57 protein-coding genes (2 of these 57 running past the window's edge) are annotated in these 55,489 nt (G+C 66.6%); 17 read left to right on the forward strand and 40 right to left on the reverse strand.

Annotated features, from left to right (window positions below; all coding sequences use genetic code 11):
* From PFY01_RS12535 to PFY01_RS12575, 9 genes are all read right to left on the reverse strand, one after another.
* Window positions 1-132 carry the start of a flagellin gene (locus tag PFY01_RS12535; RefSeq protein WP_271041521.1) on the reverse strand. Its footprint begins 636 nt before the window's first position, so only the first 132 of its 768 coding nucleotides appear in the window; the start codon lies at window positions 130-132; its stop codon lies off the left edge, out of view.
* A 312-nt stretch (window positions 133-444) separates the two neighbouring features.
* Window positions 445-1,221, reverse strand: coding sequence for a flagellin (locus PFY01_RS12540; RefSeq protein ID WP_271041522.1), 777 nt, complete (start codon window positions 1,219-1,221; stop codon window positions 445-447).
* Window positions 1,222-1,581: 360 nt separating this feature from the next.
* Window positions 1,582-2,061, reverse strand: a complete 480-nt coding sequence (locus PFY01_RS12545; protein ID WP_271041523.1) for a hypothetical protein — start codon at window positions 2,059-2,061, stop codon at window positions 1,582-1,584.
* The gene (locus PFY01_RS12550) at window positions 2,058-2,441 is read right to left on the reverse strand and encodes a M15 family metallopeptidase (protein ID WP_271041524.1); all 384 of its coding nucleotides are present in this window, start codon (window positions 2,439-2,441) and stop codon (window positions 2,058-2,060) included. Before PFY01_RS12550 ends, PFY01_RS12545 begins: the two co-directional genes overlap by 4 nt.
* Window positions 2,438-2,707, reverse strand: a complete 270-nt coding sequence (locus PFY01_RS12555) for a hypothetical protein (RefSeq protein ID WP_271041525.1) — start codon at window positions 2,705-2,707, stop codon at window positions 2,438-2,440. The genes PFY01_RS12550 and PFY01_RS12555 overlap by 4 nt, the downstream gene beginning before the upstream one ends.
* Complete coding sequence (locus PFY01_RS12560) at window positions 2,704-2,859, reverse strand: hypothetical protein (protein WP_271041526.1); 156 nt, start codon at window positions 2,857-2,859, stop codon at window positions 2,704-2,706. Before PFY01_RS12560 ends, PFY01_RS12555 begins: the two co-directional genes overlap by 4 nt.
* Complete coding sequence (locus PFY01_RS12565; protein WP_271041527.1) at window positions 2,856-3,329, reverse strand: hypothetical protein; 474 nt, start codon at window positions 3,327-3,329, stop codon at window positions 2,856-2,858. The genes PFY01_RS12560 and PFY01_RS12565 overlap by 4 nt, the downstream gene beginning before the upstream one ends.
* A gap of 19 nt (window positions 3,330-3,348) precedes the next feature.
* Window positions 3,349-4,299, reverse strand: a complete 951-nt coding sequence (locus tag PFY01_RS12570; protein WP_271041528.1) for a DUF2793 domain-containing protein — start codon at window positions 4,297-4,299, stop codon at window positions 3,349-3,351.
* Between the two features lie 143 nt (window positions 4,300-4,442).
* Window positions 4,443-4,904, reverse strand: coding sequence for a DUF4112 domain-containing protein (locus PFY01_RS12575; RefSeq protein ID WP_271041529.1), 462 nt, complete (start codon window positions 4,902-4,904; stop codon window positions 4,443-4,445).
* Between the two features lie 68 nt (window positions 4,905-4,972).
* Here PFY01_RS12575 and PFY01_RS12580 point away from each other — a divergent pair, with 68 nt between their 5' ends.
* A complete protein-coding gene (locus PFY01_RS12580) occupies window positions 4,973-5,929 on the forward strand; it encodes an endonuclease/exonuclease/phosphatase family protein (RefSeq protein WP_271041530.1) in 957 nt (318 codons plus the stop codon).
* On the opposite strand, the gene PFY01_RS12585 is transcribed toward PFY01_RS12580, so the two are convergent.
* From PFY01_RS12585 to PFY01_RS12610, 6 genes are read right to left on the reverse strand one after another with little or no spacing between them, the layout of a single operon-like run.
* A complete protein-coding gene (locus PFY01_RS12585) occupies window positions 5,904-7,118 on the reverse strand; it encodes a CCA tRNA nucleotidyltransferase (RefSeq protein WP_271041531.1) in 1,215 nt (404 codons plus the stop codon). The genes PFY01_RS12580 and PFY01_RS12585 overlap by 26 nt on opposite strands.
* Entirely contained in the window at window positions 7,115-7,777 is a 663-nt protein-coding gene (locus PFY01_RS12590) for a CoA pyrophosphatase (protein WP_271041532.1), read from the reverse strand. Before PFY01_RS12590 ends, PFY01_RS12585 begins: the two co-directional genes overlap by 4 nt.
* Entirely contained in the window at window positions 7,774-8,319 is a 546-nt protein-coding gene (locus PFY01_RS12595) for a DUF1285 domain-containing protein (protein ID WP_271041533.1), read from the reverse strand. The genes PFY01_RS12590 and PFY01_RS12595 overlap by 4 nt, the downstream gene beginning before the upstream one ends.
* A 38-nt stretch (window positions 8,320-8,357) precedes the next feature.
* Window positions 8,358-8,852: a GNAT family N-acetyltransferase gene (locus PFY01_RS12600; protein WP_271041534.1), complete on the reverse strand. Its 495-nt coding sequence runs from the start codon at window positions 8,850-8,852 to the stop codon at window positions 8,358-8,360.
* Between the two features lie 60 nt (window positions 8,853-8,912).
* Window positions 8,913-9,686, reverse strand: coding sequence for an enoyl-CoA hydratase (locus PFY01_RS12605; protein WP_271041535.1), 774 nt, complete (start codon window positions 9,684-9,686; stop codon window positions 8,913-8,915).
* Complete coding sequence (locus PFY01_RS12610) at window positions 9,683-10,768, reverse strand: MBL fold metallo-hydrolase (RefSeq protein WP_271041536.1); 1,086 nt, start codon at window positions 10,766-10,768, stop codon at window positions 9,683-9,685. The genes PFY01_RS12605 and PFY01_RS12610 overlap by 4 nt, the downstream gene beginning before the upstream one ends.
* Window positions 10,769-10,868: 100 nt before the next feature.
* Here PFY01_RS12610 and PFY01_RS12615 point away from each other — a divergent pair, with 100 nt between their 5' ends.
* The 4 genes from PFY01_RS12615 to PFY01_RS12630 all read left to right on the forward strand — a co-directional run bounded on the left by PFY01_RS12615 (window position 10,869) and on the right by PFY01_RS12630 (window position 14,260).
* Window positions 10,869-11,858: a hypothetical protein gene (locus tag PFY01_RS12615; protein ID WP_271041537.1), complete on the forward strand. Its 990-nt coding sequence runs from the start codon at window positions 10,869-10,871 to the stop codon at window positions 11,856-11,858.
* 101 nt (window positions 11,859-11,959) lie between these two features.
* Entirely contained in the window at window positions 11,960-12,745 is a 786-nt protein-coding gene (gene xth, locus PFY01_RS12620; protein ID WP_271041538.1) for an exodeoxyribonuclease III, read from the forward strand.
* 5 nt (window positions 12,746-12,750) lie between these two features.
* A complete protein-coding gene (locus tag PFY01_RS12625; RefSeq protein WP_055753176.1) occupies window positions 12,751-13,266 on the forward strand; it encodes a hypothetical protein in 516 nt (171 codons plus the stop codon).
* 88 nt (window positions 13,267-13,354) lie between these two features.
* Window positions 13,355-14,260, forward strand: a complete 906-nt coding sequence (locus PFY01_RS12630; protein ID WP_271041539.1) for a cobalamin biosynthesis protein CbiG — start codon at window positions 13,355-13,357, stop codon at window positions 14,258-14,260.
* 9 nt (window positions 14,261-14,269) lie between these two features.
* Here the strand turns inward: PFY01_RS12630 and recN are convergent, their stop codons facing one another.
* Window positions 14,270-15,967, reverse strand: coding sequence for a DNA repair protein RecN (gene recN, locus PFY01_RS12635; protein ID WP_271041540.1), 1,698 nt, complete (start codon window positions 15,965-15,967; stop codon window positions 14,270-14,272).
* Window positions 15,968-16,043: 76 nt separating this feature from the next.
* On the reverse strand, window positions 16,044-16,898 hold the full coding sequence (locus PFY01_RS12640; RefSeq protein WP_039245588.1) for an outer membrane protein assembly factor BamD: 855 nt from the start codon (window positions 16,896-16,898) through the stop codon (window positions 16,044-16,046).
* Between the two features lie 190 nt (window positions 16,899-17,088).
* On the opposite strand from PFY01_RS12640, the gene PFY01_RS12645 reads away from it, so the two are divergent.
* Window positions 17,089-18,024: a ribose-phosphate pyrophosphokinase gene (locus PFY01_RS12645; RefSeq protein WP_039245590.1), complete on the forward strand. Its 936-nt coding sequence runs from the start codon at window positions 17,089-17,091 to the stop codon at window positions 18,022-18,024.
* 83 nt (window positions 18,025-18,107) lie between these two features.
* Window positions 18,108-19,241 carry a hypothetical protein gene (locus PFY01_RS12650; RefSeq protein ID WP_271041541.1) on the forward strand — a complete coding sequence of 378 codons (1,134 nt, stop codon included), beginning with the start codon at window positions 18,108-18,110 and terminating at the stop codon, window positions 19,239-19,241.
* 68 nt (window positions 19,242-19,309) lie between these two features.
* Here PFY01_RS12650 and PFY01_RS12655 read toward each other — a convergent pair whose 3' ends face one another.
* Window positions 19,310-19,519 carry a hypothetical protein gene (locus tag PFY01_RS12655; protein ID WP_066626249.1) on the reverse strand — a complete coding sequence of 70 codons (210 nt, stop codon included), beginning with the start codon at window positions 19,517-19,519 and terminating at the stop codon, window positions 19,310-19,312.
* A gap of 19 nt (window positions 19,520-19,538) precedes the next feature.
* On the reverse strand, window positions 19,539-20,819 hold the full coding sequence (gene aceA / locus PFY01_RS12660; RefSeq protein ID WP_271041542.1) for an isocitrate lyase: 1,281 nt from the start codon (window positions 20,817-20,819) through the stop codon (window positions 19,539-19,541).
* A 156-nt stretch (window positions 20,820-20,975) separates the two neighbouring features.
* Between aceA and PFY01_RS12665 the strand changes: the two genes are divergently transcribed.
* Entirely contained in the window at window positions 20,976-22,406 is a 1,431-nt protein-coding gene (locus PFY01_RS12665) for a helix-turn-helix domain-containing protein (protein ID WP_271041543.1), read from the forward strand.
* A gap of 3 nt (window positions 22,407-22,409) precedes the next feature.
* Here PFY01_RS12665 and PFY01_RS12670 read toward each other — a convergent pair whose 3' ends face one another.
* The 5 genes from PFY01_RS12670 to petA form a co-directional block, all read right to left on the reverse strand.
* Window positions 22,410-24,053: a M28 family peptidase gene (locus PFY01_RS12670; RefSeq protein WP_271041544.1), complete on the reverse strand. Its 1,644-nt coding sequence runs from the start codon at window positions 24,051-24,053 to the stop codon at window positions 22,410-22,412.
* A 73-nt stretch (window positions 24,054-24,126) separates the two neighbouring features.
* Window positions 24,127-25,794 carry a M28 family metallopeptidase gene (locus PFY01_RS12675; RefSeq protein WP_271041545.1) on the reverse strand — a complete coding sequence of 556 codons (1,668 nt, stop codon included), beginning with the start codon at window positions 25,792-25,794 and terminating at the stop codon, window positions 24,127-24,129.
* Between the two features lie 152 nt (window positions 25,795-25,946).
* Window positions 25,947-26,810, reverse strand: a complete 864-nt coding sequence (locus tag PFY01_RS12680) for a cytochrome c1 (protein WP_271041546.1) — start codon at window positions 26,808-26,810, stop codon at window positions 25,947-25,949.
* 17 nt (window positions 26,811-26,827) lie between these two features.
* Window positions 26,828-28,132 carry a cytochrome b gene (locus PFY01_RS12685; RefSeq protein WP_271041547.1) on the reverse strand — a complete coding sequence of 435 codons (1,305 nt, stop codon included), beginning with the start codon at window positions 28,130-28,132 and terminating at the stop codon, window positions 26,828-26,830.
* A gap of 16 nt (window positions 28,133-28,148) precedes the next feature.
* A complete protein-coding gene (gene petA, locus PFY01_RS12690) occupies window positions 28,149-28,706 on the reverse strand; it encodes a ubiquinol-cytochrome c reductase iron-sulfur subunit (RefSeq protein ID WP_045810115.1) in 558 nt (185 codons plus the stop codon).
* A gap of 194 nt (window positions 28,707-28,900) precedes the next feature.
* Here petA and PFY01_RS12695 point away from each other — a divergent pair, with 194 nt between their 5' ends.
* The gene (locus PFY01_RS12695; RefSeq protein ID WP_242076906.1) at window positions 28,901-29,350 is read left to right on the forward strand and encodes a tRNA (cytidine(34)-2'-O)-methyltransferase; all 450 of its coding nucleotides are present in this window, start codon (window positions 28,901-28,903) and stop codon (window positions 29,348-29,350) included.
* Window positions 29,351-29,436: 86 nt separating this feature from the next.
* Window positions 29,437-30,018, forward strand: a complete 582-nt coding sequence (locus tag PFY01_RS12700; protein ID WP_271041548.1) for a DUF2726 domain-containing protein — start codon at window positions 29,437-29,439, stop codon at window positions 30,016-30,018.
* On the opposite strand, the gene PFY01_RS12705 is transcribed toward PFY01_RS12700, so the two are convergent.
* A complete protein-coding gene (locus PFY01_RS12705) occupies window positions 30,015-31,259 on the reverse strand; it encodes a dipeptidase (RefSeq protein ID WP_271041549.1) in 1,245 nt (414 codons plus the stop codon). The genes PFY01_RS12700 and PFY01_RS12705 overlap by 4 nt on opposite strands.
* Before the next feature lie 103 nt (window positions 31,260-31,362).
* Here PFY01_RS12705 and hemF point away from each other — a divergent pair, with 103 nt between their 5' ends.
* A complete protein-coding gene (hemF, locus tag PFY01_RS12710; RefSeq protein WP_271041550.1) occupies window positions 31,363-32,244 on the forward strand; it encodes an oxygen-dependent coproporphyrinogen oxidase in 882 nt (293 codons plus the stop codon).
* Here hemF and PFY01_RS12715 read toward each other — a convergent pair.
* Window positions 32,241-33,116, reverse strand: a complete 876-nt coding sequence (locus PFY01_RS12715) for a LysR family transcriptional regulator (RefSeq protein ID WP_271041551.1) — start codon at window positions 33,114-33,116, stop codon at window positions 32,241-32,243. The genes hemF and PFY01_RS12715 overlap by 4 nt on opposite strands.
* Before the next feature lie 76 nt (window positions 33,117-33,192).
* Here PFY01_RS12715 and PFY01_RS12720 point away from each other — a divergent pair, with 76 nt between their 5' ends.
* A complete protein-coding gene (locus tag PFY01_RS12720; RefSeq protein ID WP_271041552.1) occupies window positions 33,193-34,254 on the forward strand; it encodes a YeiH family protein in 1,062 nt (353 codons plus the stop codon).
* Here PFY01_RS12720 and PFY01_RS12725 read toward each other — a convergent pair.
* Window positions 34,251-34,982 (reverse strand): glutamine amidotransferase-related protein, encoded by a 732-nt coding sequence (locus PFY01_RS12725; protein WP_271041553.1) that lies wholly within the window; start codon window positions 34,980-34,982, stop codon window positions 34,251-34,253. The genes PFY01_RS12720 and PFY01_RS12725 overlap by 4 nt on opposite strands.
* 22 nt (window positions 34,983-35,004) lie before the next feature.
* Complete coding sequence (gene rlmJ / locus PFY01_RS12730) at window positions 35,005-35,820, reverse strand: 23S rRNA (adenine(2030)-N(6))-methyltransferase RlmJ (RefSeq protein WP_271041554.1); 816 nt, start codon at window positions 35,818-35,820, stop codon at window positions 35,005-35,007.
* A 91-nt stretch (window positions 35,821-35,911) separates the two neighbouring features.
* Here rlmJ and PFY01_RS12735 point away from each other — a divergent pair, with 91 nt between their 5' ends.
* Both PFY01_RS12735 and PFY01_RS12740 read left to right on the forward strand, forming a co-directional pair.
* Window positions 35,912-36,256 (forward strand): hypothetical protein, encoded by a 345-nt coding sequence (locus tag PFY01_RS12735; protein WP_271041555.1) that lies wholly within the window; start codon window positions 35,912-35,914, stop codon window positions 36,254-36,256.
* Window positions 36,256-37,278 (forward strand): DNA topoisomerase IB, encoded by a 1,023-nt coding sequence (locus PFY01_RS12740; RefSeq protein WP_066626269.1) that lies wholly within the window; start codon window positions 36,256-36,258, stop codon window positions 37,276-37,278. Before PFY01_RS12735 ends, PFY01_RS12740 begins: the two co-directional genes overlap by 1 nt.
* Window positions 37,279-37,295: 17 nt before the next feature.
* On the opposite strand, the gene tdh is transcribed toward PFY01_RS12740, so the two are convergent.
* The 9 genes from tdh to PFY01_RS12785 form a co-directional block, all read right to left on the reverse strand.
* The gene (tdh, locus tag PFY01_RS12745) at window positions 37,296-38,336 is read right to left on the reverse strand and encodes an L-threonine 3-dehydrogenase (RefSeq protein WP_205678604.1); all 1,041 of its coding nucleotides are present in this window, start codon (window positions 38,334-38,336) and stop codon (window positions 37,296-37,298) included.
* Window positions 38,337-38,453: 117 nt separating this feature from the next.
* Window positions 38,454-39,644 (reverse strand): glycine C-acetyltransferase, encoded by a 1,191-nt coding sequence (locus PFY01_RS12750; protein ID WP_271041556.1) that lies wholly within the window; start codon window positions 39,642-39,644, stop codon window positions 38,454-38,456.
* Between the two features lie 42 nt (window positions 39,645-39,686).
* Complete coding sequence (locus PFY01_RS12755; protein WP_271041557.1) at window positions 39,687-40,601, reverse strand: DUF4232 domain-containing protein; 915 nt, start codon at window positions 40,599-40,601, stop codon at window positions 39,687-39,689.
* A 52-nt stretch (window positions 40,602-40,653) separates the two neighbouring features.
* Window positions 40,654-41,076 (reverse strand): methylmalonyl-CoA epimerase, encoded by a 423-nt coding sequence (mce, locus tag PFY01_RS12760; RefSeq protein ID WP_271041558.1) that lies wholly within the window; start codon window positions 41,074-41,076, stop codon window positions 40,654-40,656.
* Window positions 41,073-43,232 carry a methylmalonyl-CoA mutase gene (gene scpA, locus PFY01_RS12765; protein WP_271041559.1) on the reverse strand — a complete coding sequence of 720 codons (2,160 nt, stop codon included), beginning with the start codon at window positions 43,230-43,232 and terminating at the stop codon, window positions 41,073-41,075. The genes mce and scpA overlap by 4 nt, the downstream gene beginning before the upstream one ends.
* Window positions 43,229-44,611: a methylmalonyl-CoA mutase family protein gene (locus PFY01_RS12770; protein WP_271041560.1), complete on the reverse strand. Its 1,383-nt coding sequence runs from the start codon at window positions 44,609-44,611 to the stop codon at window positions 43,229-43,231. The genes scpA and PFY01_RS12770 overlap by 4 nt, the downstream gene beginning before the upstream one ends.
* Complete coding sequence (locus PFY01_RS12775) at window positions 44,611-46,590, reverse strand: acetyl-CoA carboxylase biotin carboxylase subunit (protein WP_271041561.1); 1,980 nt, start codon at window positions 46,588-46,590, stop codon at window positions 44,611-44,613. The genes PFY01_RS12770 and PFY01_RS12775 overlap by 1 nt, the downstream gene beginning before the upstream one ends.
* Window positions 46,591-46,598: 8 nt before the next feature.
* A complete protein-coding gene (locus tag PFY01_RS12780; protein ID WP_271041562.1) occupies window positions 46,599-47,819 on the reverse strand; it encodes an STAS-like domain-containing protein in 1,221 nt (406 codons plus the stop codon).
* On the reverse strand, window positions 47,816-49,351 hold the full coding sequence (locus tag PFY01_RS12785) for an acyl-CoA carboxylase subunit beta (RefSeq protein WP_271041563.1): 1,536 nt from the start codon (window positions 49,349-49,351) through the stop codon (window positions 47,816-47,818). The genes PFY01_RS12780 and PFY01_RS12785 overlap by 4 nt, the downstream gene beginning before the upstream one ends.
* On the opposite strand from PFY01_RS12785, the gene PFY01_RS12790 reads away from it, so the two are divergent.
* From PFY01_RS12790 to PFY01_RS12800, 3 genes are read left to right on the forward strand one after another with little or no spacing between them, the layout of a single operon-like run.
* Window positions 49,350-49,487, forward strand: a complete 138-nt coding sequence (locus PFY01_RS12790) for a hypothetical protein (protein ID WP_153923009.1) — start codon at window positions 49,350-49,352, stop codon at window positions 49,485-49,487. The genes PFY01_RS12785 and PFY01_RS12790 overlap by 2 nt on opposite strands.
* Window positions 49,480-50,904, forward strand: coding sequence for a helix-turn-helix domain-containing protein (locus tag PFY01_RS12795; protein ID WP_271041564.1), 1,425 nt, complete (start codon window positions 49,480-49,482; stop codon window positions 50,902-50,904). The genes PFY01_RS12790 and PFY01_RS12795 overlap by 8 nt, the downstream gene beginning before the upstream one ends.
* Before the next feature lie 7 nt (window positions 50,905-50,911).
* The gene (locus PFY01_RS12800) at window positions 50,912-51,949 is read left to right on the forward strand and encodes an oxidoreductase (protein WP_271041565.1); all 1,038 of its coding nucleotides are present in this window, start codon (window positions 50,912-50,914) and stop codon (window positions 51,947-51,949) included.
* Here the strand turns inward: PFY01_RS12800 and pyk are convergent.
* The 3 genes from pyk to PFY01_RS12815 all read right to left on the reverse strand — a co-directional run.
* A complete protein-coding gene (pyk, locus tag PFY01_RS12805) occupies window positions 51,946-53,391 on the reverse strand; it encodes a pyruvate kinase (RefSeq protein WP_055753148.1) in 1,446 nt (481 codons plus the stop codon). The genes PFY01_RS12800 and pyk overlap by 4 nt on opposite strands.
* Before the next feature lie 136 nt (window positions 53,392-53,527).
* Window positions 53,528-55,231 carry an alkaline phosphatase family protein gene (locus PFY01_RS12810; RefSeq protein WP_271041566.1) on the reverse strand — a complete coding sequence of 568 codons (1,704 nt, stop codon included), beginning with the start codon at window positions 55,229-55,231 and terminating at the stop codon, window positions 53,528-53,530.
* Between the two features lie 72 nt (window positions 55,232-55,303).
* Window positions 55,304-55,489, reverse strand: the 3' end of a protein-coding gene (locus tag PFY01_RS12815) for a DUF808 domain-containing protein (RefSeq protein ID WP_271041567.1). The gene runs 759 nt beyond the window's last position; the window shows 186 of its 945 coding nt (coding positions 760-945); its start codon lies beyond the right edge, outside the window — the gene reads right to left on this strand; it ends in the stop codon at window positions 55,304-55,306.

The following is a 55,489-nucleotide window of genomic DNA, read 5'->3' on the forward strand; positions in this document are numbered from 1 at the left end:
GCTGTCCTTGGCGGACGAGACAGCCATACCCGTCGAGATTCGGTTCTGGGTGGTGGAGAGCGCCTTGTTGGTGGCGTTCAAGCTTTGCAGCGCAACGTTGGCGCCATAGTTCGTGTTGATGCTGTTAGCCATTTTGGCTGTCCTTTTCACTTCGTGATGTTCGACGCCGTTTTGGCGACCGAGAGCATTTTGCCCACATCCAAGGAAGCAAATGCCGGGCCACCTCAACCGTTAACGGCGAACCAAACGAACCTTCTATATGTTTGTTTTTGCAGCATTATATTTTCGCTTAGGTTAAGCCGCACGGCAGCATTCGCCTAGCCAAAGCAAAAAATGCCGAGCACCCGGCAAAAAATGCCCGGCACGATATGCCGGACAAGCAAAATGGCAGCCGGACCAGAGTCCGACTGCCTTTCAGAACCGTGGTTTTGGAAACCTGGGCCGCTAGCTGCGGAAGAGGCTCAACAAGATTTGGCTGGAGGAGTTGGCGACCGACAGGGCCTGAACACCAAGCTGTTGCTTGGTTTGCAGCGCGGTCAGGCGAGCGCTTTCCTTGGCCAGGTCGGCGTCCACCAGATTGCCGATGCCGGCCTCGACTGCGTCCTGAATCTTGCTGTTGAAAGTGATCTGACGCTCCAGCGACTTGGACTGGGTGCCGATTGTGGCCAGGTTTGCGGTGAAGGCTTCGAGAGTCGACTGAACGCCGGCCGCCGTGGCCGTCGCAGGCGTCGGATCGATCGCAGCAGCGAAGCCGACGTCGTAGGTGGTGCCTGAGGTGTCGGTCAGCACACCCGTCTCGGCGCCGTCGGTCCACAGGTTTACGCCATCGAAGTTAGCGCCCGCCAGCGCATTGTCGATCTCTACCTGCAACGCATCATAGTCGTTTTGAAGAGCATCAGTGGTGGCGGTCGAGCCGCCGGCTTCGATGGCGACAGCCAGAGCCTTCATCTCGGTCAACGCTTCGACGACAGTATCGCCAGCCGCCAAGGCCACGTCCACGATCGACTGGCCGCGCTGCAGCGATTGCCGCACCGCATTTAGAGCGCCTAATTCGGCGCGCTGGTTAGTAGCGATGGCGAATATTGCGCCATTGTCTTTCGCCGATGCGACGTTCAGTCCCGTCGAGACACGGTTTTGCGTGCGCTCCAACATAGCGTTGGTCGCATTGAGGTTTTGCAGCGCGACCATGGCGCCGTAGTTCGTATTGATGCTCGTAGCCATTTTGGCTTTCCTGTTCACTTCGTGTGATGTGCGACGCCATTTTAGCGTCAGGAGCGTTTTGCTCGGTCTTCAGGAGAGCAAGGGCGAGGCCAGTCCAACAAGCCATGCCGGCCGCACGCCGACACTGATTTCATTGAACTTATCTCGACGGTTTGCGAAGCGACCCGGCAAGCCTGCACACCAGGCGGCAGAAGTTGCCGAGTCGTTTTTGCAGGGCGTCAGTCGCGGCGTCGCACCTGCGCGTCCTGCATCGCGCGTTCGGCCAACAAGGTCTCGACCGCGAGCCGCCGCGCCCCGTCGCAAGCGACGATCTGGGCGCCGCGCAGCAGATAGGCCGCGTCCAGATCGCCGGTCGTGGGTTCAGCCGGCAGGGTCGCCAGCGCGCACGGACGTGTCGCCGCCTCCGGCAAGACCAGTCGCGCCGGCGCAACCGTCGAGATTGGGGGCGATGCGGCACAGTTCGCCGTCATGGTCGCGCAGGCGATCAGCGCGGCGGTTGTCCAAGGGTTGATCGGCATCGTCGGCGCTCCAGGCCTGGGCGACGGCGGCCGTGGTCGCCCGGTCCGCCGCCCCCGTGGTGTGGTGATAGTGATCGACGCGCCGGGCCTGAGCCGCCACGCCCTCGGTTTCGATGCGTCTGGCCTGGGCTTGAGCGGCCGCCACGGCGGTCGCATCCCGCGCCTGAGTGCGGGAGGCCTCCAGACGCCTGTGCTGCAGGTTCAGCGGATCCCAGCGAAAGCCGAGCCCGCCCAACAGGACGAATCCCAGCGCCAACGCTGCAGCAGCGGCCGCCAACCAGCCGAGCGGCGTCAGCGCCCGCAGTATCGATCCCGCGCTCATGGAAAGGCCTTTCGATCCAGCTCGAAATGCGGCCCGTTTCGCAGCGACTTCCAGTCGCCGCCCCAGATCAGCGGCGTCTTCAGATCCAGCGCCGCCGCCTTGAACGCCTGGGTGATCCGGCCATACAGCGGCCAGTCCCATCGCACCTGGCCTTCGACCAGGGCGGCGACATCGACGGCGTGGCCCGTCAGATGCCGCGAGCGCGTCGTGCGGTTGGCCCCGGCCTTGATCAGGGCGGCCTGACGTTCGGCCGTGCGCAGTCCCTCGGTGATCATGAAGTCCACCGGCGTGCGTGTGATGGCCGCCTCGACCACCGCAGTCAGGGCCAGATGCACGCCGACCAGCCGCGCACGCGACCGGCTGGACAGACGAAAGCTCATGGTCGGCCTCCGCTGATCCGCAGCCGCGCGGTGGCGATCAGGGTGATCAACTGTTGCGCGGTCGGCGCCACCAGATAGAGCACCAGGATCAAGGCCAGCAAGCCCACCAGCCCGTCCGTGATCCTGGGCAACATCTCAGGCGTTATCCGCCCGACCGTGCGCATCAACAGCACCCACAGCCCCGCGCTGACGGCGAAGGCGTTGAGGCGACGAAATAGCCAGCGCCCCTCCGCCAAGGGGATCGCGCCCTGCCTGTGTCGGGTCATCGTTCATCCTCCTCGTCATAGGTTTCGACGGCGCAACGGCCGTCCCAGCCGGACTGGGCGCGCCATTCCCCGTCGCTGAGGCCGTCGGGCGCTTCCCAGGCCTCCGCCTCCAGCACCTCGACCGGCTCGGCCGGATGTCCGCGCCGGCTCATCCGACAACCGTGATCAGAACCGCGCCCGAAGCGCCCGAACCGCCCTGGCCGCCGAAGGTCAGACCAGCGCCGCCTCCCCCGCCCCCGGCCCCGAAGTGAGCACCAGCGCCGCCGGGAGAACCGGCTCCACTCGCCGAAGCATCGCCGCCCCCGCCCCCGCCGCCCACAATCGACAACAGCGGCTTGGGCGAGGCCTGTCCCGCAGCGCCCGCAACACCGCCGGCCGCACGAAGGCCCGACCAACCGCCGACGCCGCCCGCGCCTCCGGCATAGGCGACATCCGCTGCACTCAGACCGCCCCCTGCCCCGCCGCCGCCCGGCCCGTCCGAGCAAAGGGTTTCTGAGCCCATCGTCGCCGTCGCGGTCGTCGAAGAGCTTCCGCCGGGGTTGGCGAACCGTTGGCCGATACCGCCTGCTCCACCCACGCCAGAGCCGCCTGCGGCGCCGCCCGTCGCGCGTAACAGGACCATGTCGCCTGTCGCGACCTCGCTATCGCCGCCCGAAACGCCACTGATCCCGCCGGCGCCGACCTTGACCGACAGGACGCCCTCCAGATCGTCCGCCGACCATCGCGCGAGGCTCAGCCCGCCGGCGCCGCCTCCGCCGCCGCCGAGACGCGACGCACCAGCCGCACCCGCCAGCCCTGCGCCCCCCCCCGCCGCCGCCGCCGCCGCCCACGCAGGTCGCCTCGACCCAGCACGCCCAGGCCGGCAGGGCATAGTCGTCATCGCTGGTGAACAGCGTCGTCTCACGCCGGACCGCCCCCTGGTCAAAGGCGATACGCCCCGTCGCGCGATCCACGCGCCACACCGACCGCCATGTCCCAGCGTCATCGCAGACCTTGAGGCTCAGATCGTCGTCGCCGATCAGGCCCAACTCTGCGCGAGCGGCGTATCCGCTCTGAAACAGCAGCGACAGGACATCGCCCGCCGTCGCTTTGTTCAGGGTCAGGCGAAGGTCGCCGTCGCCGCCTTCCTCCTCGCCGCGCGCCGTGAACAGGGCGGCGTTGATCTTGGCCGCCAGGGGATTGGCTTCGTCGGCGGACGTCCCGAGACCCAGCCGCGTCAGGCCCTGCGCCTTGCCCAGTCGCTGTCCCAGCGCGACCCAGCCCCCCTCGGCCCGAACCACCACGACGCCTTCGTCCAAAACGCCGGCGATCATGCCGTCCGACGTCGCCACGGCGGTCCAGCCGCCGCCCTCGAACCGCATCAGGATTCCGACCGGCCGCCCGGCCCAGGCTGCGCCTTCGGCCTCTTGCGGCAGGATATAAAGATCGCCATCCGACGCATCGGCCGGCTGGATCGCCGTCGTGCGACTGATCACCGCCGTCTGCAACAGGGCGTCCAGCCGGGTCAGGGCCGTATTAAGGGTCACATGTTTCTGCATCTGCCCCGCCGCCAGATAGGGCAGGTTCAGACGCGCGCTGAAATCGTCGCTCATTCTTCTCTCCGTTGTCGTGGAGATCAGTCTGGGCGCAGCCCTTCCTCAGGCCGGGAGACGGTCGGTGATTTGAATCAGGTCCTTGATTTCAGACGGCTTAATTGCGGAGAAAACGATGGCTAGGCCGCCTCAGCCAGCGCATCTCAATCTTGCAGATAGATGATCCGCTTCAGCGTCTTGTCGTTTTGCACGCGGGCCTCGTGCATCTCGTGGTTGCCGGTGGCGCGCGCATTGGCCTCGGTGTCCTCGACCCAGTGGGTGCTTTCGATATGTTTTTGCAGCGCCCGCGCCGCCATCAGCTGTCCGGGAAAGAAGGTATCGACGATGTCGCCTGCGATCGGCACCGTCCCAGTGGCGGTGTCGATGGCCATATAGGCCCCCATGCGCGCCAGCGTCGCCGGCGTCGCCTTGGCCCGCACGGCCTGAAGCATCAGCCAGCCGCCCGTCCCGACCGTGTATGCCGTGCCGACGACCGGCACCCAGGTCAGCATGGCGTCCAGCCCCATGCCGAACGGGCCGATGCCGATGACCCGGTCCGACAGTTTCTTGACGCCCTCGACATTGGACCAGATGTTCTCGATATCCCGGATCGACCGTCTGGCCATGTCGCCCTCCAACGCGTCGCCTTAACGCTGGGCGAGGCTTCCTGTTCAATCCGAGAGATACGTCTTCGATGACCCTGATCAAGCTGGCGGCGAATGTGACGGCGAGCGCCCTGCTGCTGGGCTTGGCGGCTTTCGGCGTAGCGGCGCTCAGCGGCATCGGCCATCGCTGGGTGGATATCCTGGCGCAGTTCACATCGCCGGTATTGCTGGCGGCCGTCGGCGTGACCGTGGCGTGTCTGCTCTTTCGCCTATGGCCGGCCTCGATCGTCGGTGGACTGGCGTGCGTGGTGCTGGCCCTGTCGGTCTGGCCGCAATGGACGCCGACGAAGGGCGTGCCCGTGCCTGACCAGCCGATCGTCCGGGTCTATTCGGCCAATCTGTATGTGTTCAACACTGATGTCGCTGCCATGCGCCGGTCCATCGCGGCCGCCGACGCCGACATCCTGGTGCTGGTCGAGTTGGGGCAGGCCCCGGCCTCGCGGCTGGACCAGTTGCTGCCGGACTATCCCCATCGTGTTCTGATCGGCCAGGCGCGCGCCGGCGACCACGCGCGCTCGATCATCGCCTCGCGGTATCCGATCCTGCAACGCCTGCCCGAGCGTCCCGACGGCCTCAGCGCCGTGGGGGCAACGGTTCAGACGCCCATCGGCCCGATCAACGTCTTTGGCGTCCACCTGACCCGACCCTGGCCTTATCAATATCAGTGGGGCCAGATCACCCAGGTCATGGCCTTGGCCGAGCGCATGAAGGCCGCGCCAGACCATCCCGTCATCGCCGCCGGAGATTTCAACAGCGTCTCCAGCGCCCGGATCGGCAAACAGATTCAGTCCGACTTGGGCCTGATCCCCGCGCCCGGCTGGCCCGGCACCTGGCCCAGCCAGATTCCCGCCTTCGCCGGCATCACCATCGACCAGGTCTATCGCTCGCCGGATCTGGCCCTGATCACGCGCCACCTGGGCGAGCCGACGGGATCCGACCACCGCCCCGTCGTCACCGAGTTCACCCGCGCTCAGCCGCCGCGATAAGGGTCTTCAGCCGCGCCTCATGCCCCTCGGCAGGGAAATCGTCAGCGACCCAACCGTCCTCGAACGCCTTCAACACCCGCCCAGTCTCCGGCCCCGGCTTCAGGCCCAGAAGCGCCAGATCGTGGCCCCCGACCGGCATCTTGGGCGGCGACCAGTCGGCGGCCAGCGCCCGCAGCCGCGCGCCATCGCCCCGTCCGGCCGCCTCGGCGCGCATCAGCCGATCCTCGAACACCCTGCGTCCCAACCTGTAGATCGCCGCCCGCGCCTCGGCGTCGCTCATCGTCGGCGAAACGGCAGGCCCGTCCGCCACCGCCGCCGCCAGCCGATCTCGCACCGCGTTCGACAATCTCAGACCACCCGCGATCTCCGTCACAGCCCCCGCATCGGCCGGAAGCAAGGCCGACACCCGCATCACCGGATCGTCGGTCAGGTCACACATCGCCTCGAACAGCGCTAGCGGTTGCGCCTGCGGCAGCGCTTGAGCCAGCACGCCGGTCTCGGCCATCGCCCGCACCGCCGCACGCGGATCGGGCGCCGCCAGCAGTTTCAACACCTCCTTGGACACCCGCTCGGCCGACAGCTGCGCCATGCCGCCCTTCAGCGCCGCGCACGCCGCCAATCCGACCGCGTCCGGCTCACCCCGCCCGTACCAGGCGTAGAACCGGAAGAAGCGCAGGATGCGTAAGTAGTCCTCGCGGATGCGCGTCTCCGCCTGTCCGACGAAAACGATGCGTCCCGCCGCCGCATCCTCCAACCCGCCGCCGGTTGGATCGTACACCGTCCCTGCCGCATCGGCGTAAAGGGCGTTCAGTCGGAAATCCCGCCGCGCCGCATCCTCGGCCCAGTCCTCGGTGAAGGCGACCACCGCGCGGCGCCCGTCCGTCTCCACATCACGACGCAGGGTCGTGATCTCATAGGGACGCCGCTCCGACACGCCCGTCACCGTGCCGTGCTCGACGCCGGTCGGCACGGCCTTCAACCCCGCCGCCTTCAGCGCTGCGATGGTCTCTTCAGGCCGCAGGCGCGTGGCGATGTCGATGTCGTCGACGGGCTGCCACAGCAGACTATTCCTCACGCAGCCGCCCACGAACCGTGCGCAGCCCGCACCGCCCGCCGCTTCCAGCGCCCGCATCACCGCCCGCGTCGCCTGGCTTTCCAGCCAGGGCTGTCCCTTCACAGAGACGCTCATGCCGCATCCTCATCGGCCGCCGCCTCTGGCACAGCCTCGTCGCCATACAGCCGCACGTGCAACGCCTTCAGAATCCCCGCCGTCACGCCCCAGATGTAGCGCTCGCCCCAGGGCATGGCCCAGAACCAGCGCCGCAAGCCTTCATCCAGATCGTAAAAGTCGCGACGGTGGTTGGCGGCGTCCATCAGAAAGTCCCACGGCGTTTCGAACACCTCGGCGACCTCGTCCGGCGACGGCGTCGTGACCGGCGCCTCGCGCAGCCAGCCGATAACCGGGGTGACCAGAAATCCGGTCCCCGTCTCATAGGCGTCCGACAGGCCCAGCACCTCGACCGCCGCCGGGTCCAGCGCCACCTCCTCGTCCGCCTCACGCAGCGCCGCCTGAACTGCGGTCTCGCCAGGATCCAGCCGACCGCCTGGGAAGGCGATCTGCCCCGTGTGCCGCGCCAGGGTGTCCGCGCGCCGCGTCAGCAGCACGGTCGCCCCCTCGGGCCGCGCCACGATGGGGATCAGCACCGCCGCCGGCCGAAGCTCCTTGGCCGTCCGTGTCGCCTGCGGATTTAGGTCGAAGTCTGACCGCGCCGCGACCAGTTCAGGCCGCCACGTCTCGACCGGCGCCAGCCGATCGACCAGCCGCGCCCTTAAGGTCTCCAGGCTCACGTCACCGCGCCCAGCGAGAAGACTTGGCCGCCTGACCGAACGACCAATCGTCCATCGACCTCTTGGGCCATCTCGACCATTTCATAGAAGACCGACCGCGCGATGCGCGCCCACAGATCGTGGCGCACATGAATGCGCGGCGCCGGCTCGCCCGTCGTCGGATCGGTTTCGACGACGATGGGATCCGCTTCGCTGGCCCTCACCTCGTCGCCGACATCGGTGGTGAAAATCAGGGCGTCGCCCTCCCGACGCATCGCGACAGCCCGGAACGGCAAATCCTCGACGGTGATCTTCAGCTTTTCGACCGGCGTGACCAGGTGATAGCCGTCCGGCTCCTTCCTCAGCACCGTCGAGAACAGCCGCACCAGTTCCCTGCGGCCAATGGGCGAGCCTTCGTGCATCCAGACGCCGTCCGCCCGGATGACGATATCGATGTCGCCGCAATGCTCGGGATGCCAGAGGTGGACCGGCGGCAACCCCTTGCCGGGCGCCTGTTTGGCCGCCTCGGCGACAGCGTTCAGTCCTGACTTGGGATTATCCATCCCCCTGACTTAAGCCCCGCGAACCGGGCGGGAAAGGGTCAGCCGATGCGAACCGAGCCCGAAACCTGATCCACGCCGGTCCCCAGCCACAGAACACGACGACGATCCACAGGTCCGGGCAGGATCGCCTCAGGCGCAGGGGCGAATCCGAACCGCTCGAAATAGGCCGCGTCCCCGACCAGCAGCACGCCGCCGACGTCCAGCGTCCGTGCCTGATCCACGCATGCCTGAACCAGTTCGGCGCCCAGTCCGTCGCTCCGGCGACCGGCGTCCACCGCGATCGGTCCCAAAAAGAGCGCCGGGGTGTCTCCAACCACGACCGGCCATAGCCGCACCGAGCCCACCACGTCCCCGTCGCGCTTCACGACAAAGCCCGCGCTTGGCTGCGAGCCTTCACGCAGACGCTCGGCCGTCTTGGCAAACCGTCCCGGCCCGAAGGCCGCCATGACCATTGCATCCACGCCTTCGGCGTCGGTCGCAGTCTCGGCTTCGACACGGCTTACGGCCGGAGGTATGGAAAGGGCGTGCGACATTGGCGCGCGCACCTAGAAGCAAAGCTGCGCCAAATCAAGGCAAGGCCTTGCGACGACCGCTTAACCCGCCTTCGAAAAGTCCGGCGCCCGCTTCTGCGTAAAGGCCATGAAGGCCTCCATCGCTTCGGGGCTCTTCATCTGAGAGCCGAAGGCTTCACCCTCCCGCTGCATCAGCGCCCATAGACCTTCTGCGTCACGCATCAGCCGTTTGGTCTTGCGGATCGAGTTGGGCGCGCGGGCCGCCACTTTGGCCGCCAGGTCCGCCGCCGTCGCCTCGACCTGATCGGCCGGGACTGCGCAATTGGCGATGCCCCAGGCCAGGGCCGTCCGGCCATCCAGCGGCTCGCCCAGCGCAAACAGTTCGAAGGCCCGCTGATGACCGATCACGGCCGGCAACAACAGGCTGGACGCCGCCTCCGGCGCCAGGGCCAGATTGACGAAGGGCACGGACAGCAGCGCATCTTCGGCCACCACCACCAGATCGCAGTGCAGCAGCATGGTTAGGCCGATCCCGACCGCGCGTCCCTTCACGGCAGCCACAGCCGGCTTGTCCAGATCCGCCAACGCCTTCAGGAAACGAAACACAGGCATGTCGCCCGGCCCCGCCCCTTGCGAGCCCAGGGCGATGAAGTCCTGAATGTCGTTGCCGGCCGAGAAGCTGTCGCCCTCCGCGCGCAGCAGCAGCACCCGCACCGCATCGTCGGTCCGCGCCCGCTCCGTCGCCTCGGCCAAGGCCGAATACATGGCCTGGGTGATGGCGTTCTTCTTGTCGGCCCGGTCCAGGGTGACGGTCAGGACGCCGTCGGCCAGTTCGCTGCGGATATGTTCGCTCACGTCGTTTCCTCGTCCTGTGCGACGGCGCTCCACCAGTCGACGCCGCTCTCGTCCCGCTTCCGCGTCGCGCGGCCGCGTTTTTCCAGATAGTTCAGGTGCGCCTGGGCCTCGCCCGTGGCCATGCCCAGCACCCCGTCCCCGACCGCTCGACCGAAGACGGCGGAGAAGCTGTCGATCACCCTAGACGGTTGACGCAACGTCCGCTCAAGCCGTTTCAGCGCCACCTCATGCCCCCGCTTTAGAGCGTCGAGCCGCGCATGAACGCCGTAGAAGGGCTCGCCATGCGCCGGCAGGACGAAAGCGCCCTCCGGCAACATCCCCCTCAGCTTATCCAGCGAGTCCATCCAGTCGCCCAGCGGATCGGCTTCAGGCTCTGTCGACCAGACCGAAACATTAGACGAAATGCGAGGCAGGATCTGATCTCCGGCGATGAAGACGTCGTCCGACCGCCGCCACAGGCAGACATGTTCCGGGCTGTGGCCTGACCCGACGACCACCGTCCAATCGTCGCCGTCGATCTGAACGATGTCGCCGTCGGACAGTCGCAGATAGCTGCGCGGCATTGTCGCCACGCCCTTGCCGAACCCGCCGTATTCCGCCCGCCAGCGCGCGATCTGCTCATCGTTCCACCCGGCCGCACGATAGTGGCGCTCGCCGTCCGCAGGCGCATCACCCGCCTCCTCGGCCATCAGCATCCTGGCGGTCACATACTCCAGTCGCGACATCAGCAACGGCGCGCCCGACCGCTCACATAGCCAGCCCGCCAAGCCGATATGGTCGGGATGCATATGGGTGCAGATCAATCGCGTCACGGGCCTGCCGCCTAGCGCCGCATCCAACGCCGTCTCCCACGCTGCGATGGTCGCCGCGGTCTTTAGTCCCGTATCGACAACGACCCAGCCGTCGCCGTCCCGGATCGCATAGACATTCACATGGTCCAGCTGAAACGGGAGGGCGAACCTCAGCCACAGCACGCCGGGCGCGACCTCGATCGCCTCGCCCGCGCCGGGCACGGCGTCGAACGGATAGGTCAGGCCCCGCCCATCCTTCGCGGCCGTCGCCGACGCCGTTCCATCAGCCAAGTCAGTCTCCAATCGAAACGCGCAGATACTTAGCCCGCGTCCCTCGCCGCCGTCCACACTCGCCTTGACCGCGTGCCAATACGACGTCACGTAGTCGGTAGTGAGAAATCTGGGTGTCGATATGAAAGCTCGAATATTCGCCGCAGCGACAGCGCTCGTTTTCAGCGCGATTTCCGTGTCTGCCTTTGCGCAAACGACGCCGTCAACGGGGTATGGGCCTGCAGGATCTCGAAACGGGATCGAAGCCCCCAGCGAACGGGTGACACCGTCGCGTGTTCAGCGCCCCAGCAACAACCAACCGCGACGCGAGCGTCAACCGGCACCGCCCACGGCAGAAGAGATTTTGGCGGCCGCGCAGCAACAAGCCACCTTGGCCAGCGCCAACTGTCAGGTCAGTGAAGCCAAGCTGCTTGGGCAAACCGCCGACAAGACGTCGGTGTATGAGGTAGCCTGCGCCACGGGTCCTGGCTTCATCATCGAATCGAAGACACCACCGTCCGCGACCAGCTGCATTGCACTCGCCTATTCGGCGCGCGTGGCACGGGAACGCGATCCCGCCGCCGATGTCGGCCTGCAATGCACGATCGCCGCCAACACGGACACCGACAAGTTCTTGCGCGAGTACGCCCAACAGGCCGGCGTTCCTTGTGCGGTCGATCAGACCAAGGTGCTGGGACAGTCAAACGGCGGTGTTGTCGTCTACGAAATCGGGTGTTCCGACGGTCCGGGCTTCTGGATCAGGCAAGACGCCGGCGTTTGGAGCAAGACGCCGTGCCTTCAGGTCCTGGCCGAGAACGGCGCCTGCGAATTCACGACCACGGCCGAAAACGCCAACTACGTGAAAACGCTCCTCGCTGGCTCGGAAGCCGCATCCTGCAACGTCGTCGAAGCCCGTCTGATGGGGCAGAACGCAAACGGCATGTTCTATGAAGCCAAGTGTGAAGGGGCCGATGGCGTCATCGCCCGCGTGAACGCCGAAAACGCGGTTCAGCAAATCTACCCTTGCGTCACGGCCCAGCGGATCGGCGGCGGCTGCAAGCTGACGACGGCTCCGGCCACTGCTGCGGCACCCGCCGGCGGTCGCCTCTAAGCCAGCCAAAAGACTGATCGAAGGGCCGTCGGAGCGATCCGGCGGCCCTTTTCTTTTGCGCCCTCTTTTCCAAAACCGAGACGCAGCCTAGCGTCGCCGTCATGCGCATCGCCACCTGGAACGTGAACTCCGTCAACGCCCGCCTGCCCACCGTGCTGGCGTGGCTGGAGCAGGCCACCCCCGACGTCGCCTGTTTCCAGGAGATCAAATGCGTGGACGAGAAGTTCCCGCGCGAGGCCTTCGAGAGCCTGGGTTACAATGTCGAGACCCACGGGCAGAAGAGCTACAACGGCGTCGCCCTGCTGTCGAAATACCCATTGTCCGACATCCGGCGCAGCCTGCCTGGCGACGAGACTGACGAACAGGCGCGCTACATCGAGGCGCTGGTCGAGGCGCCCCGGCCCATTCGCGTGGGCGCCCTCTATCTGCCGAACGGCAATCCGATCGGGACCGTGAAGTTCGATTACAAGCTGGCCTGGTTTGATCGGTTGAATCGCCATGCCCAGGATCTGCTGGCGTTTGAGGAGCCGCTGGCCCTGTGCGGCGACTACAACGTCATCCCCGAGGCCGAGGACGCCAAGAACCCGGCCGCCTGGACCGACGACGCCCTGTTCCAGCCTCAGAGCCGTCAGGCTTTCCGAGCGCTGAAGCACCTGGGCCTGGCCGACGCGCACGAGATCGGCGGCGAACCCGCTGGCGCCTACACTTTCTGGGACTATCAGGCCGGCGCCTGGCAGCGTGACCATGGCATCCGTATCGACTTCGCCCTGTTGTCGCCCCAGGCCGCCGACCGGTTCCGGGGGATCGAGACCCATCGCGACGCCCGGGACATGGAAAAACCCAGCGACCACGTTCCCGTGGTTGTCGATCTCGATCTGGAGGCCTGACGACCATGGCCGACGTCTTGCGGGTGGTTTTGCTGATCGCCCTCGCGGCGGCCCTGCTGACGACCCTGGCTCTGGCGTTGTCGTGGTGGATGGAGCCGCCACGCCGCCTGCACCGCGCCATGCTCAAGACCCTGGGCGCCGCGCCAGAGGTCGAGGCCTTGTCGCCGGGCGAAGGTCGCGCCTGCGCCCTGAACTTCGACGTCGAACAGGTGGTCGTGCTGTGGGCCAACGGCGCCCATGGCCTGGTCTATGCCTTCGATGAGGTCGAGGGGGGCGAAATCATCGTCGACGGCCACGTCGTCGCCCGCATTCGCCGGGGCGAGGCGCGCAAGTCGCTGGACGTCCTGGCCCCCGACGCCGAACAGGTCGTGCTGCGCCTGATGTTCGCCGACGCCCGCCACCCGGAGTTCGAACTGGCCCTGTGGGACGCCGCCCTGCCCGTCCAGACCGGCTCGCCGGGCGAGGCGCTTCGTCTCGGCCGCCGCTGGTTGTCGCATCTGGAGGCCCTGCTGAAGGGCTGAGACGCCGCATGGGCCTTTCAGTCGCCGCGATGCGGCGTTAGAAGCCCGGCTCACTCCTAACCGACACGCCTTTATCAGGGAGGCCGCCTTGGCCCGCCTTTTCGACGCCTATATCGTCGCTGACTGGACCGCCGCCGAAACCAAGAAGCTCGGCGACACCTCGCTGTGGATCGGCGTGGCCAAGCGCGACGTGCGTTTCCGCCTCTATACCGAGACGCACAATGTCGCGACCCGGGCCGAGGGCGAAGCCCTGCTGGCCTCAATCCTGGCGGACCACAGAAAGCGCGGCGACCGGGTGCTGGTCGGCCTGGACTTCAACTTCGGTTATCCCGTCGGCACGGCCGCGCGGCTGAAGTTGGACGGAACCCCGTGGCAAGCCATGTGGAAATTCATCGCCTCGAACGTCGTGGATAAGGCCGACAACACCAACAACCGCTATCAGGTCGCGGCCAAGATGAACCGGCTGATGACCGACGAGGCCTGGCCTCTGTGGGGCGCGCCGGCCAAACAGGCCCAGCGCTGGTTGACCACGACCAAACCGCCCGCAGGCTCCGGCGCCGACATTCCTGAGTTCCGCGCCACCGAAAACGCGGCTCGCAAGGGCCGGCTTCAGCCCAAGAGCGTGTGGCAGATGCACGGCGCCGGCGCCGTGGGCGGCCAGACCCTGGTCGGCATCCCGGCTGTGCGGCGGCTCCTGGAAAGCCTCGGCCCGTCAGGCGCCGTGTGGCCCTTCGGCACCGGCTGGCGCGCGCTGACGCCCGATGACGTGGAACCCTTGTCGGCACTGGTTGTCGAGGTCTGGCCTTCGATGCACGAGACCAAGCTTCAACCCGGTGAATTCAAGGACCAGGCCCAGGTCCGCTCAACGGCCGAAACCCTCGCCCGCATGGACGAGGTCGGCGACCTCGCCAAGGCCTTCGCCCCGCCCGAGGACGCCACGCCGGAACTGATCGCCCAGGTCGAACAGGAAGAAGGCTGGATCCTGGGCGTCTAAAAAGTTCAGTCAGCCGATCAGGGCCCGCGCCGCCGCCCGGGCTTCATCGGTGATCTCGGCCCCGGACAGCATGCGCGCTATCTCCTCCTGACGGCGCTGATCGTCCAGGGCGACGACGGTGGTGGTGGTCAGGCCGTCGCGGTCGGCCTTCATCACCTTCCAATGGGCATGGCCGCGCGCGGCGACCTGGGGGCTGTGGGTCACGACCAGGACCTGGGCGCCGTTCGACAGGCGTTTCAAGCGTGAACCGACGGCCTCGGCGACCGCGCCGCCGACGCCCTGATCGACCTCGTCGAAGATCATCACGGGCTGACGCATGTCCTCGCGGCTGGCGAGGGCCGCCTTCATCGCCAGGGCGAAACGCGCCAGTTCGCCGCCCGAGGCGATGGCGTCCAGCGGGCCGAAGTCGGTTCCGGCGTTGGTCGCGATCTGGAAGCGCACCGTCTCGACACCGTCCGGCCCGCGCCGGCCCTCGATCGGCTCCAGCGCGACGCGGAACCGCGCGCGCTCCAGCTTCAGCGGGCCCAGCTCCGCCATGACGGCGGCGGTCAGACGCTCGGCGGCGGCTTCCCGCGCCGAAGTCAGGAAGGTGGCCGCCAGATCATAAGCTTCCGCCGCCTCCGCCGCCTCGCGCCCGGCATTGGTCAGCGCCTCCTCGCCATCCTCGATCAGCCGCAGCTGCTCGCGCAGGCGAATACGCAGGGTCGGCAGGGCGTCGACGGTGGTGTGCAGCTTGCGGGCGGCGGCGCGCAGGGCGAACAATCGCTCCTCGGCCTTGTCCAGACGGCCGGGCTCATAGTCGAAGGCGTCGGCGGCGGCGTCCACGGCGGCGAGGGCTTCCGCCGCCTCGACCATGGTGCGGTCGATCGCCTCCACGGCGGCCGACAGTTTGACAATGACCGGATGATCGCCCTCGGCGCCCGCTTGCCCTGCCCTCTGGCGCGCATGTTCGACGGCCCTTAACGCCGCGCCCAGCTTCTGGCTCAGCTTGTCGCCGCCTAGTTGGGTGCGCGCGTCGCCCAGATCCGCGATGGCCTTCTCGGCGGCGCCCAGCAGGGCGCGTTCGCCTGCCAGTTCCGTCTCTTCGTCGGCGCGAGGATCCAGCGCATCCAGTTCGGAGAGGTTCAGGCTGATCTCTTCACGCCGCGCATCGGCGTCCGCCGCCTGCGCCTTCAGCTCGGCCAGCTTCGCCTCGGCGGCCTTCAGCTTGGCGGAGGCCGACGCGACCGCCGACAACTGAGGCTGCAGTCCGCCATAGGCGTCCAACGACGCGCGGTGCGTTCGCCAATCCAGCAGGCCCACCGTCTCATGCTGTCCATGCACCTCGACCAAGGCCGCGCCGATCTCGCGCACGGCCGTCACACCGGCCGGCTGATCATTGACATAGGCCCGGCTGCGACCGTCGGCGCCCAGCACCCGTCGCAGGATCAAATCCTCCCCCGGCTGCACATCGAATCCCTTGTCGGCGATCAGGGCCAGCAGATCGGGATCGTCAGGGGCGGAGAAGACAGCTGTGGCAACCGCCTGTTTGGCGCCATTGCGCACCAGGCCTGCATCGCCGCGCCTGCCGAGCGCCAGGCCGAGCGCGTCCAGAATGATCGACTTGCCGGCTCCGGTTTCGCCGGTCAGCACGGTCAGGCCATTCTCGACCTCGAGATCGAGCACGTCCACCAGGACGACGTCACGAATGGAAAGGGCGGTCAGCATCGCGTCAGGCGCCGGCGGAACGAATCATGACCGACAGAATCCCGATCCCCGCCAGATTGCACAAGCCGTCGCGTGATCAGCCCGGAATGATCCGCTGCAGCCAGCTCTCGCGCTTGCCCTCGGGCGCCTTGTCCGGCGTCTGACCATTTTCGGTCAGCAGCGCATAGGCCTCGGCGTACCAGGGGCTGCCCGGATAGTTGTAGCCCAGCACTGCGCCGTTGCGCGTCGCCTCTTCCTTCAGACCCAGCTGGAGGTTGACCTCGACCAGACGATACAGGGCTTCGGGCGTGTGCGAGGTGCGCTGGAAGTCCGGGTTGGCGATCACGGCCTTGTAGCGGTTCAGCGCCGCCAGTGGCTGGTTGGCGCGCTGATAGTAGCGGCCGATGTTCATTTCCTTGCCGGCCAGCTGGTCGTTGACCATGTCGATCTTGACGGCGGCGTCCGATGCATAGGGCGTGCCCGGATAGCGGCGCGAGACATCCTTCAGACCGGCCAGGGCGGCGGTGGCGTAACCCTGGTCACGACCGACGTCGGTGATCTGCTCGAAGTTGCAGACGGCCTTCATGTAGAAGGCGTAGGACGCCGACGGATTCCCCGGGAACAGCTGGATGAACCGGTCCGCCGCCGCGATGGCGTCGGCATAGGCGTTGTTCTGATAGTAGGCGTAGATCTGCATCAGGATCGAACGACGCGCCCAATCGGAATACGGATGCTGGCGTTCGACTTCCTGGAAATAATCGACGGCGTCGGACCAGCGGCGCTGCTGCAGCCGATCATAGCCGGTGTTGTAGAGCGCCTCGACCGGGCGTTCCTCATAGGCCAGCTTGGGACGCTTGGTGCCCGAGCAGCCTGAAATCGTCACTGCGGCGAGCGCCGCGGCCATCAGCACCATGCCGGAACGGAACTTAGAAGCGGACAAGGACGACCCCATGACGTGTGAAGGACGGCCCTGAAGCCGTACCCCGGAAACCAACGCGGCGACCTCTAGCACCCGCAACCGAGCCGCGCCATGCCGAGGAAAACTCAGCATACGACTTGCCCTGCCCGGCTCCACTGGTAAAGAGCGCGCCAACCGACCGCCGTTCATGGGGGGCGGATGACGGCGAAAGGATGACCGGCCGATGAAGCTGCTCTCAGGCAACTCCAACCGCGCACTGTCCCAGGCGATCGCCGACCACCTGGATGCGCCCCTGACCAAGGCCCAGGTCAAGCGGTTCGCCGACAACGAGGTCTTCGCCATCATCGAGGAAAACGTCCGCGGCGAGGACGTTTTCATCCTGCAGTCGACCTCCTATCCGGCCAACGACAACCTGATGGAGCTGCTGATCATCACTGACGCCCTGGTGCGGGCCTCGGCGAAACGGATCACGGCCGTCATCCCCTATTTCGGCTATGCGCGGCAGGACCGTAAGACCGGCGGCCGCACGCCGATCTCTGCCAAACTGGTGGCCAATCTGATCACCCGCGCCGGCGCCGACCGCGTCCTGACGATGGATCTGCACGCTGGTCAGATCCAGGGCTTCTTCGACATTCCGACCGACAATCTGGTCGCGACCCCCGTTTTGGCTCAGGACATCAAGGAAAACTACGCCCGCGGTGACGACCTGATGATCGTCTCGCCCGACGTCGGCGGCGTGGTGCGCGCGCGTTCGCTGGCCAGCCGCCTGGATGCCGATCTCGCCATCGTCGACAAGCGCCGGCCCAAGGCGGGCGAGAGCGAGGTCATGAACATCATCGGCGACGTGCAGGGCCGCCGCTGCATCCTGTTCGACGACATCGTCGATTCGGGCGGCACCCTGGTCAACGCCGCCAAGGCTCTGATCGACCAGGGCGCGACGGAGGTTTCGGCCTACATCAGCCACGGCGTCCTGTCCGGCCCCGCCGTCCAGCGCATCACCGACGGCCCGCTGAAGGAGCTGGTGATCACCAACTCCATCGAGCAACCCCACGAAGTTTTGAACTGCCCGAAAATCCGAGCGGTTTCCGTGGCTCCGCTGGTCGGAGAGGCTATCCGACGGATCGCGAACGAAGAATCGGTATCGAAACTGTTCGATTAACCTTCGGATAACCATAAGGCCCGCCTTATAAGCGCCAACAGTATTGGCGCTTTTTGCGCGCGTATTCGCCTGAGGAAGTCTCCATGAAAACGGCCCTACTGAGCCGCGGTCTGTCGGCCGCCGCCCTCGCCGCCGCTGTCCTGCTCGCCAGTTGCGAGAGCGGACCCTCAAAGGCCGAGCTGGAAGCCCAGCGTCTGGCGGCGGAACTTGCCGCCCGCAAGCCGCCCCCCGTGTCCCTAAACCAAGGCGTGGCGGACGCCGCCTCAATCTACGTCGCCTTCCTGCGTGAAGCCCAGACGATCCAGCCGGGCGGCTTCCCCGATGCGGAATCGATCCAGGCCGCCCTGCGCAAGGGTTCGGCCTATGACGCCGACCAGTTGTCGCGCGGGCTGATCGCATACGGCGCCATCATCGCCCTGCAGTCGCCCGAGTTCGTCGCCGGCGTACAGCAGTATGCGATCGATCCGGCGCAACGTCAGCGCATGGTCGCCCAGATCGTCGCCGATCCGGCCTACGCCGCCACCCTGCCCGGCGCCGATGCGGCCGCTGGCCTGATCTCGGCGACCGTCGGCAAGGACGCCATCGCCATGCGCGCCATCGCCGAGGCGATCGAGCAGGACGCCTACACCATCCAGGGCCGCAGCGATCCCCGCCGCCGCTGGGCCATCACGCCCATCCCGAACCGCGAAGTGCGACTGGAAAGTGCAAAGACCCTGTCGGCCGTGAAGATGCTGCCGTCGCCAGAGGAATCGAGCCGCCTGTTCGCCGCCGCCAACAGCGGCACGGGTCTGGGACTGGAGCCTTCGCGCAAGGGCCCGCCCTACACCCCCGCCGTCGTCCGCTCTCTGGCCATCGCGGCTCTGGGCGCGCTCGGCGCCGGCGGCGACGAGGCCCGGGTCAATACCGAGGCCCTGACGCACGAGCCGAACAGCGAGTTCTGCATGGATATGTCCAAGCTGATGCTGTTCCAGTGCCTGGCCGCCTCGCGCCCCAGCTACGAGGACATTTTCTGCCTGGGCCGTCACATCACCCGCGACCTGGCGACCTGCACCACCGAGGCGACGCAGATCACCACCATCGTCGTCGGCGATCCTCAGGAAACCGGCGCCGCGCCAGCGCGCACGCCCATCTCGGTCACCGTCCCGCAAGCGACGCCTGTTCCGACCCCGGCGGTTGCGACCACCCAATCGCTGAACACCGGCCCGACGACGCGCTAAGCGACACTTCGAACAGAGCAAGGCCCGCTCCGAGCGATCGGAGCGGGCCTTTTTCTTGGGCCATCGGCCTATTCGTAACCGTGCGCCGCTTCGTTGATGACTTGTGACGGCATGGACGAGAAGTCCACGGCGACGGGCGTCGCGGTCTTGGATTGATAGGTCCTCAGCACGTGCGTCAGACGACGACGCACCTCACGTTCGGCCTCCGTGCCGGAGTCGAGCGCCAGGGGCGCCAGGCAGAAGTCGATGATGGCTTCGGTTCGGGTCAGCGGTTCCATTTGCGGGTTCCTTTCCGGGTTAAGCCGCGTGGGTGAACTGGGCGGTCTCGGTCGAGTCCTTCAGCGCCGTCGTCGAGGACGTGCCGTTGGAGATGACCGTAGCGACCTGGTCGAAATAGCCGGTGCCGACTTCGCGCTGGTGACGCGTGGCGGTGTAGCCGATGGCCTCGTTGGCGAACTCGCGCTGTTGCAGCTCGGAATAGGCCGCCATGCCGCGATCGCGATAACCGTCCGCCAGCTCGAACATCGAGTTGTTCAGGCTGTGGAAACCGGCCAGGGTCACGAACTGGAACTTGTAGCCCATGGCGCCCAGCTCGCGCTGGAACTTGGCGATGGTGGCGTCGTCGAGCTTGGCCTTCCAGTTGAAGGACGGCGAGCAGTTGTAGGCCATCAGCTTGCCAGGATGCTTCTTCTGCACGGCTTCCGCGAACTTCTTGGCGTCGTCTAGATCCGGATGCGATGTCTCCCACCACAGCAGGTCGGCGATATTGGCGTAGGACAGGCCGCGCGCGATGCAGTGATCCAGACCCGTGCCCTCCTTCAGGCGGAAGAAGCCTTCAGGCGTGCGGTTGTCGCGATCGATAAAGGGCTGGTCCCGCTCGTCGATGTCCGAGGTGATCAGTTGCGCGCTTTCGGCGTCCGTGCGCGCGACCGTGATGGTCGGCGTGCCCATGACGTCGGCGGCCAGACGCGCGGCGACCAGATTGCGCTCATGCGCCTGGGTCGGGATCAGAACCTTGCCACCCAGGTGGCCACACTTCTTCTCGGACGCCAGCTGATCCTCGAAGTGGACGCCGGCCGCACCCGCCTCGATGAAGGCCTTCATGATCTCGAAGCTGTTCAGCGGCCCGCCGAAACCGGCTTCCGCGTCGGCGACGATGGGAACGAACCAGTCGCGCTTGGCGCCGCCCTCGGCATGCTCGATCTGATCGGCGCGTTGCAGGGTGCGGTTGATGCGGCGGCACAGTTCCGGCGCGGCGTTGGCCGGGTACAGCGACTGGTCGGGGTACATGGCGCCGGCCGTATTGGCGTCGGCCGCGACCTGCCAGCCCGACAGATAGATGGCCTTCAGACCCGCGCGGACCATCTGCATGGCCTGGTTTCCGGTGACGGCGCCCAGCGCATTGATGAAGGGCTCGTCGTGCAGCAACTGCCACAGGCGGTTGGCCCCGCGCTCGGCCAACGTATGGGTGATCGGCACCGAGCCGCGCAGGCGCAGGACGTCTTCAGGGGTATAGGGGCGCTCGATGCCGTCGAAACGGCCGGCGGGCGAAGGCAACAGATCGGCGAAAGTGGTCATGGTCGAAATCGGTCTCTGAAGGGCGCGGCCGCAGCCGCCGTCTCGGAGACAAGAACACGCACCGGTCAAAACTGATACAGACCGAACCCCATCCACAAAGTCATCTTGTCATAATATGACTTTGCTTAGTCAGTCACGTTGTGACATGATACTGCGATGAACACCGCCGCTGACCGCAAGCTGTTTCTGGGCGCCCGGCTCAAGCGGCTCCGGCGCGATCTCGGCCTGACCCAGACCGCCATGGCTGCCGACCTGGACGTTTCGCCCAGCTATCTCAATCACATAGAACGCAATCAGCGCCCGGTCTCAGCTCAGCTGCTGCTGCGATTGGCGGACACCTATGACGTCGATCTGCGCGCGCTGAACCAGGGTGGGGCGGCGGACGAGGCGCGTCTCACGGAGATCCTGACCGATCCTCTATTCAAGGGTCTGTCCGCGCCCCGGCACGAACTGGTGCAACTGTTGGAAGAGGCGCCCGGTGTCGCCGACGCCCTGCTGCGCCTCTATCAGGCTTTCGACGACGGCCGCACGCGCGCCCGCGCCGCCGCCGAGACGGGCGAAAGCCCGATCGAGACCAGTCCCGCCGAATGGGTGCGCGAATACATCCAGTCGCGCGGCAACCATTTTCCCGAACTGGACCAGATGGGCGAGGCCCTGTCCGACGCCCTGTCCGCCGAGGCGCCCGCCCACGCCGACGGCTTCGAACCCGCCGCGCGCCATCGGCTGGCGGCCAGGCATGATCTGGGGGTCCGCACACTACCGGCCGAGGTCATGGTGGAATGGACCCGCCGCTACGACCTGCACCGCCGCCGGCTGTTGCTGTCGGAAACCCTGGGGCCGTCCTCACGCGCCTTCGCCATCGCCTATCAACTGGCCTTGGCCGAGCAAGGGCCGGCGCTCAACGCGCTGGCAGAGGCCGCGAACGCGCCGGACGCGCCCACTCGATCGCTGCTGAAGGTGGCCCTGACCAACACGCTCGCCGCCGCGACCCTGATGCCCTACGCCGCCTTCCAGCGGGCGGCGGAAGAGACGCGCTATGACTTGGCTCGGCTCCAGACCCGGTTCGGCGTCAGCTACGAACAGGCCGCGCACCGCCTGACCACCCTGTCGCGCCCCACCGCGCGCGGCGTGCCCTTCTTCCTGATGCGGGTCGATCAGGCGGGCAACATCTCCAAACGCTATGCGGCCGGCGCCTTTCCCTTCTCGCGTTTCGGCGGCGCCTGCCCGCGCTGGCGGCTGCATTCGGCCTTCCGCACGCCGGGCCGCATCGTCACCCAGATCATCGAGACTCCAGATGGCGGCCGCTGGTTCACCTTCGCCCGCACGGTCGAGCGGCAAGGCCACGACGGCTATGACGAGCGCCACGACCTCGCCGTCGGCCTGGGGTGCGAACTGCGTCACGCGCATCGTCTGGCCTACGCCCACGGCATCGACCTGCAGAACCCCGAGGTCACGCCCATCGGCCCGGCCTGCCGCCTGTGTCACCGTCACCCCTGCGCCGAACGCGCCGCCGCTCCCATCGACCGCCCGCTGGCGGTCGATGACTGGTCCAAGTCCGTCAGCCCCTATCCGTTCGGCGCCGCCTGAGACCTAGCGCCTCTGGTCCGCCGTGCGGTCGCGGATGGCGTTGAACTCGGCCGTCGGCTTCCACGCGGGCCAGCTCTCGCTGTCGGCCACCGTCAGCCCCAGCCGATACAGCAGGTCCAGGTTCTGCAAGGCGGCCGTGAAGTCGTAGTCGGCCCGCCATTCGTCGGTCAGCTTGTGATAATATTTGGCCATCGCGCCCTCGTAATAGGGCTTGCCCGCCTCGATCCCGCCCTCGACGAAATCGCGGCCTGTCCACGGCATCAGGGCCGGCACCCCGCCGGCCGCGAAGTTGAAGTGGTCGGAGCGGTAGTAGAAGCCTTCCTCCGGATAGCCATCGCCCGTCACCACCCGTCCCTGCACGGCCGCGAACCGTCCCAGGATATCCTCCAGCTCGGACTTGCCGACGCCGAACACCGCCACGTCGCGCGTCGCCGGCGTGAAGGGCAGCATGTCGATATTGATGTCCGCCGCCGTCTTGGCCAGCGGATAGACCGGATCGGCGGCATAGGCCTCCGACCCCAGCAGCCCCTGCTCCTCGGCCGTGACGTGCAGGAAGACCACGGTGCGCTTCGGCGCCGGTCCAGCCTTGAACGCCCGCGCCATCTCGATCAGACCGGCCGTCCCCGACGCATTGTCCCAGGCGCCGTTGAAGATGTCGTCGCCCTCGGCGTTGGGCGTCCGGGCCTTGCCGACGTGGTCCCAGTGGGCCGAATAGAAGACATATTCCTCAGGCCACTCGGTGCCGGGAATCTTGGCCAGCAGGTTGTTGGAGTGGATGACTTCGGTCGTCTCGGCGATATCGACGCTGAGCCGTGCGCCCAGATCGATCGCTCCGCCCAAGGCGGTCATCTTCGCCCGCTCGACGGCGGCTTCCAGGGCCGCGCCGCCGATCGCTGTCGCCGTAGCCATGTTGATGGAGCCGCTGAAACGCTGGTCCTGCGCGCCCTTGATCGTCATCTGCGGCCGGGTCGCGCCGCCCACGGCGCGACGCCAGCGGTTGTCCTGGTCCTGAAGCGTGATGACGCCCACGGCTCCCCGCTTCAGCGCCTCCTGGGTCTTGTGCGTGGTCGAGCCGTAGAAGTTGGGATCCTCGCCCATCACCGTCGGCTGGCCCCGCAGAATGACCACGACCTTGCCGGTCAGGTCCGCATTGCCATAGTCGTCCCAGGTCGAGCCCGAAATGCCGTAACCGGCGAAGACCAGAGGCGCACCCTCGACTTTTACAATCGGCTCGGCCGACCCGGCGCGCAGGGTGATGTCCGTCCCCGACACCAGCGGGTGCGCCATGCCGTCCGCCCCGGTCCAGGCCGCCGTCGGCGCCCGCTCGGGCGTGAACCGCACCAGATCGACAGGCTGCAGCCATGATCCGTCGCGCCCGCCCGGCTCCAGTCCCATCGCCTCATACTGCGCCTGCAGATAGGCCAGGGTCAGCCGTTCGCCGATCAGCCCGGGGAACCGTCCCTCCAACTCGTCCGACGCCAGATATTTGATGTGGTCCGACAGGCGCTGGGCGCTGAACTGAGGCGTCGCGGCCGAGGCGACGGCGAAGGCGTCCAGCTTGAGCGCCGGAGATGCGACCGGCGTCGTCGCACAGGCGGCGAGTGCGAGCGCCGCGAGGGCGATCAGAGGTGGACGGCGATGGATCATTGCATTTACTCGACAAGCGGAATGGCAAAAGGGGCGGAGATTCCTCCCCGCCCCATCTCGATTTGTAAAAAGACTAGCGACGTTCGGAAGCCGTCGTCGCACGCACCGGCGCGAACTCCGAACCCGACTTCCACTGCGGCCAGTCGCGACCGTTCGCCAGGGCGCGACCGACATCGTAGAAGACGGTCAGGTCCTCGATCATGCCGCTGTAGTCCCAGTCGGCCGACCACTCATCCGCCGCCTGGTGATAGCGTTTGGCGCCATATTCCGACCGCGCCGCCTCGCGCGCGGCGATCGGTTCGTCGCGGAATTCGCCACGGCTGCCGGCATAGGCCATCGGCACGCCGCGCTTGGCCAGCGGGAAGTGGTCCGAGCGGTAATAGGTGCCGGCCGCATTCTCGTAGTCCGGCACCAACGACCGCCCCTGGGGCTGGACCGCCGCCGCCAGACGCTCGTCGAAGTCCGACTGGCCATATCCGGTGACGCCCAGCCCCGTGACGAGGCCGTATACGTTCATCGAGTCCATGTTGAACCCGCCCACCGTCTTGGCCAGCGGATAGACCGGGTTCACCGCATAGTATTCCGAACCCAGCAGGCCGCTTTCCTCGCCGGTGAAGCTGATCATCACGATGGAGCGTTCGGTGCGAGGCGCGCGACCGAACATGCGCGCCAGCTCCAGCAGACCCGCCGTGCCCGAGGCGTTGTCCACAGCCCCATTGAAGATGCGGTCGCCGGTCGCATCCGGCTCGCCCATGCCGATGTGATCCCAGTGGGCGGTATAGAGGATCGTCTCGTCCGGATGGGTCGTGCCCGGCAGGCGGGCGATGACGTTGTGGCTGGTGACCTGATTGGTGGCCACGTCGAACTCGGTCGAGAAGGATGCGCCGGGCAATGCGACGGGCTGGAAGTCGCGGCTGCGCGCCTGGACCTTCAGCGCCTCGAAATCCAGACCCGCACGGCGGAACAGGTCGACCGCCACGTCACGCTGGATCCAGCCCTCCATCGGCACGCGTTCGGCCGCTGCATTCTGGCGCAGGATGTCGAACTGCGGCACGCCCCAGGAGTTGGCGACCGTCTGCCAGCCGTAAGACGCCGGCGCCGTCTCGTGCACGATCAGCACGCCCGCCGCGCCTTGTTGGGCCGCCTCTTCGTACTTGTAGGTCCAGCGGCCGTAGTAGGTCATGGCCTTGCCGCCGAAGGTGTTCAGCGCCGGCTCCTCGAAGTCGGCGTCATTGACCAGCACGACCAGGATCTTGCCGCGCAGGTCCTGGCCCTTGAAGTCGTTCCATTGCCGCTCGGGCGCATTGATGCCGTAACCGACGAAGACCAGCGGCGCGTCCTTCAGACTGACGTGTTCGGCCGGGCGGCGGGTCGAGATGGCGACCTCGCGCCCTTGCGTCATCGGCAGGCTCCAGTCGCCCAGCTTCAGCGAGGCCCGCACATTGGACTGGGTGAAGCGGTTCAGGATCACGTCCTGCGTCCACTGGCCGTTCGGCCCGCCCGGCTCGAACCCGGCGGCGGCGTAGCCTTCGCTCAGATAGCGGATGACCTTTTCCTCGGCCGGTGTGGCGATGCCCCTGCCCTCGAAACTGTCGTCCGATAGCGTCTTGATGTCCTGCGAGATGCGCGCCGCATCGAACGTCGGGACGGTATGAACCGCAGCGGGATTGGACGCCGTGGCGCAGGCGGACAAGGCGGCGCTCGCCAACAACACGGCGGCGAAAGAAGAGACAAGACGCATGAACTGAAGGCCCCACAGCCGGAAACGATACGCGACCCTAGGGGGCGAACTTCTCCCTGTCGATGCTGCGTCCCGGACCTTTCGTCGCAAACGAAAAAGCCCGCCGAGGCGAACCTCGGCGGGCCTACGATTTCGATCCGGCGGCGATGCCCTTAGTGGGCGACGCCCTTCCAGATGCGGCGGTAGGCGACATAGGTGATGCCGGCGAACAGCAGCAGATAGATCATCACGCCCAGACCGGCCTGCTTGCGCTCGACCATCTTCGGCTCGGACGTCCAGGCGATGAAGGCCGCGACGTCCTTGGCGTATTGATCGACCGTCTGGGGCGAGCCGTCGTCATAGGTCACTTGACCGTTCTGAAGCGGCGGCGGCATGGCGATGAAGCCGCCGGGCGGAACGTGCTTGTGGTCGCCCGTCCAGAACGGCGTCAGGTCGCCGGCCATATAGGGGTTGTAGTGCTGGCCGTCGCGGATCTGCAGGCCGGCCGGCGCGGCCTTGTAGCCCGACAGCAGCGAATAGATGTAGTTGGCGCCGTCGTGACGGGCCTTGGCCATGACCGATAGGTCGGGCGGCGCGGCGCCGCCATTGCCCGCCGCCGCCGCCGTGGCGTTGGGATAGGGGGCGCGGAACTTGTCGGCGGGCGTGGCGTCACGCTGGATTGCCTCGCCGGTCTCGCTGTCGATGTCGCCGACCTGGTTTTCCTTGGCCAGAGCCTTCACGACGGGGTTGTCGTTCGGGTTCGGGTACTTCGGATTCCAGAACGGCCCATGACGGTCGCCCAGGTTCCGATAGTGCATCAGGTTCATGCTGTGACAGGCGGCGCAGACCTCGTGATAGACCTTGTAGCCGCGTTGCAGCTGGCCCTGGTCATAGGTGCCGAACGGCCCTTCGAAACTGAATCCGCCCGAGCGCGGATGGGCCGCAGCGCCCGCCGCCATGGCGGGAGCGGCCGCGCTCAACAGACCCAGCGCAATCGCGGCCGAGGTGATGATCGTCTTGAACGACACGGTCTTCATTCCAATCGTCATGATTTTCAGACCTTTTGCTCGACGGCGCCGGCGCCGGTCAGGACCGGCTCGGAGATCGTCGCCGGGATCGGCAGCGGCTGCTCCTTCAACCCGACCAGCGGCATGATGATCAGGAAGAAGACGAAGTAGTAGAGGGTGAAGACCCGCGTCAGCCACAGGTAGGAGTTCAGATCGCCGTCGATCAGGGTGAAGGTCTTGAACGACCCGATCACCGGCGCGTCAGGCAGCTGACCACCGCACCAGCCCAGGCCAACGCCCACCACCAGGAAGATGATGAAGAAGGTCCGCATCGTCGGCCGATAGCGCATCGAGCGCACCTTGGACGTATCCAGCCAGGGCAGGACGAACAGCACGCCGATGGCGCTGAACATCGCCACTACGCCGCCGAACTTGTCCGGGATGGCGCGCAGGATCGCGTAGAAGGGCAGCATGTACCACTCGGGCACGATGTGGGCCGGCGTCTGCAGCGGGTTGGCCGGGATGTAATTGTCGGCGTGGCCCAGAGCGTTCGGCTGATAGAAGACGAAGATGGCGAACAGGATCAGGAACAGGATGATCGCAAAGCCGTCCTTGACCGTGAAATACGGGTGGAAGGGCAGCGTATCCTTCTTCTCCCGATCCTTCGGGATCAGGATGCCGACCGGGTTGTTCTGACCGGCCGAGTGCAGCGCCCAAAGGTGCAGCACGACGCAGCCCAGGATGGCGAACGGCAGCAGATAGTGCAGCGAGAAGAAGCGGTTCAGCGTCGCATTGTCGATCGCCGGGCCGCCGCGCAGCCAGATCAGGATCGGCTCGCCCAGCACCGGGATGGCTCCGATCAGGTTGGTGATGACCTCAGCGCCCCAGAACGACATCTGGCCCCAAGGCAGGACGTAGCCCAGGAAAGCGGTGGCGATCATCAGGAAGAAGATCACGCAGCCGATGATCCAGATCATCTCGCGCGGCGCCTTGTACGAGCCGTAGTAGAGGCCGCGCAGCATGTGCAGATAGACGGCGATGAAGAACATCGACGCGCCGTTGGCGTGGACATAACGGATCAGCCAACCGCCGTTGACGTCGCGCATGATGCGCTCGACCGAGGCGAAGGCCAGATCGACGTTCGGCGTATAGTGCATAGCCAGGACGATGCCGGTGACGATCTGCGTCATCAGGCACAGGGCCAGGATGCCGCCGAAGGTCCACCAGTAGTTCAGGTTCCGCGGCGTCGGCAGGGACATGTAGTCCGCGCCGAAACGGATGATCGGCAGCCGGGTGTCCAGCCACTTCTCGACGCCCGTCTTCGGGACGTAGGTGCTCTCGTGATCGCTCATGATTCCCCCTTGGTCCTCAGCCGATCTTGACGCGGGTGTCGGACAGATAATCGTATTCCGGCACCACCAGGTTCAGGGGCGCCGGCCCCTTACGAATGCGGCCGGAGGCGTCGTAGTGCGAGCCGTGGCAGGGGCAGAACCAGCCGCCGTAATCGCCCGCGCCGAAGGTCGGCACGCAACCCAGGTGCGTGCACGAACCGATGACGACCAGATATTTCTCGTGACCCGGCTTGGTGCGCTCGGCGTCGGTCTGGGGCTGTTTCAGGTCCGGGGCGTGATCGTCCGCGATGACCTTCTGCAGCTCGGCCGGGGTGCGATAGCGCACGAACACCGGCTTGCCCTGCCATTTGATGACGACCTGCTGGCCTTCCTGAACCTTGGTCAGGTCGAACTCGATCGACGCCAGCGCCAGCGTATCGGCCGCCGGATTCATCTGGTTGATCAGCGGCCAGGCGATCATGGCGCCCGCGCCGACCGCTGCGGCGCCCGCCGCGATGTAGATAAAGTCCCGACGATTGGGATCACCGCCCTCAGGGCTGTGACCGTCTTCCGTATGCACGACCGATTCGGCCACGTTTCCACCTCTCGAACGCCGCAGAAGACCCCCAAGGGCGTCCCCAGCCACGGCACGAACCAACAAAAGACGCCGGGAATCCCCGACGGCCCGTGACTTGCGCCACGTTGGACGCAAGCTGCTGACGTTTCTTGCGAAACGCTCGCAAACAGACCGCGACAAACCCCCTCGCCGCGCGTATGTCAGGCCTTAGAATGCGTCTCGCCCTTTTTCAACCGGACATTCCTCAGAACGTCGGAGCCTGCATCCGATTGTCGGCTTGTTTCGGCGTCGATCTGCATGTGATCGAGCCGACGGGCTTCCGTTTCGACGACCGCGCCATGAAGCGCGCCGCCCTCGACTACGGCCCGCTGTCGCACATGACCCGCCACGCCGACTGGGACGCCTTCCAGGCGGATCGTCCTGCCGGGCGGCTGGTGCTGCTTACGACCAAGGGCGCCACGCCCCTGCCCGATTTCGTCTTCCAGCCTGACGACACTCTGCTGTTCGGCAAGGAAAGCGCCGGCGCCCCCGACTATGTCCACGCCGCCGCCGACGCGCGTGTCGTCGTACCGCTGCGACCCGACGCCCGCTCGCTGAACCTGTCGGTCACCGCCGGAATCGCCCTTTGGGAAGGCCTGCGCCAGACGGGCGGGGTCGGGTGAACGGCATTTACCTCGTCTGGTAACGCCCTCTACAATCACGAATTGATAAGCAAGCGCCTCTGAGTTCAGTTTCGGGGCGAAGCACGATGGACACAACTCCCGCCGTGGTGGCGATCATTGTCTTCCTGGTGATCGTCGGGGCTTGGGAACTCAGTCGCAAGCGCCCCAAGCGCCGCCACACACATCGTTCCAATCTTGGCACCTTCAGGCCCGAAGCCAAGATCGCTGCTCGACCGCAAGTCGCGACGGCCCAACTCGACACGGTGATGCGTGCCGCCTTTCAGGCGAGACCTCTGATGTCCCGCGCCGAAGCCTCGGTGTTCTATAATGCCGAACGCGCGATAAAGCGCCTCGACATCAAGGCGCGAGTGATGGCGCAGGTTTCGCTTGGCGAGATCCTGCGGTCACCAGACGACGACGCCTTTCGCGCTATTAACAGCAAACGCGTCGATATTCTGGTCATCTCCCGAACTGGCTGGCCCCTCGCCGCCGTCGAATACCAAGGTGAAGCGCACTACCAGGGCACGGCCTACGCGCGTGACGCCGTTAAGAAAGCGGCGCTCCAACGCGCCGGGATCGCCTATCTTGAAGTGACGCCCCAACACAGCGCCGAAGATATTGAGCGCGATCTCGCCCGCGTCCTCAAGGGGCATATGGCGCCCGCTTAAGACTCCAGCCGCGCCATCGACGGGCGTTCGCCGGACTTTGACGCGGCCACGGCCTCGACCGCCCGCATGACCCGCAGCAGGTTCTCGCCGGCGATCTTGCGGATGTCGGCCTCGGTCCAGCCCGCCGCCATCAGGGCTGCCAGGATGCGTGGATAGGCGTCCACCCCGCCCATGCCTTCCGGCAGGCTGCCGATGCCATCGAAGTCGGCGCCCAGGCCGACATGGTCGATGCCCGCCCCTTCACGCACGTGCTGAATATGCGCCACCACGTCGGCCAGGGTCGCCTGAGGCGTCGGATTGGCGGCGGTCCAGGCGGTCAGCCCGGCCTCGACCGCGCCGGGATCGCCGGGGTTTAGCGTCTTCAGCCGCGCCTCCTCGCCCGCCTTGGCCCCGTTCCAGGCCCGCACCGCCTCGGACACGAAACCGGGCGCCAGGTTGATCATCACGATGCCGCCGTCCTGCGGCATCATCCGCAGCACCCGATCCGGCACGTTGCGCGGATGATCCGTGACCGCCCGCGCCGACGAGTGGGAGAAGATCACCGGCGCATCGGACACGCGCATGGCGTCTAGCATCGTCTCCTCGGAGACGTGGCTCAGGTCGACCATCATGCCCAGCCGGTTCATCTCCTTGACCACCGCTTCGCCAAACGGGCTGAGGCCGCCCCATTTCGGCGCGTCCGTCGCGCTGTCGGCCCAGGTCATGGTCTTGGAATGGGTCAGGGTCATGTAGCGCGCGCCGGCCCGATAGAATTCACGCAGCAGGGCCAGGGAATCGTCGATCGAATAGCCGCCCTCCATCCCGATCAGGCTGGCGATCCGCCCCGACTTGAACACCGCATCCACCTCGTCCGCCGTGGTCGCCAAGCCGAAGGTGTCGGGATGGGCGGCGATGATGCGTTTGGCCGTATCGATCTGCTCAAAGGTTTCTTCGACCGCCTCCAGCGGCGTCAGGCTGGCGGGCACATAGACGGACCAGAACTGCCCTCCGACGCCCCCGGCCCGCAGGCGCGCGATATCGGTATGCAGTTTGGTCGACGCCGCCAGATTCTTCGTCATATCAACGGCGTAAACGTCATTTCCATATTGCTGTCGCAGCGCCCACGGCAGGTCGTTGTGCCCGTCGATCAGCGGCGTGGTCTTCAGAATCTCCATCACACGCGCCTCATCGGCGTCCTGAGCGTGGGCCACCCCTTCCAGCGCGAGCGAGGCGACGGCGACGGAGACGAGACGACGGATCATGGGCGGGCTTCCTGAAAACGGCAGACGGCCATTAGCGCCCGCGATTCTGCTTATGACAACCTCGCCGGATGACGCCGCGGCCGCGACGTGGTTCAAGCGCGCCATGAGCGACGCCGTCTTCTCCGATCCGCTCGACCTTAAGAAGGTCGAGACCCGCGCCTGGTTCGAACATCTGCGCGACCGCATCCATGCCGCCTTCGAGGCGCTGGAGGATGCCGCCCCCGCCGACCTGTTCCCCGGCGAGCCCGGTCGCTTCGTCCGCACCGCATGGGAACGGCCCGAGGGCGGCGGCGGCGTCATGGGAATGATGCACGGCCGCCTGTTCGAAAAGGTCGGCGTCCACGTCTCTACCGTGCATGGCGCCTTTCCCCCCGACTACGCCAAGAACGTGCCCGGCGCCGACGTCGATCCGCGCTTCTTCGCGACGGGGATCAGCCTGATCTGCCACCCCGTCAGCCCGCGCATTCCGGCCGTTCATATGAACACACGCTTCATCGCCACGACCAAGAGCTGGTTCGGCGGCGGCGGCGACCTGACGCCCGTGCTGATGGCGGATCGTCGTCAGGATCACCCCGACACCGTCGCCTTCCACGCCGCCATGCAGGCCGCCTGCGACGCCCACGACCCGACTTGGCACGCCAAATACAAGGCCTGGTGCGACGAGTATTTCTACCTGCCCCACCGCAAGGAGCCGCGCGGCACTGGCGGCGTCTTCTACGACCATCACGACAGCGGCGACTATGATCGCGACTTCGCCTTCACCCGCGACATCGGCCTGGCCTTCCTGGACGTCTATCCCCGCATCGTCGCCGGCCGCATGGCCGAGCCCTGGACGGCCGAAGAACGTGATGAACAGCTGATCCGCCGGGGCCGCTATGTCGAGTTCAACCTGCTCTACGACCGCGGCACCATGTTCGGGCTGAAGACGGGCGGGAACGTCGATTCGATCCTGTCGTCCATGCCGCCGGTGGTGAAGTGGCCCTAGCCCATCGCCTCGACAAACACGTCGCCGGCCCGGCTGCGATAGCGTTCGCGGTGTCGTAACAGGCGGAACGGCCGCTCCGGCAGGGTGAAGGGCGCCGTCACCAGCCGTCCGGCGGCCACCGACGCATAGGCCACGCTTTCCGACAGGGCCGTGGCTCCCGCCCCCGCCTCGGCCGCCGCCAGCACGGCCTCGTTCGACGGCAGGGTCATCGACACCGACAGGGTCGCGGGATCGACCCCCATGTCCCGCACCGCCGCCTCCAGCGTCGATCGCGTGCCAGAGCCTACTTCGCGCAAAACCCAGGGCTGGCCCGCCAGATCCTTGGCCTCCAGCCGACGTCGCGTCGCCCACGGATGGTCCGGCGTCACCAGCACGGCCAGCCGATCCGACCCCACCTGAACCTGCGACAGAGCCGGTTCGTCCACCGCCCCCTCGACCAGGCCGATCTCGGCGGCGCCGCTCAGCACCGCCTGCGCCGCCTCGCGCGTGTTTCCGATCTCGACGGCCAGTTCGACGCCAGGATAGGCCGTGTGGAAATCCACCAGCCGGCGCGGCAACCAGTAGCTGGCGATGGTCTGGCTCGCGAACACCGCCAGCCGCCCACGCCGCAGGGCGCTCATGTCCGCCAGCGCCGCCTCGGCCGCCGCAGACCGCGCCAGCACCGCCTTGGCCTCGGGCAGGAAGGCGCGGCCGGTCTCGTTCAGCACCACGCCACGCCCGACCCGGTCGAACAGCCGCACGTCATGCTCGGCTTCCAGAGCTGCCAGAGCGTTCGACACCGCCGACTGCGTCAGGTTCAGCGCCCTTGCCGCCGCCGTTACGTGGTCACGCTCGGCGACGGCGACGAAGATACGCAGGCGTTCCAAGGTCACGATTGATCTCCAAATCGGATTGGAACGACCATAACTATCCGTTGGACCGCCGTCGAGGGCAGGCGCATCACGCTCGATGATGAAGTCCGCCGCCCTGCCCGCCCCGCTTCACGCGCCCACTTTGGCGTCGATGACGGCGTTCGGGCGCACGATCCGGCCGGGCGTCATGCTGTGCCTGCTGGTGACTCTGGCCGCCATCGGTCTGACCAGCATCGAGCGCGACGTGATCGGCCATGTCTGGCTGGAGCCGCTGGTGCTGGCCATCCTGCTGGGCGCCGCCGTTCGCACCGCCTGGACGCCCGATACGCGGTTCAAGGCCGGGATCGACTTCTCGGCCAAGACTCTGCTGGAGGTTGCGGTGGTGCTGCTCGGAGCCTCGGTCAGCGCCGCCACCCTGTCGTCGCTGGGCGTCGGCTTCGTCCTGGGCATCTTCGCCCTGGTCGCGCTCGCCATCGTCGTCGGGTTCGGCGTCGGCCGCGCCTTGGGCCTGAACCCACGCATGGCCCTGCTGGTCGCCTGCGGCAACGCCATCTGCGGCAACTCCGCCATAGCCGCCGTCGCCCCCGTCATCGACGCCGACGGGAAAGAGGTCGCCGCCTCCATCGCCTTCACCGCCGTGCTTGGCGTGATCGTGGTCTTGGCCCTGCCCCTGCTGGGCGGCCTGATCCATCTGAACGGCCTGCAATACGGCGCCCTGGCCGGTCTGACCGTCTATGCCGTGCCGCAGGTTCTGGCCGCCGCCGCGCCCTTCGGCGCCCTCGCCACTCAAACCGGCACGGTGGTCAAGCTGGTGCGGGTGCTGATGCTCGGTCCTGTCATCCTCGCCCTGTCGCTGATCTTCCGCGAGCGCGCGCCCAACGCCGCAAAGCCCGGCCTGTCGCGCCTGCTCCCTTGGTTCATCATCGGCTTCCTGGTCATGATCGGCCTGCGCTCGTTTGACCTGATCCCGCAGGCCGCGCTGGCGGCCATGGCCGCCGCCTCGGGCCTGCTGACCGTGGTCGCCATGGCCGCCTTGGGCCTTCAGACTGACATTCGCGCCGTCGCCCAGGCCGGCGGCCGCGTCGTTGTCGCCGTCATCCTGTCGCTGGGCGCCTTGGTGGTGCTGGCGCTGGCGCTGATCCGGCTGCTGGGGCTCTAGATCCCGCTGCCGTTATCCTCGACCGGCGGCGGGGTCAGCAGCAGGAAGGCGCGGATCCAGGCGGTCAGCACGGCCCGGTCGTTGGGCCGCTTCAGACTGTCGATCGCCTGATCCGCCACATCATGCGGGATGCGCGCCCCGCGGCGTCCCTCGATCAGCGCCGCCGCATAGTCCGGCTGAAACTCCGGGTGGCACTGGAACGAGATCGCATCGTCGCCCCAGGCCAGGCCGGCGTAGGGCGTGAAGCCGCTGGACGCGATCACCCGCGCATCATCCGAAACCGCGACCACCTGATCCTGATGCGACACGGGAATGGCGATCGTCCGCGCACGCGGATGCATCCACGGCGCATCCTCGCGCACGTCATAGCGGTGCAGGCCCACGCCCCAACCCTTGTGCGACTTCTCCACCACTCCGCCGAACGCATGGGCCAGCGCTTGATGCCCGAAACAGATGCCGACCAGCCGCGTCCGCCCCCGCGCCGCCCGCAGCCAGTCGATCAGCTGCGGGATCCACGGCAGATCGTCATAGACCCCCGCCGCCGACCCCGTGACGATCGCCCCTTGGAAAACCGACGGATCCTCAGGCAGTTGCCCCGACTGCACGTCGAACCGCGTCGTCGGCACGCCCTCGCCCAGCAGGGCCCGGAACCGCGCCGGATAGTCATCGAAATCGTCCTTCAGATGCTCCGGCGGGTGTCCGGTTTCCAGAATGGCGATGCGCGTCATGCGATCAACCTAGTGACTGCGGTCAGAAGGTCCAGACCTCGGCCCGTCCGCCCGCTTCGCCCAACGCCCCCGCGACCCAGCCGCAGATCTCGGTCGCGGCAGCTTCCGCGCCCGCCGGCGGATTGACCACCACCATGGCGCAGCCGTTCATCTTCATCGGATTGGTCAGCGGCCTCAGCCGCGCCTCGGCGACCAGGGTCGGGCCCGCCTTGCCCTGCAGCCGCCGGATGAAGCCGTCGAAGGTCTCCAGATCCTTCAGCGGCGTCCAGATCGCCACTGTCGCCGTTGGATCACGCCTCACCACCGAAATCACGGTCTCGGCCGAGCGGATATAGTCGTCGGGCTTTTCGAACGGCGGGTCGATCAGCACCAGCGGCCCGCGCACCTTCGCCGCCTCCGCCCCCACCGCCGCATAGCCGTCGCCCTCGCGCGCCTCGGCGTTCGCGCGCCCCGTCAGCGCCTCGGCCAGCATGGCCCGCACCGGCGGGTTCAGCTCGAACCCGACATACCGACCGCCAGGCGTCAGCGCGTCCGCGATCAGCAACGGCGACCCCGGATAGAACCGCGACCCGCCCTCAGGATTCAGCGCCGCGACCTCGGCCGCCAGCGCATCCATCAGCGGCGTCCGCCCGTCGGCGGACATCAGCCGCGCCACGCCGGCCTCGGCCTCCTTCGACCGCGCGCCATCCCCCGTCAGATCATACAGCCCCGCCCCCGCATGGGTGTCGAACACCGTCAGCGGCCCCGACGCCTGCCGCGCCTTCACCAGCCAAAGCACCAGGGCGTGCTTGACCAGGTCGGCGAAGTTTCCGGCGTGAAAGCTGTGGCGATAGTTCATGCCGCCTCGTCCCGCGCCCGGCCCGCGCGGTCAAGCGGAACTCGCGAGCCAGACACGGCGTTCGGCCTAAGTCCTTGTAAGGAAAGATGCGATGGCCGCCAAAACCACCCTCACCGACACGCAACGCAAGCCGCCTAAGGGCGTCGCGACCCAGGCCAAGCGCGGTCTCGACCTGCGCGACAAGCACGACCGGGGCGGCACGGAGGTCGGCGTGCGCCGCGCCCATCAGTTGGCGGATCAGAAGCCCGTCTCGGACAAGGACATCAAGGACATCTACAGCTATTTCGCCCGCCACACCGTGGACAAGGACGGCAAGGGCTGGGGCAGCCGCACCGATCCTTCCGCCGGCTATATCGCCTGGCTGCTGTGGGGCGGCGACCCGGCCGAGCGTTGGATCAAACGGCTGCATGAGCGCCTCGAAAAGGCGAACGGCTGATGGCCGACGGATCGCACGCCTTCGACATCGCCGCCGAAGTCCCCCAAGGCCTAAGTTATTGCAGCGACGAGTTCGCGGGCCTGACGCGCCGCCGCGCCGGCAAGGGCTGGTCGTATCGCGACGCCAAAGGCAAGACCGTTACGGACGCCAAGACCCTGGCCCGCATCCGCGCCCTGGCCATTCCGCCTGCCTGGACCGACGTCTGGATCTGTCCCAAGGCCAACGGCCATATCCAGGCGACCGGCCGGGACGTGAAGGGCCGCAAACAATACCGCTATCACAACGACTGGAGCACGGCCCGCTCCGAGAACAAGTTCGACAAGCTGCCGGCCTTCTCGCGCAACCTGCCGAAACTGCGGGAGAAGGTCGAACATGATCTGGCTCTTCGCGGCGTCTGTCGCGACAAGGTGCTGGCGACCGCCGTGCGCCTGCTGGAGATCACCCTGATCCGGGTCGGCAACTCCATCTACGCCAAACAGAACCGCAGCTACGGCCTGACGACCCTGCACAAGCGCCACATTGATGTCGACGGCGCGGCCCTGACGTTCGAGTTTCGCGGCAAGAGCGGCAAGGATCACAGCGTCAGCGTCAAGGACCGCCGCCTGGCCAAGGTCGTGCGACAGCTGGAAGGCCTGCCCGGCCAGCAACTGTTCAAATACCGCGCGGCCGACGGCGCGCTATGCCCGGTCGATTCCGATGACGTCAACGCCTACATCCGCGAAGCGATGGGCGAGCAGTTCTCGGCCAAGGACTTCCGCACCTGGGCCGGCACCGTCTCGGCGGCACGGGCGCTGCGCGACACCGAGGCCCCGACCTCCCCAACCGACGCCAAGCGCAAGATCACGGTCTGCGTCAAGGCCGTCGCCGGCCTCTTGGGCAACACCCCCACCGTCTGTCGCGCGTCCTATGTCCACCCCAAGGTCTTCGCCCTCTTCGAAAGCGGCGAAATCGGCAAGGCCTTGCCGGGCTCGGAGACCAAGGGGTTCGAGAAGGCCCTGATCAAACAGCTTTTGGCTGTCTGATCAGCGGGGCTCGTCTCTCAGGCCGCCTTGTCCCAGTCCAGCACGACCTTGCCCGACTGGCCCGATTTCATGGCTTCGAAGCCTTCGCGATAGTCGGCGTAGCCCAGGCGGTGCGTGATCAGCGGGCTGAGGTCCAGCCCGGCCTTCAGCAGGCCCAGCATCTTGCGCCAGGTGGTGAACATCTCACGGCCATAGACGCCCTTGATCGTCAGGGCCTTCAGGATGATCGCGCCCCAGTCGGTCTCCATCGGCTTGCCGGGAATGCCCAGCAGCGCCATGCCGCCGCCCATGATCAGGGTGTCGACGCACTGTTTGAAGGCGATGGGCGAGCCCGACATCTCCAGCGCCACGTCGAAGCCGACCTTCAGGCCCAGCTCCTTCATGACATCGTGGATGTCTTCCTTGGTCGTATTCACGGTGCGAACGCCCGGTGCGACCTTCTGCGCCAGCTCCAGCCGGAAGTCGTTGATGTCGGTCAGGACCACGGTGCGCGCGCCCGCGTGACGCGCAACCGCAGCCGCCATCATGCCGATCGGCCCGGCGCCGGTGACCAGCACGTCCTCGCCCAGCAGGTCGAACTGCTGCGCCGTGTGCACCGCATTACCGAACGGATCCAGGATCGAGCCGATCTCATAGGGGACGTCGTCCGGCAGTTCGATGACGTTGAAAGCCGGCGCCACCACGAACTCGGCGAAGGCGCCCTGGCGGTTCACGCCGATGCCGCGCGTCTTGGGGTCCAGGTGGAAGTGACCGGCGCGGGCGGCTTCCGAGTTCAGGTCGATGACGTGGCCCTCGGCCGAGACGCGCTGGCCGATCGTCAGCGGGCGATCGACGTCCTTGCCGATGGCGACGATCTCGCCGGCGAACTCGTGGCCGGTGATCATCGGGGTCGGGACGTTCTTCTGGGACCATTCGTCCCAGTTCCAGATGTGGATGTCGGTGCCGCAGACGGCGGTGCGATGCACCCGGATCAGCACGTCTTCCGGTCCCGCCTCGGGGATCGGCGCGTCGATCAGTTCGAGGCCGACGCCGGGCGCGGTCTTGGCCAGGGCCTTCATCGTGTCGGTCATAGTCTCAACTCCCTGAAATCGTGGCTCCGGGTTCATCCCGAAGCCTGCGACTGAGGCCCCACGCCTCCTCGCCGCTTGGTCTTCGTCGATGGCGGGCGAAAGGGGCTAAATGACGCCCAGCTCCCGGCCCGCCTGGGTGAACACTTCGACCGTCCGGTCGATCTGATCGAAGGTATGCGCCGCCGACATCTGTGTGCGGATGCGGGCCTGGCCACGCGGCACGACGGGGAACGAGAACCCGATCACATAGACGCCCAGATCCAACGCCCGCGCCGCGAAATCCTGCGCCAGTTTGGCGTCGCCCAGCATGACAGGGATGATCGGATGCTCGCCGTCCAGCAGGGTGAAGCCTGCGTCCGACATGGCTCCGCGATAGCGATGGGCGTTGGCCGACAGGCGGGTGCGCAACGCATCGCCCTCGGCGCCTTGTGCGATTCGGATCGCCTCCAGGCTGGACCCGCACACCGCCGGCGCCAGGGCGTTGGAGAACAGATAGGGCCGAGCCCGTTGTTTCAGCAGCTCGACCACCGACTTCTTCGCGCAGATGAAGCCGCCCATGGCGCCGCCCAGGGCCTTGCCGAAGGTGCCGGTGACGAAATCGACCTCGACGCCGTGATGGGCGAACGAGCCCTTGCCTTGCGGACCCAGAAAGCCCGTCGCGTGGCAGTCGTCCACCATGATCAGGGCGTCGTATTTGTCGGCCAGCGCCCGAATCTCGTCCAGCTTGGCGATATAGCCGTCCATCGAGAAGGCGCCGTCGGTGGCGATGATGATGTCACGCGCGCCCGCCGCGCGGGCCTCCTTCAGCCGGCTCTCCAGCTCGTCCATGTCGGAGTTGGCGAAGCGATAGCGTTTGGCCTTGCACAGTCGCACCCCGTCGATGATCGAGGCGTGGTTTAGGCTGTCGGAGACGATAGCGTCGTGCTCGCCCAGCAGCGGCTCGAACAGACCGCCGTTGGCGTCGAACGCGGCGGCGAACAGGATGGCGTCCTCGAAACCGAGATAGGCGGCGATGGCCGCTTCCAGCTCCTTGTGAATCTCCAGCGTGCCGCAGATGAAGCGCACGGACGCGGTGCCCGCGCCCCACTTCGCTTGCGCCGCCATTCCGGCCTGGGTCACGCGCTCGTCGCCGGCCAGGCCAAGATAGTTGTTGGCGCAGAAGTTCAGCACGTCGCGTCCGGCGACCTGGATCACCGGCCCTTGGCGCGAGGCGATGATGCGTTCGGGCTTGGTCAGGCCCTGGGCGTCGATCTCGGACAGTTCGCCGGCGACGCGGTCGTAGAAGCTCTGGGTCATGGGCCGCGACCTACGCCGATTTTCGATCGGTTTCCACCCGCTTCAGGTCGCCGGCGCCGGGTTGGCCTCGGCCCGGATCGGACTGACGCGGATGCGGCCGCCGCAGGGGCTGAACGAGAACGGCAGGCTGACGGCGGCGGTATCGCTGGGCGCCGTGACCTTTATCGTGGCCGCGTCGGGACACGTCTTTTGCATGGCTTCGTTGGGCACGACACTCCAGGCCATTTCGAAATAGGCCTTGGCGCGGGGCGCCAGCTGGACCGGCGTCGGGGCCTGGCCTTGGCGGAAATAGCTTCCTGGGCTCTGTTCGGCGCGAATGGACGACAGGGTGCGCCCGCGCGCGTCCTGCAAGGTCACTGTCGGATAGCCGGTCAGACTGCAGGCCTGGGTTCCAATATTCTGAAGACTAAAGTTGCTGACCCGATTTCCCGCACCCGCATCGCCGTCGCCTGCCGCCAGCGTCAGTTGCGGCCCCTTGCAGGGCAGCGCAGCCGGCAAGACCCCACCGGTCGCCTCGGCCGGCGTCTGACCCGGCGTCGCCAGCGGTCCGGGCGTCGCATCAACGCCGGGGATCGGCCGCGAGCAGCGCTCCAGCACCGCGACACCGGTCGTGCCGTCCGGACCCAGTCGGCTCAGCGTGCCGCTCTCCTGCCCATCGCGCGTCGCCGTCCACCATTCCACCCCGCCGCCGACATAGCGCGCGCCGCTGGCGGCCTGAACCGAACGCAAGGCATAGGTCTGGTTCTGATGGGTCAGCCTGGCGTTGTCGCTGTCGACATACTGGACCTGAAGCGTCGCGCCGCTTTCGCAGGCATAGCCGACCGACGGCGCATCGGATGCAGGGGCGGCCGACGGTTCGACCGGGGGGGCGGGCTGTTCCGGCTCTGTGCGAGAGCAGGCTGCGGCGCCTGTCAGGGCGGCGATGGCGACGAATGCGGTCAGGCGGTGCGACATCATGTCATGTCCTCTGGTTTCGCCTTCAACGGCCCAACCTGACCAAAGGCTCCGCTTAATGCCCCGCTTTTGGCGTCTCCATCAGTTCGATCAGCACGCCGCCCATGTCACGCGGATGCAGGAAGACGACCGGCGTCCCGTGCGCCCCGATGCGCGGCTCGCCGGTGCCCAGGATCGTCACCTCCTTGGCCCGCATCTCGGCGACGGCGGCGTGGATGTCGGCGACCTCGAAACAGACGTGATGCTGGCCGCCCTTGGGGTTTTTGGCCAGGAAGCCGACGATGGGGCTGGTGTCGTCATAGGGTTCGATCAGCTCGATCTGAGCCGTCGGCGTATCGACGAAACAGACCTTCACCCCCTGCGCCGGCAGGTCGAACGGCTCGCCGATCTTCGTCGCGCCCAGGATATCACGATACAGTTTGATCGAGTCGGCGATGGATGGCGTGGCGACGCCGACATGGTTCAGGGCGCCGATCATGACTTGTCCTTGTCGGGGGCGGGCTGGGCGTAACCCAGACGCTGGTTCAGCTTCTCGATCAGATCGACCGCCGTATCAGCAATGGCCGATCCGGGTGGATAGACGGCGGCCGCGCCCATATCGAGCAGAGGCTGCACGTCGGACGGCGGAATTACGCCCCCAACCACGATCATGATGTCGGGCCGGCCCAGCTTCTCCAGCTCGGCCTTCAGCTCGGGCACCAGCGTCAGGTGCCCGGCCGCCAGCGATGATGCGCCGACTGCGTGCACGCCCTTTTCTACTGCTTCCTGAGCCGCCTCGGAGGGCGTCTGGAACAGGCTGCCCGCCGTGACGTCGAAGCCCAGATCGCCGTATCCGGTCGCGACGACCTTCTGGCCCCGGTCGTGCCCGTCCTGGCCCAGTTTGGCGATCAGAATGCGCGGCGGGCCGCCGTCGTTCTCGACGAAGGTCGCGACCATCTCGCGGGCGCGGGCGAAGCGGGCGTCGGTCCCCGCCTCCTTGGCGTATACGCCCGACACGGTCTGGACCGTCGCGATGTGGCGGCCGAAGGCGGCCTCCAGCGCGTCGGAGATTTCGCCCACGGTCGCCTTGGCGCGGGCGGCCTGAACCGCCAGCTCCAGCAGGTTTGCGTTCCCGCGCGCCCCCTCGGTCAGGGCGTTCAGCGCCGCATTGGTCGCCGCCTGATCTCGCTCGGCGCGCAGGCGCTTCAGCTTGTCGATCTGGGCGGCCAGCACCGCCGCATTGTCGACCTTCAGCATCGGAATGTCGTCGACGACGGGGTTCAGATATTTGTTCACCCCGACCACCGTCTGCTGGCCAGTGTCGATCCGGGCCTGGGTCTTGGCGGCGGACTCCTCGATCCGCAGCTTGGGAATGCCGGCTTCGATCGCCTTGGCCATGCCGCCCAACGCCTCGACCTCGGCCATATGGGCGCGCGCCCGTTTGGCCAGCTCGTGGGTCAGCCGCTCGACATAGAAGCTGCCGCCCCAAGGGTCGATGACCCGCGTCAGCCCCGTCTCCTGCTGCAGCAGGATCTGGGTGTTGCGCGCGATCCGGGCCGAGAAATCGGTTGGAAGCGCAAGGGCCTCGTCCAAGGCGTTGGTGTGCAGGCTCTGCGTCTGGCCGCCCGCCGCCGCCATGGCCTCGACCATGGTGCGCGGCACATTGTTGAACACGTCCTGCGCCGCCAGCGACCAGCCCGAGGTCTGGCAGTGAGCGCGTAGGCTCAGCGACTTGGGATCGACCCCGCCCTCTTTCCTGACCGCCTCGGCCCACAGCAGGCGGCCGGCGCGCATCTTGGCCACCTCCATGAAGTAGTTCATGCCGATAGCCCAGAAGAAGCTCAGGCGCGGCGCGAACCGGTCGATTGGCATGCCCGCCGCGACGCCAGCGCGCAGATACTCGATCCCGTCCGCCAGGGTGTAGGCCAGCTCGATATCCGCCGAGGCTCCCGCCTCCTGCATGTGATAGCCGCTGATCGAGATCGAGTTGAACTTCGGCGTCTCCTGCGCCGTCCAGGCGAAGATGTCCGCGATGATCCGCATCGAGGGCTCGGGCGGATAGATGTAGGTGTTGCGGACCATGAACTCCTTCAGAATGTCGTTCTGAATGGTTCCGGTCAGCTTGGCGTGCGGCACGCCCTGTTCTTCCGCCGCGACGACATAGAGGGCCAGGATCGGCAGCACCGCCCCGTTCATCGTCATGGACACCGACATCTGATCCAGCGGGATCCCGTCGAACAGGGTTCGCATGTCATAGATGCTGTCGATGGCCACGCCCGCCATGCCGACGTCGCCCTTCACCCGCGGGTGGTCGCTGTCATAGCCCCGGTGCGTCGCCAGATCGAAGGCGATGCTCAGCCCCTTCTGACCGGCCGCCAGGTTACGGCGATAGAAGGCGTTCGACTCCTCGGCGGTCGAGAAACCGGCGTACTGGCGGATGGTCCAGGGATTGCCCGCATACATGGTCGGATAGGGACCACGCACGAACGGCGCGAACCCCGGCAGGCCGTGCGGGTGATCCAGCGCGTCCGTGCTGTCGGGACCATAGGCGGTATCGACCGTCAGCCCCTCGGGGGTCAACCAAGGATCGCGCATCGGCCCCCGCCCCGTCGCATCGAGCTTCAGGGCGATCTTGCTGAAATCGGGGAAACTCATTGAGCCGTCTCCTCGAAGGCCGCAGCAAACCGGAGCGGCGTCAGGGGTTCGCACACTCGTTCGACCGCCACGGCCGCCTCATCGCCCGCCTCGACCGGCGCCGGCCGCACGTCCGCATCGACATATTTGGTCACGCCGATGATCTGCGCCGCGCCGTTCGTCAGCGCGGCCTCGCGGACCGCGCGGGCGCGGGCGATGCGGGGCTGGATGACCGAGCCCTTGAGCGCGTCGACCAGACCGCCTTCGGCCTCGATCATCTGGAACTCGGCCCAGCCGGCCTCTGTCAGGTCCCGCGTCCGGGCGTCCAGATACCAGGAGCCGGCGGCCGGATCGTCGACCCGGCCCAAATTGGCCTCCTCCATCAACACCAGTTGGGTGTTCCGCGCCTGTCGCCGCGCAAAGGCGTCTGACGTTCCGGAGGCGCGGGTGAAGCCATCCAGCACCACCACGTCCGCCCCGCCGACCGCGCCGGCGAAGCCCGCCGCCGTCAGCCGCAGCAGATTGGGCCAGGGATCGCGCGCCGACAGCATCCGCCGCGACGAGCGCGCCTCGATCACAGCCGGAACGTCCACGTCGAACGCCTTCGTCAGGCTGGCCCAGATCAGCCGCATGGCCCTAACCTTGGCCAGGCTGTCGAAATATTCCGCATCGACCGACAGGCCGACGACCGTGCCGCGCAAAGCCGCCTCGACCGACATCCCGGCCTCGACCGCCGCCTTCGCATGGGCCACGACGCTGGACGCCGCAAAGGCCAGCTCCTGCGCCGCCGATCCGCCCGCCTCGTGCGCGACCCGGCCGCTGGCCAGGAAGAAGGTCGCGTCGGGATAGGCGCCCGCATGACGCGCCGCCGTATTGGCCGCCAGGCTCAGATGCTCTTCCACAGAACGCTGCGCCCCGCCCGCCTCGGCGAAGGCCGAGACCGGGTCCATATGAAACCGCAGTTGGGCGCGCGGCGAGCCCTTGGCGACGACCGCCAGGGCGTTTGCCGCATCCGGCCCGTCGATCCCGGCATCCAGCGCGACGGGCGCCAGCTCCAACGCCACGCCTTCCAGCGCCCGGCCCAAGGGCGCGGAATCCGACAGCACCCGCCCCTTCAGCACCACCGAGGCCGCGCCGTTCTCCAGATCGGTCAGGACGGCGGCGTTGACCGCCTCGGCATCGTCGCCTTCCACCAGCGTCCGCAGATCCCAGGCCCGGCCTTCGGAGTCGGATGGACGCGGGGCGAAGATCGGCTGCACGCCCGTCGCGCCCGCATACAGCGGCCGCGTCACCAGTTGATCGGCGTCGAGATGCATCAGCGACTCGATCGGCTGATCCTTCAGCGCCTTCTGGGCCGCCTCGCGCCATTCCAGCGGCGTGGGCGCGGGAAAGCCCGTCATCATCCGAACTCCACCAGCACGTCGTCCGCCGCCACCGGATCGCCTTCCTTGGCGCCGACGGCCTTCACCACCCCGTCGCGCTCGGCCTTCAGGATGTTCTGCATCTTCATGGCCTCGATGATGGCTACCGTTTCTCCGGTCTTGACCTCTTGGCCAACGACAACCGGGATCGACACCACCAGCCCCGGCATCGGCGACAGCACCATCTTGGAGGTGTCCGCCGCGACCTTCTCCGGCAGGCGCGCATACAGTTCGGCGACGTGGGGCCGCAGCACCCGCACCCGCGCCCTGGCCGCACGATGGCGGATGTCGAAGCCGTCGGCGACGCGCTTGACCTCGGCGGTGAAGGGCTCGCCGTCCAGCTCGGCCTTGAACTGGGCCAGGCCGGGCCGCCAGTCGATGTCCGACAGGCGGATGTCGCCCCCGCCCGTCAGGGTCAGGATCATCTCCTCGTCCTCGTCATAGGACAGTCCGACGCCGTGCGGCGTCTTGTCGATCATCACGATCCAGTCGGTGCGGTCCGACGGATCGCCGTCCTGTTCGGCGATGACCTCGTGCATGGCCAGGGCCGAGGCGATCAGGATGCGCTCCTGGTCCTGCGTCGGTTTCAGGCCGTGGAAGCCGTCCGGGAACTCATCCTTGATGTAGCTGGTCGACAGATTGCCCGACTTGAACCGGTCCTGGTCCATCACCGCCGCCAGGAAGGGCACATTGTGGCCCAGGCCCGACAGGTGGGTGTCTTCCAGTGCGCGGGCCATGCCCGTCACCGCATCTTCGCGCGTCTCGCCCCAGGCGCACAGTTTGGCGATCATGGGATCGTAGAACATGCTGATCTCGTCGCCCTCGCGGACGCCGGAATCGTTCCTGACCGTATAATCCCCCTGATCGCCTTCTTCGGGTTGCTCGTAGCGAACCAGCCGGCCGATGGACGGCAGGAAGCCACGATAGGGATCCTCGGCGTAGATGCGGCTCTCGATGGCCCAGCCGTCGATCTTCAGGTCCTTCTGTTCGAAAGCCAGCGTCTCGCCCCAGGCCGAACGGATCATCTGTTCGACCAGATCGACGCCGGTGATCAGCTCCGTCACCGGATGCTCGACCTGCAGACGGGTGTTCATCTCCAGGAAGTAGAAGCTCTTGTCCTGACCGGCGACAAACTCGACCGTGCCGGCCGAGTCATAGTTCACCGCCTGGGCCAGGGCGACGGCCTGCGCCCCCATGGCCGCTCGGGTGGCCTCGTCCAGCAGGGGCGACGGCGCCTCCTCGATGACCTTCTGGTTGCGGCGCTGGATCGAGCATTCGCGCTCGAACAGGTGGACGACGTGGCCGTGCTTGTCGCCCAGCACCTGGATCTCGATGTGGCGCGGATCGACGATGAACTTTTCGAGGAAGACCCGGTCGTCGCCGAAGGCGTTCAGCGCCTCGGCCTTCACAGCGGCGAAGCCCTCGGCCATGTCGGCGTCCGAATGGGCCACGCGGATGCCCTTGCCGCCGCCGCCCGCCGAGGCCTTGATCATAACCGGATAGCCGATCTCACGCGCGATCTTGACCGCCTCGTCCGGTGTCTCGATCAGGTCCATATGGCCCGGCACGGTCGATACCCCCGCCTCGGCCGCCAGCTTCTTGGAGCTGATCTTGTCGCCCATGGCCTCGATGGCCTCGGGGTTCGGGCCGATGAAGGCGATCCCCTCGTCTCTCAGCCGCCGCGCGAATCCGGCGTTCTCGCTCAGGAAGCCAAAGCCCGGATGCACCGCCTGCGCGCCCGTCTGGCGCACAGCCTCGACGATCTTGTCGGCCAGCAGATAGGACTGCGCCGCCGGCGCCGGCCCGATCAGCACCGCCTCGTCGGCCATCTCGACCGCCAGCGACCCGGCGTCGGCCTCCGAATAGACCTGCACGGTCTTGATGCCCATCTTGCGGCAGGTCTTGATGATCCGAACCGCGATCTCGCCCCGGTTGGCGATGAGGATTTTGGAGAACATGGCCAGACCTACTGCACTTGATTCAATCGAGAAGCGATTTCGCGCGAAATAATACCTTGAATTACCTCATTTGCCCTTTGCACCAACACACGGCGACGGAGCCACTCACTCCCCCTACGCTCAGCCAGCTTGGCAAATACTTCATCAGCAAAACTACTTGATATTACTGAAACGTCCGCAAACGAGACAATTACTCCACCACCATCGTCTGCCGCTGCCAAATTTTCGATCAGCGTACGGAAGCGCTCCCCACCCAAGCGCGTTGAAGTATCCCCAACGTGGTCACGGACGTATACAGTATAATGATCGTCGTCGTGATCAAATGTCTTATCTAAGTAATCGAAATATATTTTATGAGCTTTGCCCTCAAATACCAGCGCGTTCCTTAGAATATTTGGATCATCCAAACCTACAGACCAATGCACCAGAGATCCCGAAAATGGTATTTTTTCTGCTGAAGAAGATACGGCATCAGATTTTCGATTGTAGAATAGCCGGGCATATCCACTATCTATCAAAAAGTGTCCCTTTGACTTCATCGCGATTTGCGACGTGCCAAAAAGTCCATTTCCTTTATTGTATCCCTTGTTACTCGTCACACCCTCTTTAATCGCCTGACTCAGGGCTTGTGGAGCGTTATGGATGTCGATCCGCTTCATGGACTCTGGAATACCCTTTCCGGAATCTGATACTACAAAATCCACTACTCTTTTCTTCTTGAAAATAGTTGCCTCTACGTATGCTCCGTTGCGAGAATCCCCATGATTGAAGACGTTGTCGACGACTTCGTTTAATGACCACTCCAGAGCTTGAAGTTGGGGCCGTTCAATTCCCGGAACTGCTGCTAGGATTGTTCCAAGAACTTGATCCACAGCCAAGTGGACTTGGGACGAAGACGTCACATGTATGAGAGACGTGCTCCCAGATATCGACTTCGGTATAGCATCAAATGGCTGCCGAAGGATGTGAAACTCCCAGCAATTCTTTTTAAAAATGGATGCGAGCTTTTTATCTTCCGGGGAAGAGAAACCGTAATCTATTTCCGGTGAAAGCTGCGATATGATTCCAATCATTGCGCTGGGGGCAGCTTTTATAGTTTTCGAGAAATCTAGGATAATGGGTTCGTTACCGGCTTTCTCAAGCTTATGCATCCCAGCCAGACAGAACTTGTAAGACTTCAGATCAAGCTCCGGCGGAAATGAAATTCGTCGAACGGTCGAATTATTCATAGCGGAATATTATCGTGCTTCTTCCAGGGGTTCTCCTGGACCTTGTTCTTCAGCGTCCGCAGCGCCTTCACCAGACGCCGCCGCGTCCCGTGCGGCATGATGACGTCGTCGATATAGCCCAGGCCCGCCGCCACGAACGGATTGGCGAACCGGTCCTTGTATTCGGCCTCGCGCGCGGCCAGAGCCTCGGGATCGCCGGCCTCCTTGCGGAAGATGATCTCGACCGCCCCCTTGGCGCCCATGACCGCGATCTCGGCGGTGGGCCAGGCGTAGTTGACGTCGCCGCGCAGATGTTTGGAGCTCATCACGTCATAGGCGCCGCCATAGGCCTTGCGTGTGATCAAGGTCAGTTTCGGCACCGTCGCCTCGGCATAGGCGAACAGCAGCTTGGCCCCGTGTTTGATCAGGGCGCCGTATTCCTGCTTGGTCCCCGGCATGAAGCCCGGCACGTCCACCAGCGTCACCAGCGGAATGTCGAAGGCGTCGCAGAAGCGCACGAACCGCGCGGCCTTGCGGCTTGAATCGATGTCCAGCACGCCCGCCAGCACCTGGGGCTGGTTGGCGACGATCCCGACCGTCTGGCCGTCCAGCCGGCCAAAGCCGCAGATGATGTTCCTGGCGAAGTCGGCGCCGATCTCGAAGAAGTCGGCCTCGTCGACCACCTTCAGGATCAGCTCCTTCATGTCATAGGGCTGGTTCGGATTGGCCGGGATCAGGGTGTCCAGCGAGGCCTCGTCCCGCTCCGGTTCGTCATAGCTTTCGCGCACCGGCGGCTTTTCGCGGTTCGACAGCGGCAGGAAGCCGATCAGGCGGCGCACCTCCGACAGGGCCTCCAGATCGTTCTCGAACGCGCCGTCCGCCACGCCCGACTTGCCGGCATGGACGCGGGCGCCGCCCAGGTCCTCGTGGCTGACCACCTCATTGGTGACCGTCTTCACCACATCGGGGCCGGTCACGTACATGTAGGACGTATCCTTCACCATGAAGATGAAGTCGGTGATGGCCGGTGAATAGACGTCCCCGCCCGCGCACGGCCCCATGATCACGCTGATCTGCGGAATGACGCCGCTGGCGAGGGTGTTCTGCAGGAAGATGTCGGCGTAGCCCGCCAGACTTTCCACGCCTTCCTGAATCCGCGCCCCGCCCGCGTCGAACAGGCCGATGATCGGCGCGCCGGTGGTCAGGGCCATCTTCTGCAGCTTGACGATCTTGGCCGCATGGGCGCCCGACAGGCTGCCGCCGAAGACGGTGAAGTCCTTGGAGAAGACATAGACCAGCCGTCCGCCGATCGTGCCGCGACCCGTCACCACGCCGTCGCCGGGGATGCGCTGGTCCTGCATGCCGAAGTCGTGGCTGCGGTGCTCGACGAACATGTCGGTCTCCTCGAAGGAGCCTTCGTCCAGCAGCACGTCGATGCGTTCGCGCGCCGTCAGCTTGCCCTTGGCGTGCTGGGCGGCGATACGCTTTTCTCCACCGCCGAGTTTGGCGGCGGCGCGACGGCGCTCCAGTTCTTCAAGGATGGCTTGAGTCATGATGGATCTTCGCCTCTCGTTCAAAGAACGCGTGGCGCCTTCATCGCAAAATGGCAAACGCAACTTTGCAAAAAGTGTGGAACTGCGCGGGCTTGCAAAGGATGGTGATATGATCTGCAAAGTTGCGAATGGCTGAGAAGCTTTTCCTGGGCGCCAAACTGCGCAAGCTTCGCGAGGCGCGCGGCTGGACGCTGGAGGCCTGCGCCGAGCGGCTGGGCCTGTCGCCGTCCTATCTGTCGCAGATCGAGACCAACCAGCGGCCGGCGACGGCCCGCGTGCTGATCGCCCTGACCCGCGCCTTTCATGTGGACGCCAGTCTGTTCGATCTGGAGGGCGATGCCCGCCTGATCGCCGATTTGCGCGAGGCGACCACCGACATTGCGGGTCAGGCCGAACCGCCCACGGCCGCCGAGCTGAAACAGGCTGTCGTCAACACCCCGCGTCTGGCCCGTCAGTTCCTGGCCCTGCACCAGACCTTCCGTCGTCTGGACGAACGGGTGAAGGCGCTGGACGACACCCTGGGCCGGGACGAACACGGCGCCAGTGTCGCCTTGCTGCCCTACGAAGAGGTGCGCGACTTCTTCCATTATCGCGACAACTATATCGACACGCTGGACACCGCGGCCGAGGCGCTGGCGGCGACCTTGGTTCAGGACGGCCAGATTGAGCCGGCGCTGGAGTCTGCGCTGAGCCAGGCGCACGGCGTTCGCGTCGCCTATGTCGCCGGTCAGGAGGCCCTGCGTCGCTACGACCCCGCCAGCCGCGTCCTGACGCTGGACGCTTGGCAGCCCGGCGCGACGCGGTCGTTCCAGCTGGCGCACCAGTTGGCCCTGCTGTCCTTCCGTGACCTGATCGAGGCTGAGTTGGATCAGGCCGCTTTCCGCACGGACGCCGCACGCGACGTGGCCCGCGTCGGTCTGGCCAACTACGCCGCCGGCGCCCTGCTGCTGCCCTACCGCGCCTTCCTGGGGGCCGCGCGCGAGGAAAAGCACGACATCGACCGGCTGCGCACCCGTTTCCAGGTCAGTTTCGAACAGGTCTGTCACCGCCTCTCGACCCTGCAACGGCCCGGCTGGCGCGGCGTGCCCTTCTATTTCGCTCGCGTGGATATGGCCGGCAACATCACCAAGCGCCACAGCGCCACCCGCTTCCAGTTCGCCCGCTTTGGCGGCGCCTGCCCGCTGTGGAACGTCCACGAAGCCTTCGCGGCGCCCGACCGGATCGGGGTGCAGTTGGCCGAGATGCCGGACGGCTCGCGCTACATCTCCATCGCGCGCAGCGTGTCCAAGCCCAGCGGCTCCTATCTGGCCAACGACCGCCGCTACGCCCTGTCCCTGGGCTGCGAGGTCGAACATGCGGGCGCCCTGGTCTATGCCGCCGGCCTCGATCTGAACGGCCCGGCCGCGCGGATCGGCGTCAGCTGCCGCATCTGCGAGCGCACCGACTGCACCCAGCGCGCCTTCCCGCCCCTGGACCGCGCCCTGCACGTCCCCGAGAACGAGCGCGGCGTGGTGCCCTATGTGCTGGATGGACCGCGCCCCGACCGCTATTGATCGGGGCATGACCTCCAACACACCCATCGGCGTCGCCGTCGTCGGCTACGGCCTGGCGGGCCAGACCTTCCACGCCCCCCTGATCGCCACGACCCCCGGCCTGCGCCTGACCGCCGTCGTCTCGTCCCGGCCTGAAGCGATCCACGCCGACCTGCCCGACGTCGAGGTCCTCCCCGACCTGAACGCCGCCCTCGCCCGCGACGACATCGGCCTGATCATCGTCGCTACCCCCGACACCCTGCACGCCGAACAGTCGATCGCCGCGCTGAGGGCCGGCAAGTCGGTAGTGGTGGACAAGCCCTTCGCCGCCACTCTGGCTGACGCCGAAGCAGTCGCCTCCTTTGCAGCGTCATCGCCCGGCGTTTTCAGCGTCTTTCAGAACCGCCGCTGGGACGCCGACTTCCTGACGCTGCGTCGCCTGATTGACCAGCGCGAACTGGGCGACGTCGCCGTGTTCGAAAGCCATTACGACCGCTTCCGCCCCACCGTCACCGACCGCTGGAAGGACCAGCGCGACGGCGGCGTCTGGGCCGACCTGGGCCCGCATCTGATCGACCAGGCGGTCCGGCTGTTCGGCCCGCCGCTGGCCATCTATGCCGACCTCCAGGCCCAGCGTGTCGGCGCCACGGCCATCGACTACGCCCACGTCCTGCTGCGCTATGACCGGCTGCGGGTAATCCTGAACATGAGCCACCTCGCCGCCGAGGCCCGCCTCCGCTACGCCGTCCACGGCACGGGCGGCAGCTTCATCAAACACGGCCTCGACGCCCAGGAGAGCCAGTCCAAGGCCGGCCTGCGTCCCGGCGACGCGGACTGGGGCGTCGATCCTTCGCCCGGTGTGCTGACGAAACAGATAGGCGGCGACACCGTCCGCACCACGCCGACGCCCGAACGCGGCGACTATCCCGCCTTCTACGCCGCTATGCGCGAGGCGATCCTTGGCAAGGGCCCGCCGCCCGTACCGGCCGACCAGGCCCTGACCGTCATGCGCATCCTCGACGCCGGTCTGCGCAGCGCGGCGGAGCGGCGCGAGATCGCTCTCTAGCTCTTCTTACGGCCCTTCGACGTCGCTGCCGGAGCGTGGGCCAGGCGCAGCAGATTGGCCGCGCCCGGCGCCCCAAACGGCGTGCCCGCCAGGATCAGGATGCGCTGGCCCGGCTCGGCCAGACCATATTTCACCGCGCTGTTGACGGCGTCGTCCGTCACGGCCTCCAAGGAGTCCGGCTGCTCGCCCAGACGCGGTTCTAGCCCCCAGACCAGGGCCAGCCGCCGCGCGGTGTTGGGATTGGGCGTCAGCACGAGGATCGGCTTCAGCGGCCGCTCGCGCGCCATCCGCCGCGCCGTGCCGCCCAGGGTCGTGAACACCACCAGACAGCCGGTCGAAGGCGCATTCGCCGCCATCCGCGCCGCGCCGACCAGGGCATCCACGTCATGCTCGTCCATGCCGGCGTGTTCGGCGCCCATCAGGCTGGGCCACATCGGATCGCGTTCGACGCGCTCTATGATCCGGCTCATGATGCCGACGGATTCTAGCGGATAGTCGCCCGACGCGGTCTCGGCCGACAGCATCAGGGCGTCCGCGCCTTCATAGACCGCATTGGCCACATCGGTCGCCTCGGCGCGGGTCGGGGCCGGGGCGCTGGTCATAGATTCCAGCATCTGGGTGGCGACGATCACAGGCACGCCGCGATTGCGGGCCGCGCGCACGATCTGCTTTTGCGCCACCGGCACGTCCTCGGGATCCAGCTCGACGCCCAGATCGCCGCGCGCCACCATCACCCCGTCGCAATAGTCGAGGATGGCTTCGAGATCGGCCAGGGCCGCCGGCTTCTCGATCTTGGCGAGGCAGGCCGCCTGACCATTCACGATCCGCTTCAGCTCGGCCATGTCCTCGGGCTTCTGCACGAAGCTGAGCGCAACCCAGTCCACGCCCATACGCAGGGCGAAGGCCAGGTCTTCACGATCTTTCGGCGTCAGGGCCGAGACCGGGATCACCGCCTCCGGCACCGCCACGCCCTTGCGGTCCGACAGCTTCGAGCCGCTCTCGACCGTGACATCGGCCCACTCATCGGTCCGCTCGCCCACACGCAGACGCACCCGTCCGTCGTCCAGCAGCAGCAGCATGCCCTTGCGCAGCGCCTTGAAAATTTCGGGATGCGGCATCTGCACCCGCGTCTCGTCGCCGGGCGTCGGGTCCAGATCGAAACGCATGGTGTGGCCCGGCTTGACCGAGATCTCGACGTCCTTGAATCGGCCCAGACGCAGCTTCGGCCCTTGAAGGTCGGCCAGCACGCCCAGCGGACGCTGCAGGGCCATTTCGGCGCCGCGCACCGCCTTCAACGCGGCGGCGTGATCTTCATGCGACCCGTGGCTGAAGTTCAGGCGAAAGACGTCCACACCCGCCTGGGCCAGCGCCTTGACGGTGCTGGGCGCACGGCTGGCGGGTCCCAGGGTGGCGACGATGCGCGCGCGACGGGCTCGGTTCATGACGTTTCCTGTTGGCTCTCTCGGACGGCAAAACGGAGCCGCCTGGGCGATTTCGCCCTCTTCTGCCAACGAAACCCGCGCTGCGTAAGGCCGCCTTCCCCTCAGGAAACACGAGTTGACGGCCGGAAACAGGAGTTTATCTGGCCGCCGCCCCGCAGCTTGCCACGGCAAACCCGTTCAGATCGATGCAGCGGCCCTCGACCTGGGGCGCGGGGACGCCGATAACATGGGCGAGGGTCGGGGCGATATCGACGGTCCGGATCGGCAGGATCCGCTCCTCGGCCTTGGCGCCCGGCCACCAGAAGATGATCGGCACGCGCCGGTCATATTCCCACGGCGTTCCGTGTCCGGCCAGGGTCGAGCCGACGCGGCCGCCCGAGGTGGTGTTCTGGGTCCAGGCGAACTGGATGTCGGGCGATCGCTCGGCGACGGTCGACAACCGCATCCGCTCGCGCACCGTCATCATCTCGGGCTGACGGCTGTCCGGCAGAGGCTCAGCCAGCAGCCGGTCGCGCGTCTCGGCGAAAGCCACGTCCGGCAGGGCGCGCAGCATCTCGACCGCCGCTTCCGCCACCTGTGTCCGCAACGGATCGGGCAGCGACCTGTGATCCGCATCGGCGACCATCCAGCCGCTCCCGCCGGACTGCAGCGGATCGGCGCCCAGGTTGAAGCGCGCCTTCAGCGCGGCGTTGACGCCCTTGATCGCATCGGTGTCGGCGCGGTGCGCCTGCGGATAGCCATGCTCGTGCAGCCGCTCGACGAAGTCCGAACCGCCGTGATCAGCCGTCAGAACCACCAGCGCCCCGCCCGGAACCTGGGCCAACTTGTCCAGGAAGACGCCCAGCGCCGCATCCAGCCGGTGCATCTGCTCGCACATCTCGGGCCCCTGGGTGCCGTACATATGGCCGATCCGGTCGGTGGCCGACAGGCTGACGCCCAGCATGTCGGTCGCGGTCCCCTGCCCCAGCTTCTGGCTGTCCAGCAGATATTCCGCCGCTTTCAGCGTCTGCTCGTCCAGCAGCGGCGAGGTGTCGAACTTCAGCCCCGCCGGCGGCAGCACCGAATGGAAGGTCTGGCCGCGAATGGTCCAGTCGCCCGCCAGCGCCCGGCAGTCCGCGTTCTGATAGTCCCAGGCTGTCGGCGTCGCCGCCGTCCAGGCGTTGAAGTCACGGTTGAACGCCGCAACCGGCGCCAGCTTTGTCTCGGCCGTCTGACCGGGCTCGACATAGGTCGTCAATCCAAACCCGTCAGTGAACCAGAAGGCCTGCCCCTGATGACCAGCCAGATTGATCGCCCCGCGATCCTTGCCCGACACCGCCATGACCTTGCTGTCCGGGCTGACGGCCTTCAGCCAGTCGCCCAGCGTCGTCGCGCGCAGCTGATCCGGTCCCACTGGCCCGTTATCGGTGTCGTCGCGCCCGTGCGCCAGATGGTTCTGCGGCGCGGCCAGGCAATAGACCTCCTTGCCGGTCTTGCCGTCGATCCAATCGTTGGCGGGAATGCCGGTCTCGGCCGGGTGCATGCCGGTCAGAACCGTGGAGTGGCCGGGGCAGGTCTCGGTCAGACCGTGGGTCTGATAGCCGTTGATCGACACCAGTCCCTGGTCGGCCAACCGGCGCAGGCCGCCGCTGTAGCGGCTGCGATACTGGTTGAAGAGGTTGGCGCTGAACTGATCGACCACGATGGTCACGATCAGTTTGGGCGGCGTAATGGCCGCGAGCGACGACTGCGGCGCAGCGGCCTGAACCGCCGGCTGGGCGACCGGCGCGCCCGCACAGGCGGCGCCAGCGATCGACAAGACGGCCAGACACGCGGCGGCGACGTGACGCGACAGGGACATGAACAACTCCAACAACAGCCGTGCGGCCTCTAGCTGTTGCGGATGGCGCCCGCGTGACAGCCCGGCTCGCTCCTAGTGCGATTCCTTGGACCGCAGGCGCGCGACCTCATGCAGGACCAGCACCACCACCCCGCCGACGATCAGCCCGATCACGGCCGAGGCCACCGCCGTCGTCAGCCAGCTCATCACGCCGGCCAACGGCCCGAACAGTTCGCCGACGGCATGCGACAGATGCTCGACCGGTACCGCCGGCCAGTG

It is taken from the genome of Brevundimonas vesicularis (assembly GCF_027886425.1).
GTDB lineage: Bacteria > Pseudomonadota > Alphaproteobacteria > Caulobacterales > Caulobacteraceae > Brevundimonas > Brevundimonas vesicularis_C.

Coding starts and splice junctions, on each gene's coding strand:
- PFY01_RS12540 (WP_271041522.1), bottom strand. CDS start 1,221: ATGGCTACGAGCATCAATACGAACTACGGCGCCATGGTCGCGCTGCAA.
- PFY01_RS12545 (WP_271041523.1), bottom strand. CDS start 2,061: ATGAGCGCGGGATCGATACTGCGGGCGCTGACGCCGCTCGGCTGGTTG.
- PFY01_RS12550 (WP_271041524.1), bottom strand. CDS start 2,441: ATGAGCTTTCGTCTGTCCAGCCGGTCGCGTGCGCGGCTGGTCGGCGTG.
- PFY01_RS12555 (WP_271041525.1), bottom strand. CDS start 2,707: ATGACCCGACACAGGCAGGGCGCGATCCCCTTGGCGGAGGGGCGCTGG.
- PFY01_RS12560 (WP_271041526.1), bottom strand. CDS start 2,859: ATGAGCCGGCGCGGACATCCGGCCGAGCCGGTCGAGGTGCTGGAGGCG.
- PFY01_RS12565 (WP_271041527.1), bottom strand. CDS start 3,329: ATGGTCCTGTTACGCGCGACGGGCGGCGCCGCAGGCGGCTCTGGCGTG.
- PFY01_RS12570 (WP_271041528.1), bottom strand. CDS start 4,299: ATGAGCGACGATTTCAGCGCGCGTCTGAACCTGCCCTATCTGGCGGCG.
- PFY01_RS12575 (WP_271041529.1), bottom strand. CDS start 4,904: ATGGCCAGACGGTCGATCCGGGATATCGAGAACATCTGGTCCAATGTC.
- PFY01_RS12580 (WP_271041530.1), top strand. CDS start 4,973: ATGACCCTGATCAAGCTGGCGGCGAATGTGACGGCGAGCGCCCTGCTG.
- PFY01_RS12585 (WP_271041531.1), bottom strand. CDS start 7,118: ATGAGCGTCTCTGTGAAGGGACAGCCCTGGCTGGAAAGCCAGGCGACG.
- PFY01_RS12595 (WP_271041533.1), bottom strand. CDS start 8,319: ATGGATAATCCCAAGTCAGGACTGAACGCTGTCGCCGAGGCGGCCAAA.
- PFY01_RS12600 (WP_271041534.1), bottom strand. CDS start 8,852: ATGTCGCACGCCCTTTCCATACCTCCGGCCGTAAGCCGTGTCGAAGCC.
- xth (WP_271041538.1), top strand. CDS start 11,960: ATGCGCATCGCCACCTGGAACGTGAACTCCGTCAACGCCCGCCTGCCC.
- PFY01_RS12625 (WP_055753176.1), top strand. CDS start 12,751: ATGGCCGACGTCTTGCGGGTGGTTTTGCTGATCGCCCTCGCGGCGGCC.
- recN (WP_271041540.1), bottom strand. CDS start 15,967: ATGCTGACCGCCCTTTCCATTCGTGACGTCGTCCTGGTGGACGTGCTC.
- PFY01_RS12640 (WP_039245588.1), bottom strand. CDS start 16,898: ATGGGGTCGTCCTTGTCCGCTTCTAAGTTCCGTTCCGGCATGGTGCTG.
- PFY01_RS12645 (WP_039245590.1), top strand. CDS start 17,089: ATGAAGCTGCTCTCAGGCAACTCCAACCGCGCACTGTCCCAGGCGATC.
- PFY01_RS12650 (WP_271041541.1), top strand. CDS start 18,108: ATGAAAACGGCCCTACTGAGCCGCGGTCTGTCGGCCGCCGCCCTCGCC.
- PFY01_RS12655 (WP_066626249.1), bottom strand. CDS start 19,519: ATGGAACCGCTGACCCGAACCGAAGCCATCATCGACTTCTGCCTGGCG.
- aceA (WP_271041542.1), bottom strand. CDS start 20,819: ATGACCACTTTCGCCGATCTGTTGCCTTCGCCCGCCGGCCGTTTCGAC.
- PFY01_RS12665 (WP_271041543.1), top strand. CDS start 20,976: ATGAACACCGCCGCTGACCGCAAGCTGTTTCTGGGCGCCCGGCTCAAG.
- PFY01_RS12670 (WP_271041544.1), bottom strand. CDS start 24,053: ATGATCCATCGCCGTCCACCTCTGATCGCCCTCGCGGCGCTCGCACTC.
- PFY01_RS12675 (WP_271041545.1), bottom strand. CDS start 25,794: ATGCGTCTTGTCTCTTCTTTCGCCGCCGTGTTGTTGGCGAGCGCCGCC.
- PFY01_RS12680 (WP_271041546.1), bottom strand. CDS start 26,810: ATGAAGACCGTGTCGTTCAAGACGATCATCACCTCGGCCGCGATTGCG.
- PFY01_RS12685 (WP_271041547.1), bottom strand. CDS start 28,132: ATGAGCGATCACGAGAGCACCTACGTCCCGAAGACGGGCGTCGAGAAG.
- PFY01_RS12695 (WP_242076906.1), top strand. CDS start 28,901: ATGCGTCTCGCCCTTTTTCAACCGGACATTCCTCAGAACGTCGGAGCC.
- PFY01_RS12700 (WP_271041548.1), top strand. CDS start 29,437: ATGGACACAACTCCCGCCGTGGTGGCGATCATTGTCTTCCTGGTGATC.
- PFY01_RS12705 (WP_271041549.1), bottom strand. CDS start 31,259: ATGATCCGTCGTCTCGTCTCCGTCGCCGTCGCCTCGCTCGCGCTGGAA.
- hemF (WP_271041550.1), top strand. CDS start 31,363: ATGAGCGACGCCGTCTTCTCCGATCCGCTCGACCTTAAGAAGGTCGAG.
- PFY01_RS12720 (WP_271041552.1), top strand. CDS start 33,193: ATGATGAAGTCCGCCGCCCTGCCCGCCCCGCTTCACGCGCCCACTTTG.
- PFY01_RS12725 (WP_271041553.1), bottom strand. CDS start 34,982: ATGACGCGCATCGCCATTCTGGAAACCGGACACCCGCCGGAGCATCTG.
- rlmJ (WP_271041554.1), bottom strand. CDS start 35,820: ATGAACTATCGCCACAGCTTTCACGCCGGAAACTTCGCCGACCTGGTC.
- PFY01_RS12735 (WP_271041555.1), top strand. CDS start 35,912: ATGGCCGCCAAAACCACCCTCACCGACACGCAACGCAAGCCGCCTAAG.
- PFY01_RS12740 (WP_066626269.1), top strand. CDS start 36,256: ATGGCCGACGGATCGCACGCCTTCGACATCGCCGCCGAAGTCCCCCAA.
- tdh (WP_205678604.1), bottom strand. CDS start 38,336: ATGAAGGCCCTGGCCAAGACCGCGCCCGGCGTCGGCCTCGAACTGATC.
- PFY01_RS12750 (WP_271041556.1), bottom strand. CDS start 39,644: ATGACCCAGAGCTTCTACGACCGCGTCGCCGGCGAACTGTCCGAGATC.
- PFY01_RS12755 (WP_271041557.1), bottom strand. CDS start 40,601: ATGATGTCGCACCGCCTGACCGCATTCGTCGCCATCGCCGCCCTGACA.
- mce (WP_271041558.1), bottom strand. CDS start 41,076: ATGATCGGCGCCCTGAACCATGTCGGCGTCGCCACGCCATCCATCGCC.
- scpA (WP_271041559.1), bottom strand. CDS start 43,232: ATGAGTTTCCCCGATTTCAGCAAGATCGCCCTGAAGCTCGATGCGACG.
- PFY01_RS12770 (WP_271041560.1), bottom strand. CDS start 44,611: ATGACGGGCTTTCCCGCGCCCACGCCGCTGGAATGGCGCGAGGCGGCC.
- PFY01_RS12775 (WP_271041561.1), bottom strand. CDS start 46,590: ATGTTCTCCAAAATCCTCATCGCCAACCGGGGCGAGATCGCGGTTCGG.
- PFY01_RS12780 (WP_271041562.1), bottom strand. CDS start 47,819: ATGAATAATTCGACCGTTCGACGAATTTCATTTCCGCCGGAGCTTGAT.
- PFY01_RS12790 (WP_153923009.1), top strand. CDS start 49,350: ATGATGGATCTTCGCCTCTCGTTCAAAGAACGCGTGGCGCCTTCATCG.
- PFY01_RS12785 (WP_271041563.1), bottom strand. CDS start 49,351: ATGACTCAAGCCATCCTTGAAGAACTGGAGCGCCGTCGCGCCGCCGCC.
- PFY01_RS12795 (WP_271041564.1), top strand. CDS start 49,480: ATGGCTGAGAAGCTTTTCCTGGGCGCCAAACTGCGCAAGCTTCGCGAG.
- PFY01_RS12800 (WP_271041565.1), top strand. CDS start 50,912: ATGACCTCCAACACACCCATCGGCGTCGCCGTCGTCGGCTACGGCCTG.
- pyk (WP_055753148.1), bottom strand. CDS start 53,391: ATGAACCGAGCCCGTCGCGCGCGCATCGTCGCCACCCTGGGACCCGCC.
- PFY01_RS12810 (WP_271041566.1), bottom strand. CDS start 55,231: ATGTCCCTGTCGCGTCACGTCGCCGCCGCGTGTCTGGCCGTCTTGTCG.